Below are 55,877 nucleotides of genomic sequence, written 5' to 3' on the forward strand. Positions count from 1 at the left end.
GGGGCCGCAATACGTCAGGAACTCGATGAGGACGCATATGGATCGCGTCCGCTGTACGAAGCCTATGAGCCAACCGATCCTGCACGCCTGCCCACCGCGCGACTGACCTGGACGCTGGTCATTGTTACCCTGCTGCTCGCGTCGGCTTACGGCGTATGGCGCTTCCTGTCGGTCGAGCCCGATGAGGCGCTGATCGCGGCGCAGAACCGCGATGCCGATGCATCTGAAGCGCCACAGAACGACGCGGCGGCGACGCCCGCGACCAAGACCGGCAGCCAGGCCGCCGTCGCGGCGAATGCGCCTGTCGTCCTCACGGGCCTTTCTGAAGTCTGGATCGGTTTCGACGACGCAACGGGGAAGACCGAGAATTGGCGCACGCTCGACGCGGGCGAGACCTATCAGGTACCGCCCGAATATGTCGAACAGTTCACGCTGCGCACCAGCATTCCGCAGGCGCTCAAGGTCACCGTCGGTGGTCGCGACGTCGGCTCGATCGGCGCCGCCGATACCCTCGTCAAAAATGTCTCGCTGAAGCCCGCTGATCTGGTGGCGCGCGCCGAAGGCAGTGGTGCCGCGAACGCCACTGCCCCGATTGCGGGTCCGCGCCCCAAGGGTTGACCCCTATATCATTCGGGCCGGTCGAAGCTGCAGTGCGCCGAATTGGGTTTGCGCTGCGGCGCTTTGCCGCGTTATGGGTGGCGAAATTGGTTAATAGTCGAGGACCTAACGGCATATGAAGATGCGTCAGATCACTTTCCTTGGAGCGGCAACGATTGCGCTCGTCGCGGCGATGCCCGCCGCGGCGCAGGATACTGCGGTCGTCAAGCGGGTCGAACGGCTTGAGAAGGAAATGCGCGCAGTCCAGCGGTCGGTCTTCCCCGGCGGCAGCCCGACCTTCTTCGAAGGCGAGATCGCGCCCGACAACACCCCCGGCGAACGCGCACGAACCAACGCCCCGGTCATCGACCTGACCGCGCGCGTCGATGCGCTCGAATCGCAGTTGCAAACGCTGACTGGCCAGACCGAGCAAAATGCCTTCCATCTGCGCGAGCTGGAAAAACAGTTCACGGCGTACAAGGCCGAAATGGACAAGCGTTTCGCCGACCCGGCAGCCGAAGCTGCACCAACCGCGACCCCCGCGGGTCTCGCCCCAACCGTGAAGCCGCCGGTGGCCGCGACCACGGTGGCCGCAACCCCAGTGAAGAAACCCGCCGACAAGCCTGCGGCAAAACCCGCGACCACCGACGCCGCGCGGCTGGCACTCGTCAAGAAAGTCGAGGTTCCAGCGAGCGGCAACGAGACCAAGGACGCCTACGACTATGGCTATCGCCTGTGGGAAGCCAAGCTTTATCCCGAAGCGCAAGCGCAGCTGAAGACCGTCGTTACCAAATGGCCGAAGAGCAGCCAGGCGAGCTTTGCACAGAACTTGCTCGGCCGCGCCTATCTCGACGAAGGCAAACCGAGCCTCGCCGCGGTCGCCTTTTACAATAATTACAAGGATCGCCCGAGCGGCGCGCGCGCGCCGCACAGCCTGATGTACATGGGCGTCGCGCTCGACAAGCTCGGCCGCAAGGCCGACGCCTGCAAGGCGTTCCGCGAACTTGATGAAGTCTATGGCGACAAGGCGCCGCAGGATGTCCGGACCGATGCTGCCGCCGCAAAAACAAAAGCAGGCTGCTGACCGCGACGCCGTGGACCGGCTGGCGGGCGATCTCGCCCAGCTCGTCGGGTCCGAGTGGCACCGCTTCCATTATGGCGTCGCCGTGTCCGGCGGCCCCGACAGCATGGCGCTGCTTTGGCTGATGGCGTCGCTGCTGCCCGGACAGGTCTGGGCAGCGACGGTCGATCATGGGCTACGCAAGGGGTCGGACGAAGAGGCGCGAATGGTCGCGGGCTTTTGCGAACGCGAACATATCCCGCATTCGACGCTGCGCCCACTGGCGCCGATCAGGGGATCGCAGCAAGCCGCGGCGCGCACCGAACGATATCGCCTGCTCGAACAATGGCGCGAAGCCAATGCGCTGGACCACATCGTCACCGCGCACCACGCCGATGACCAGCTCGAGACAATGGTGATGCGGCTCAATCGCAGCAGCGGCGTCGGCGGCCTCGCCGCGATCCGCGCGAAGAATGGCCTGATCGTGCGCCCCTTGCTTCATTGGCGACGCGGCGAGCTCGTCGACCTCGCGCTCGAAAACGACCTGCCTTTCGTCGACGATCCGTCGAACAGCGACAATCGCTTCGACCGTGCACGGCTACGCCATGCGCTGCGCGCGCAGACCGCGCTCGATCCGGTCGCTGCGGTGAGATCGGCGGCGTGGCTCGCCGAGGCGGACGAGGCGCTCGATTGGGCGGTCGAGCGGCTGATCGCATCCTGGCCCGACGCGTCCGACGTCGCCGTGATCCGCGACGACGGCTATCCGCCCGAGATGTTCCGCCGCATCGTCGCACAGCGGCTGCGCGCCAATGCGCCCCAGCTCGTATTGCGCGGCGCGGCGCTCGATGGCGTGATCGCGGCGATGCATGAAGGCCGCCGCGCAATGGTCGGCGCGCTGCTGATCGACGCGGTACACGGCCTTGAGGGGACGATTTGGCGAATTTCTGAGGCCCCGCGACGGAGTGCGTCGAAAAAGGCCTGATTGCCTCATTGTCATTTAACCCGATTATCCTATCTTGTACGGGATAGGAGCGCAGGGCTGCGCCGTTTAGGAAAGTATCCGCATGCAGGACGACAAGGAACCGCAGGGCAACCCCTGGATGAAGAGTGTGATGATCTGGAGCGGCATCCTGCTTGCCATGCTCCTCGTCGCCTCGATGTTCGGTGGTGCTTCGCAGCCTGTCGGCAGTCCGCTTGCCTATTCGGAATTCCGCCAAAAGATCGAGGAAGGCAGCGTCAAGGACGTGGTCCTGTCCGAAGACAAGGCAACGGGTACGCTATCGAACGGCGACCGTTTCAGCGCGAACATCGTGCGCGATCCCGAACTGCTGAAGTTGCTCAACGACAATGGCGTCAAATATGACGGCAAAGCGCCGGACACCGGGAATCTCTGGGTCTATTTGCTGATGCAATCGCTGCCGTTCATCCTGATCCTCGGCATCGCCTTCTTCGTGTTCCGGCAGGTCCAGAAGAATAATGGCTCGGGCGCGATGGGCTTTGGCAAGTCGCGCGCGAAGATGCTGACCGAAAAACAGGGCCGAGTCACCTTCGACGACGTCGCCGGCATCGACGAGGCGCGCGAGGAACTCGAAGAAATCGTCGAGTTCCTGCGCGATCCAACGAAATTTTCCAAACTCGGCGGCCAGATTCCGAAGGGTGCACTACTTGTCGGTTCGCCGGGTACGGGTAAGACGCTTCTTGCTCGCGCAATCGCTGGCGAAGCCGGCGTTCCCTTCTTCACCATTTCGGGTTCGGACTTCGTCGAAATGTTCGTCGGCGTCGGCGCCAGCCGCGTCCGCGACATGTTCGAACAGGCAAAACGCAACGCGCCGTGCATCGTCTTCATCGACGAAATCGACGCCGTCGGCCGCCACCGCGGCGCCGGCCTCGGCAATGGCAACGACGAACGCGAACAGACGCTGAACCAGCTGCTCGTCGAAATGGACGGTTTCGAAGCGAACGAAGGCATCATAATCGTCGCGGCGACGAACCGCCCCGACGTGCTCGACCCGGCGCTACTGCGTCCGGGCCGTTTCGACCGCCAGGTCGTCGTGCCGCGCCCCGACATCGAGGGCCGCCAGAAGATCCTCGAAGTCCACACGCGCAAGAAGCCGCTGGCACCCGACGTCGACCTCCGCCGCGTCGCGCGCGGAACGCCCGGCTTCTCGGGCGCCGATCTGGCCAATCTTTGCAACGAAGCGGCGCTGCTCGCGGCGCGCAAGGGCAAGCGCCTGATCGCCAACGACGAGTTCGAAGAGGCGAAGGACAAGGTTATGATGGGCGCCGAACGTCGCTCGATGGTCATGACCGAGGACGAGAAGCGCTCCACCGCCTATCACGAGGCCGGCCACGCGCTCGTCTCGCTGCACGTCGACGGCTGCGATCCGCTTCACAAGGTGACGATCATTCCGCGCGGCCGCGCGCTGGGCGTGACATGGAACCTGCCCGAGCGCGATCGTTACTCGACCAATATGAAGCAGATGAAGGCGCGCCTTGCGCTCTGCTTTGGCGGCCGCATCGCCGAACAGTTGATCTACGGCAAGGACGAGCTCAACACCGGCGCGTCGAACGACATCCAGCAGGCCACCGACATGGCGCGTTCGATGGTCATGGAATATGGCATGTCCGAAAAGCTCGGCTGGCTGCGCTATCGCGACAACCAGGACGAGGTGTTCCTTGGCCACAGCGTTTCGCGCGCGCAGAATATGTCGGAAGAGACCGCCAAGCTGATCGACGCCGAAGTGCGCCGCCTCGTCGAGGAAGGCGAGAAGGTCGCGCGCAAGGTGCTCACCGACAATATCGACGAGCTTCATCTGCTCGCCGGCGCGCTGCTCGAATATGAGACGCTGTCGGGCGAAGAATCGAAGCGCGCGATCAAGGGTGAAGACATTGGCCGCGAAGACGAAGCCGGCAAGCGTGGCACCCCCGTGTCGGGCCATGCCGGCGGCATCCCGCAGATCAAGCGCAAGCCACGCCCCTTCGGCGATGTCAATCCTCAGGGGGCGTAGACTTACTGCCTAGCCTCTTAGATTCAGGGACTATTCATTGGCTGGGGGCAAGTTGCGGCATATGACCAAATGGACATATGCCCGCGTCTTGCCCCCCCTACTTGCAGCCCCCTTTTTGTGCGCGATGGCACCCGGCGACATGAGCGTTGCCGCCTTCCTTGCTCGCGCGTCGTCGCTTGAGCGACTGGGACCGCTCGCGCTCGCGACCCCGCAAGGGAATCAGCTCAAGGGCGAAGTGATCGCGGCGGGCAAACGCTACAAGGCGCGGATCGACGCCGATCGCAAGGCGGGTCGCCGAACCACCAGTTGTCCGCCCGAATCGGGGTCGCTGTCACCCGATGAATGGCTTGCGCATTTGCGCCGCTATCCGGTGCAGGTTCGCAAATCGGTCAGCGTCTATTCGGCGTTCGATGCGCTGATGAAGAAACGCTATCCCTGCCCCGCCTGATGCGCCAATGGTACGACAAGGACCAAAGGAGACGGCGATGATCGGCAAAATGTGGAATGGCCTGGCCTTTGCGGCCCTTCTCGCGGTGAGCACTCAACCCGTGGTGGCGCAGGGAACCGGCGCACTGACGAGCAAGATCGAACTCGAAAAATCGACCCCGACTTCCGAGGGCCAACCACCGAAAAAGACCTATGTCACACCCGATGTGGTTGTTCCCGGCGACCGCGTCCGCGTTGCCCTCACTTTCACCAACAATGGCGCCGCCCCCGCAGCGGGGGTCAATCTGGTCAATCCAATCCCCGAAGGCCTGATGTTCGACGACACGGCCGATACGACAGGGTTCGGCGTCTCGACCGACGGCGGCAAAACGTTCGGCGCACTCGCGGCGCTCACGGTGTCCGTCGACGGTGCAGCCCCCCGTCCCGCCACTGCCGCCGACGTGACCCATGTTCGCTGGCTGTGGCCCGATGCGATCGCGCCCGGCCAAAGCCGATCGGTCGCCTTTTTCGGGCGGGTTCGGTGATCCGCTAGATGACGATCTATTGCGATGAATCGGGCGGTCTCAACACCGGCGTGATGACCTTTTCCGCCGTCATGCTGACCCCCAAGGCCGCAGCCGACATCCACCTACGCTTTCGCAGCGTGACCGGGCTGCGTGGCGAGTTGAAAGGCAGCCGCATCAGCCTCGTCGAGCGCGCCTATCTGCTCGAACTCTTCGACCGCGCCGGCGGCCGCGCGTGGGTCGCCGTCGCCGAACGCGACAAGCTCGCGCAGAACCCCGGCGGCACCCTCCCCAGCGACCTCGCGCTTTATGGCGCGTTGCTCAACAGCGCGGTGGGTCACTGGCTGCCCGAAACCGGCGGCGTCTGTACCGATGTGGTGATCGACGACGGGCGCTATGATCCGAAAATTCTTTCGATTGTGCGGGAAGAGATACAGGCGGGGCTCGGCCAATGGGGCCGCGCGTCGTTGGCCGACAGCAAACGCAGCGACGGGGTGCAGATCGCCGATGTGATCGCCAACAGCCTGTTCAACATCACCGTCGGCTCGCCGCGCGCCTATCGCATCCAAAGGATCATCGAACCGATGCTGGCGTCGAAGGCGATCCGCGTCGCCGAGCTGACGCAGGTCGACTGACACAAAAAGGGCCACAGTTTCCTGCGGCCCCCTTGGTGATCACATTGTGTCGCGCTTATTCGAAGTCGCTGCCACCGCCCGCGGGGCTGCGCGGGGGCGCGGCGGCGGTCAGGCGAAGTGCTTCGGCCGAGCGGCTGATCGAGCTGATTTCATCGGGCGTATCGTCATCGTCGACGACGACCTTCTGCATCGAAACGACCAGCGTTTCCTTGAGGTCCTTCGGACGCACGGTCTGTTCGGCGATCTCGCGCAGCGCGACAACCGGATTCTTGTCGCGGTCGCGGTCGACGGTCAGCTCCGAACCACCCGAAATCTCGCGCGCACGGTGCGCCGAGAGCAGGACCAGGTCGAAACGGTTGGGAACTTTGTCGACGCAATCCTCGACGGTAACGCGGGCCATATTGTTTCCTTAGGTATAGGAGAGGCCAGCCCTTTGGAGGGGCGTGGCAGCAAGCGCTGCGCGCTAGCAGACCAGCCCTGATATGTCAATCAGAGCGCTACCCTTGCGGGCTTTGCGGACACCGGCCTATGACCGGGATGATGACCGAAGCCCATAGCAATGTCGATTTGTCGCAAAGATTGACAGCCGACGTGGCCGGGCACCGGATCGCGCTGATTTTCGACGGCGAAGAGCGATTGGCGCGCCTGCTCGAACTGATCAACGGTGCGGCGCACAGCATCGACATCATCATGTATATTTTCGAGGACGACGCTGCGGGCGGGCGCATCGTCGACGCCTTGCTGCTCGCCGCCAAGCGCGGCGTTCGCATTCGCGCCGTCATCGACAGCTTCGGATCGGGCGACACCCCCGACACCCTGTTTACGCCGCTTCGCGAAGCGGGCGGCAGCGTCACCTTCTTCTCGCGTCGCTGGCGCTCGACCTATTTGATCCGCAACCACCAGAAACTGATTCTCATTGACGAATATATCGCAGTAACCGGGGGCTTTAACATCGCAGATGCTTATCTGAGTCCACCACGCGGCGACTGCTGGTTCGACATTGGCATGATCGTCAAGGGTCCTACCGTCATGCGCGCGGCGCAATGGTTCGCGGAGATACACGACTACACGGTCAACGACGATGGCAAGCTCTTGATGCTGCGGCGGCTGATCCGCGAATGGCCGGTCGACGGCGGTGCGGTGTCGTGGCTGGTCGGCGGGCCAACGCAGCGGCTGTCGCCATGGGCGCGCGCGGTGCGGGCCGATCTCGAAGACGCGAGGCAACTCGATATGGCGATGGCTTATTTCTCCCCGGGCCAGGGCATGCTCCGTCGGCTCGGGCGTGTAGCGCAGCGTGGCCGGGCGCGCTTTGTGATGGCGGGCAAGTCGGACAATCCGGCGACGATCGGCGCATCGCGGCTGCTTTATGGATATCTGTTGCGCAAGACCGCCGATGTCTGGGAATATCAGCCGTGCAAATTACATATGAAGCTGATCGTCATCGACGATGTCGTCTATATTGGGTCGGCCAATTTCGACGTCCGCAGCCTGTTCGTGAACGTCGAGGTGATGGTACGGATCGCCGACGCGGGCTTTGCCGAAAAGATGCGCAACTTTCTCGGTCAGCTACGGCCCGACTGCGAAGTCGTCACGCCGGATTCGCACAAGGTGCGCGCCAGCTGGCTGACGCGCCTCCGCTGGACGCTCGCGTGGTTCGTCGTCGGCGTGGTCGATTATACAGTGTCGCGGAAATTGAACTTCGGGCTCGGCGACCCCGACCCCGAAGTCTGACGCCGCCTAGTCCTTCCAGCCCCAGAAGAGAAAGCAGGGCGGGACGTTGACCCATTCGAACGCATTGTCGATGCGGTTGAAGTGCGCCGCGAGGAAATCGCGCGCGCGGGCGCGGAATTGATAGACGAGGAAGGCGCCGCCGGGGCGAATCACGCGGTGCGTGGCGGCGGCAATCGCCGGGCCAACGCCAGCGGGCAGCGTCGAAAATGGCAAGCCCGAAAGGACATAGTCCGCCTGTTCAAAACCGTGCGCGCGCACGATCTCCTCGACATCGGCGGCCGAACCATGAACCGCAACGAAGCGGCTGTCGCGGATGTCCTTGCGAAGATAATCGATGAAGTCCTCGTTCGTGTCGATCGCGATCAGCGTCGCATCGCCCGACATGCGTTCGAGCACGGGGCGGCAGAAGGTGCCAACACCGGGACCATATTCGACGAACAGCTTGGTGTTCTTCCAATCGACGGGCTTCAGCATATGGCGGATCAGCGTCGGCGACGACGGCACGATCGACCCCACCATCACCGGATGCTTGATGAAGCCGCGGACGAACATGCCCCACGGCCCGAAAAAGCGTTTGAGGCCCTCGCGCAGCCGACGGCCTAGCGGAGCTTTCTTTTCTTGGGCCTGCGCCCGCGGATTGGTCATGTTGGCTTTCGCGTTGTTGCGGTTGCCAAAGGCGTGGCAAAATCGGCGCGTTGGCGCAAGGAAAGAGTCTGTCTTGACTCTGGACAGCGGGGCGCCCGCGTGTAGGGAGAGGCGGCGTTACCAACCAATGCCAGGAGGGGGCGAACATGGCGACGACATCGCATTCCATCCCCTCCGACCGCATGGCGGTGCTGTTTGCGGTGATGCTGGTCGCCGCCGCGGGCAACACCGCGATGCAGTCGATACTCCCCGCGATCGGCGCGAAACTTCACATTCCCGACGTCTGGGTCAGTCTGGCGTTCAGCTGGTCGGCGCTGCTCTGGGTTCTCACCGCACCGCATTGGGCGCGCCAGTCGGACAAGCGCGGGCGCAAGGCGCTGATGGCGCTGGGCGTGATCGGTTTCCTGTCGTCGATGGCGCTGTGCGGGCTGACCCTCTGGGCAGGGCTCCAGGGTTACCTCGCCGCGGGTGTGACTTTCATCGTCTTTGCGGTATTTCGCAGCCTCTATGGCGGCTTCGGTTCAGCGTCGCCCCCTGCGGTGCAGGCCTATGTCGCCGCGCGCACCGATCCCGAGCAGCGGACGCAGGCGCTTTCACTCGTCTCATCGTCCTTCGGCCTTGGCACCGTCATCGGCCCCGCTATCGCCCCGTTCTTCATCCTGCCGGTCGTCGGCCTCGCCGGGCCGTTGCTCGTCTTCGCGCTGATCGGGCTCGGCGTCCTGATCATGCTGCGCTGGCGCCTGCCCGACGACATGCCCCGCTATGCTGCGCGCGGTAACATCGCGGCCTATCCGGCCGCAGGCTCCTCTGAGGCGACGACCGACGAAAGCGAAGACGATGTCGTGGATCCATCGGCAGCGGTCACTCCTGCCCTTCGTTGGACCGACACCCGCGTCCGGCCCTGGCTGCTCGCCGGACTGTTCGGCGGGCAGGCGCAAGCGATGGTGCTCGGTGTGATCGGCTTCCTGATCCTCGACCGCTTAAATCTGCGCCTGCGTCCCGACGAGGGCGCCGCGATGACGGGCATTGTCCTGATGGCGGGCGCATTCGCGACCCTGCTCTCGCAATGGGGGCTCATTCCGCTGCTGAAGATGTCACCGCGGACTGCCGTGCTTTGCGGTGCCAGCCTTGGCGGGGCGGGAACCGTGATGACCGGTCTATCCTACGACTTCCACGGCATCATCATCGGCTTCGCGCTTGCCTCGCTCGGCTTCGGGCTGTTCCGCCCGGGTTTCACGGCGGGCGCATCGCTATCGGTGCCGCGCCGCGACCAAGGGAGCGTCGCAGGAATGACCGCGTCGATCAACGGGTCGGCTTATATCGTGTCGCCAGCGGTCGGCGTGCTGCTCTATAACTGGCACCCGATGGTCGCTTACGGCTTGATGGCCGGATTTTGCGCCTGGCTGGTCCTGTGGGGCTGGTCAGCACTGAAGCTCAACCAGCCCAAGGACGAAAGGCTTTAGTCGGTCGTCTCGTCGTGCTTGCGCTCGCGAACGGGCTTGAGCATGCCGGGCGCAAAGAAGCCGATCGGGTCGACGCTCATCGCGTTCTGCTTGATCTCGCCCTGAATCTTTTCATAATCCTTTTCCATCGCCTCGGTCACAGAGGCGCGGGTGTCCTTCAGCGCGGTTTCGAAATCGGCCATCGTCACAGTTTTGCTGTCGAGCGAGCGCTTGAGCGCAGCAAGCCCGGCACGCCGCGTCAGATCTTCAAGGTCGGCTCCGGTAAAACGGTCCGACTTTTCAGCGAGCACCGCAAGGTCGACATCCTTCGCGAGCGGCATCTTGCCCGTCTGGATTTCAAGGATACGCCGGCGCCCTTCCTTGTCAGGCACGGCGACATAGATCAACTCGTCGAGCCGGCCCGGGCGAAGCAGCGCCGGGTCAATCAGGTTCGGGCGGTTGGTGGCGCCGATGACGACCACCGACTGCATCTCCTCGATCCCGTCCATCTCCGCGAGGATCGTGTTGACGACGCGTTCGGTCACCTGCGGTTCGCCCGACGCCCCGCTCCCGCGGGCGGGCACCAGGCTGTCGAGTTCATCGATGAAGATGATCGTCGGCGCCACGGCGCGCGCACGCGCAAACAGACGTGCAATCTGCTGCTCGCTCTCGCCATACCATTTGGAGAGCAGATCCGACGATTTGATCGAGATAAAGTTGGCGTCTGATTCGCGCGCAGCCGCCTTCGCCAGCAAGGTCTTGCCGGTTCCCGGCGGGCCATAGAGCAGGAAGCCCTTGGCGGCCCGGATACCGAGCCGGCGGAACGCCTCTGGGTTCTTGAGCGGCAGTTCGATTCCCTCGATCAGCTTGTCGCGCGCGGCATCGAGCCCGCCGATGTCGCTCCACCGCGTCTTCGGCGCCTGCACCATCACTTCGCGCATCGCCGACGGCTGGACGCGTTTCAGCGCATTATTGAAGTCCTCGCGCGTGACGCGCAGTTCTTCGAGCACCTCGGCGGGAATCGTGCCTTCGGCCAGGTCAAGCTTCGGCATGATCCGCCGCACCGCCTCGATCGCGGCTTCGCGGGTCAGAGCCGCCATGTCGGCGCCGACGAATCCGAAGGTCGTACGCGCCAGTTCGGCAAGGTCGACATTCTCGGCGAGCGGCATACCGCGGGTATGGATACCGAGTATCTCGCGGCGGCCACTCTCGTCAGGAACGCCGATCACGATCTCACGGTCGAAACGACCCGGACGGCGCAGCGCCTCGTCGATCGCGTCGGGGCGGTTGGTCGCGGCGATGACGACTAGGTTCGTCCGCGGCTCGAGCCCGTCCATCAACGTCAAAAGCTGCGCAACGAGCCGCTTCTCGGCCTCGCCCTGCACCTGCCCACGCTTCGGCGCGATCGAATCGATTTCGTCGATGAACAGGATCGAGGGCGCAGCCTTCGCGGCGGCCTCGAACACGTCGCGCAGCCGCTTTTCGGACTCGCCGTACGCGCTGCCCATGATTTCGGGGCCGTTGATCAGGAAGAATTGAGCGTCGCTTTCATTGGCGACGGCACGGGCGAGCCGCGTCTTGCCCGTGCCCGGCGGGCCGTGCAGCAATACTCCGCGCGGCGGATCGACGCCGAGGCGCTGGAACAGCTCGGGATAGCGCAAAGGCAATTCGACCATCTCGCGAAGCTGGTCGATCGTGTCGCCGAGACCGCCAAGATCGTCATAGGTGACGTCGGTGCGGCGCGCGTCCTGCGGCTCCTGATATTCGGGAAGCAGTTCGATTTCGGTATTTTCGTCGATGAAAACGAAGCCCTTGGGGGTCGCGGAAACAACGAGCAGGCGAACCTCGGCAAGCGCATAGGCGGGCGCGTTGAGCATCTGGCGGAGCTGCGGCGGCATGTCGCCCGACGGCAGCCGCTGCTGCCCAGCGGTCGCGACGGTATCGCCCGCGACGACCGGACGGCCAAAGAAGCTACGCTTCAACGCGTTCGCCGAACCTTGGAGGCGGAGATTCTCCTGCGCCGGCGCGAATACCACCCGCGCTGCCGGACGCGCTTCCACGCGGGTTAGTTCGACCATGTCTCCAGCGCCGGCGCCGGCATTGGCGCGCTGGAGGCCGTCGAGGCGGATGACTTCCAGCCCTTCATCCTCGGCGTAGGGCAACACGACGCGTGATGCGGTCTGCCGCTTGCCGCTGATCTGGACGATATCGCCTTCGGTGACGCCGAGCTCGGCCATCGCCGAGCGCGGGATACGCGCGATCCCACCGCCGCTTTCCTCGGCGCGGGCATTCGCCACCTGCAGTTTAACCAGTTTTTCCTTTACCGCCGCGTCGGCCAATGCGCGTCTCCCGCAAAATAGTCAGAATGCGAAGATAGGATGGTCGTTCCCGATTTGCGACCCCCGCCGCCACAGCAACTTATGACGCACTGCACAAAATTCTGGCATGTCCAGCAAGGTCATGTCATCATCGGCAACCGATATGCCACGCCTTCCCCCCATCAGCAGCATGGAAGCCTTTCTAGAGGTCGCCCGCCATGGCACGGTCAAAGCGGCCGCCATCGAACTCGGCCTGTCGATGCCCGCGCTGTCGCGCCGCATCCAGACGCTCGAACATGCCGTGGGCCGCCCGCTGTTCAACCGCCATCATCACGGCCTCAGCCTGACCGAAGCAGGCCGTGCGCTACACGAACAATTATCGCCGATCCTCGACGAGCTGCGCACCGTGATAGGCCAGGTCGGCAGCCCCGACGCGTCGCTGCGCCTGCATCTCAACGTCCTGCCCCTCTTTGCTCAGCAGCGCCTGTTTCCGCGCCTTCCCGAACTGCGGAGCAAACACCCCGAACTGCATATCGACATCGACACCATGTCTCATGCCGAAGCGCGGCTGGGCGACGGCATCGATGCGGCGATCGCCCTCGCCCGCTCGATCGACCCCGTGCTCTATGCGGCGCGGCTCGATCAGGACAAGGTCTTCCCGATTGCTTCGCGGACGCTGACCGACGGCAACCGCGCGATCACCGTGCCCGAACAAATGCAGCGAATGACCATCCTGCTCCACCGCGAGATGCCCGAGACCTTTACCGAGTGGAAGAAGGCGATCGGCATGCCCTATCTGGAACCGGCCGGGATCGACTATTTCGATTCGGGGCCGCTGATGTTGGAGGCCGCGGCGCAGGGGATCGGCGTCGCCTTCATGCACGGCCATCACTTCGACGACGCGCACGATCCGCGCCTCGTCCGCTTGTTCGATTTCGATGTCGAAAGCCCGTACAGCTATTGGTTCGTGTGCCGCCCGCGCGCGCTGCGCCAGCCGGCGGTCAAGCTGTTCCACGACTGGCTGCTCGCGGCGAAAATCTAACCGGCACGGCGCCCTGCAATCCCCTTCGGGCCGGTTCTCAAAGTCCGGAAAATGGTGCTGCTGGACAGGATTGAACTGTCGACCTCGTCATTACCAATGACGCGCTCTACCACTGAGCTACAGCAGCAACCGGGATGCCGGCAAACACATGTTTGCTGGCAGGCGCGGCCTATGGCGGGGTGCCTTGCCCCTGTCAAGGTGCCAGGGTTGACGATGCGGCGATTTAGCGGGCATGGCGCTTCGCGTGAGCAAGACACCCTCTCCCGCCGATATCGAACGCGAGCGCCGCCTCGCCGAGGCGCTGCGCGACAATCTGCGCAAACGCAAAGCGCAGGCGCGCGATGCCAAGGCTGAAGCCCCGCCTAAAGACTGACGGTCACCGTCACCGGACGGCCTTCGGTCAACCCCTCCGCCTTTCGGACCGCCGCCTTGACCGGCAACAGCCAGCCGCCGCTTTCCTTGTGCGGGAAAACCGAAGTTTTCCACTGCGTATCGCCAATATTCGCCTCGACGCGCGCGGATCCGAATCCCTTTCGCCCCTCGAGCCACTGGCCCGTCATCGCCGCCATGCGAATCCCGTCGGCAGCCCCGCCCGTAATCGTGACGAAGAACCACGCCGCCGGTGCGGTCGCCGATTGCCAGCGCCAGAGCGGCGCCGTGACGGTGAAATCTTCCAAGAGGCTATTTCGCGCCGACCGGACGCACCGGAACCGGAATATTGCAGATATCGGCGCCGCCCGCCGGCTTGATGAAAAAGGGATCCCGGCGGTTCGCGCGCGCATCGGCGTAACGCGCAAAGCTGTCGCTTTCGGTCGACAGATATTCGAAACGCGGCTGTTCGGTCGCAGGCAGTTCGGTTGCGAGACGAATCGATTTGATCGACACGCGCTCGGCCGCATCTTCGTAAAAACCGAGCGCTCCGGTTCCGCGTGGCAGGCTCGACAGATGTTCGATGCCACTTATCACGCGGCCGACGACCGCAATGTTGCGATCAAGATGGCGCGGCGCGTGTCCGATCACGGCATAGAGTTCTGCCCCCGATCCCGTGTCAGGCGACATGTTGCGGCCGACGCCGACTGCGCCGTAGCAGTGGACCGGCCACGCATTGTCGACTGATGTATATTCGACTGTCGCCCTGACGGTTCCCGCGGCATCGAGCTTCTGTTCCAATTTGATCTTCGAGCTCACAGCAACGGGCATCCCACCGGCGAATGTGAATTCATACGCATATGGGTCCGCCAATTTTCGGGTGGTTTTCGACATAGAGATCGGACCAGTCACGCCACGAGCCGGCCCTTTACCATGGTCGGTCCAGATCATCTTGATCGAACCGTCCGCCGCCGCGACCTGATACTGGCTCTCAGGAATCGTCATCAATCCCTTGGGCAGCGCCTTCTTCTCGGTCCCATCACCCCATTGCGCGACATAATTATCCTGCACGCGATTCACGCTCGTTCTGTCCCACCAATGCGCGGCGGCGAGCTTGCGGATGTTGCCGATCCATCCCTGGCTGAATGGCGCGGGCATCAACTGGATGACGACGCGGCGCGGCTTGCCTTTGGCATCGGGCGCGAGGTCCATCACCAGCAAATCCGACGGAGCAATGACAATCCAGTCGCTGGCTGGCGCGGCGGCGGCAATTTCTCCCGGCGACGGGATCGGTGCCGGCTCTTGGGCTGAGGCGGGAAGGACGAGCGACGCGGCGGCGACGGCCGTCAGGAGCAGATGTTTCATCCCGTCTGTCTGCCATGCCCAATCGGCTTGCGAAAGCCCCGGCAAGCGATTAGGGCGCCCGTTCCAGTGCATGCGGAGCGGTGGCCGAGTGGTCGAAGGCGCTCGCCTGGAAAGTGAGTATAGGTCAAAAGCCTATCGTGGGTTCGAATCCCACCCGCTCCGCCATTTTCCCGAGCCCGCTGCCAGCCGCCTCGCTCGCAGCTACCAGAAGCGCTTGGTGTCGATGAAATCCTCATGCGCATCGACCGCGGCATCGAGCAGCTTGCCCTTCTTGCCGTGCGCCAGCAGGTTGGCGGCGCCGGGGGCTTCCGCAACACCTAGCCTTTTCAGCACATCGGGCGCGGTCGCGAGATCGTTGAGCGCGCCGAGTTGGTCCTGCAGCGCCTCCAGCGCCTTGACGAAGCGCTTGTGGCGGCGCTTTTCGGTCTTATGCTCGAACAGCCCCTGAAAAAACTCGGTGGCATAACGCATTTTCTTCGCGCTCTTGCGCGCCTCGTGCCGGGCCTCATCGTCGATATCGGCGAGATAGCGCCCCTCGCGCTTCACCTTTCGCCGAAAGCGGTCGAGTGCCTTGGTTGCGAAGTCGCGGGCCGGCGCATTGCCGTCGTGGCTACCGCCGGCCTTCCCCGACCAATCCGCCGTTGCAGCCCACTCCGTCACGTCGAATGGCAGCCGCCGCGCCCGCGCCGAGGCGAGGATTTCGCACACAGCATCATATGTGGCCTCGCGCATGGCCGCGATCCGGTCGTAGAGCGGACCGGGCTCAGCGCGCTTCAAAAGCACGTCGAGATCGCGCGCCTGACCCAGCTCGGATGCCAGCCAGCGCAATTCCGCGCGCAACTCCGCACCCGCGTCGCCGATCATCGGCGTGAAGATCGAGAAGGCCGACCGAAGACGGCGCAGCGCCACGCGCGCCTGATGCAGGGCGCCGGCATCGCGGCTCGCCAGAAGAAGGCTCTCGTTGAGCCGGAATTGCCGGATACAGGATTGGACGATCTGCCCAAACGCCTGCGCCGCGGTCGCGTCGCAGGCGAGGACCACCGGCTCGGCCATCATCCGTGTCGGGGCAGCACCCGCAAGCGCATAGCCGCGTTCCGCTTTGCTCAAGACGCCGAGCCGTACCGGCACAACGGCAGCGATCCGGCGCGCAAAGGCAAACAGTGCGGCGGGATCGCCCGACTTCAGTTCGAGTTCGATCTCGCACACCTGCGATCGCCGCTGGCCGGCCACGACTTCGCCGCGGTCGAGCACAAGTTCGATCGCCGCACCTCCTTCGTCGATATTCCAGGTCTGGCGGTCGATCTCGACTTCGAATGCCGGGGCGATGCTATCGGCCTTGTCACCGAGCAGCGCGCGAAGCGGTGTGGTGTCGTCAAGGACCGGGGAGCCGTTTTCCGCCGCGCGCTCCCATTCGGATCGCATGAAGAGACCAGCAGCACTCGCGCCATCGGCCTTGATCGTCTGGACGCGCTTCTTCCCCGAACGGCGAATACGGAGCGAGAAGCCCGCGTTCGCGACGTCATGCTCGGGCGTATCGAAATAGGTCGAGATCTGTCGGACCTTTTTCGCCGAGTTCGCAAGCAAACCGGAGGCTTCGAACGTCGCGGCGTCTTCGTTCGCGATTTCCAGTTTCAGCTCGACCTCGTCCGCCATGGCGTTGTCTCCGGAATGCTGATCTTGTCGGCGCAGGGGCACGCGAAAGGCGCCATATACCGGATTTGCGTAAAAAGCTCGACGATCCGGCAATCAACGCGGCTCTTTATCGCGTTATGCTGCCCGTTGACAGCATCGGGCAATCGAACGACCTAATCGGTCGCGATCGAAAATAGGGGAAACCCGCGTTTCTGACCGCCTTTGGACGATGACAGAAGGGGAATGGCGCACCCGGAACGATTCGAACGTCCGACCCTCAGATTCGTAGTCTGATGCTCTATCCAGCTGAGCTACGGGTGCGTGGAGACGCGCCTTTAAGACCCGTCGCGCAGGGGCGCAACCCCCTATTTCAGCTTTGTGACCGTTCCACACGACGATTGGCGGCGTATCGCGTCGAGCCTACCGATTTCCGCGGGATCCTTCAGCAAAAGGCGGATCAACGCGATGCCGTGATCATGGTTGGTGCGGACAACGTCGGCACCTTTCGGCACCGACTGCCCGGCGCGCGCGACGATGATTCGAAACGGCTTGCCGCCCGCCTCGACGTCGTTGCGCACGAAAATCACGTCGGTCGCGGCATCGAAGATGCTGAGCGAACTATAACGCCCTTCGACCGGCGTGACGTCGATCGAGACCGGTCCTGCTGACAGATCATAAGGGCAGCTTGAATAAGCCAGATCAGGGCTGGGCCGCACGACCGGCTGATATCCGGACGTCGCGAGATTGGCGTAGGACATGCGATTGACGCCGCCCTGCCCCAGCCGTTCCATCGCCACGCTCATCAGGCCATAGGGAATCGCCCAGATCGCGGCATAGGCCGTGACGGCCGCGACGATCAGGCCGAAGGCGACCGGGCCGAGCCAACCCCGCATCTCAGCAGCCCTCCTTCACGATTTGCGGGAGCACGGCCTTTTGCGGGTCGGCGCGGAACGCCTTGCCGGGATTGTACATCCGCAAGGTAAGGTGGAAGGGCTGGCCCTTCGTTCCCGGCAACCACGCGCCATCGGCCGGTTTTGTGGGAGCGATGGTGACGCGCCATTCGCCGTTGGTATCGAGCGCGACATTCGCGCCGTTCACCGACCAAAGCTTTGCCGGATTGGCGACGAGATAGCCCGCCTCGTCATAAATGGTGACGCTCCACCAGCGCGCATCGAGCGCCGGACCCGACAGGCGATAACGGCAGTTGCCGTCGAGCGTTGCGCCCGTGGCGTCGGCTTCGGCCGACCAATAGACGGTTTCCTTCGCGGGAAGCGCGAGCAGCCCGGCGCGCGCAACCACCGCGCGCGTGATCGGATCGGTGGCCTTCGTGCCATAGCCGAGCGAGGTACTCCACGGACCGTTCTCGATCGCGCCACCGCGCAAGCCGCTGCCGGTCAGCGCCCATGCGGCGCCGAGCCCCACCGCCAAGCCGCCCACCAAGGTGATCGCATAGCGGTGCCAGCTCTTCATGCGGTTTCCCCCTGTTATTTGCCCTTTTTCAGCGCAGCCTGAGCGGCCGCGAGCCGGGCGATGGGCACACGGTAGGGCGAGGCGCTGACATAGTCGAGGCCGGTTTTTTCGCAGAAATGGATGCTCGGCGCGTCGCCGCCATGTTCGCCGCAGATGCCGAGCTTGACGTCGGGGCGCGCCTTGCGACCGCGGTCGGCGGCGATCTCGATAAGCTGGCCGACCCCTTCGACGTCGAGGCTGACGAACGGGTCGGTCAGGAAGATGCCCTTGTCGACATATTGCGTCAGAAAGCGGCCCGCATCGTCGCGGCTGATGCCGATCGTCGTCTGCGTCAGGTCGTTGGTGCCGAAAGAGAAGAATTCGGCGGTCTCGGCGATCTCGCCCGCCATCAATGCGGCGCGCGGCAGTTCGATCATCGTGCCGACGAGGTAAGCGATCTCGCGGCCCTTCTCGTCGAACACCGCTTTCGCCTGTGCATCGACGACCGCCTTCATCAGGTCGAACTCTCGGCGCGTTGCAACGAGCGGAATCATCACCTCGGGAATCGGCGCTGCGCCCGTTTCGGCGGCGACGTCGCACGCCGCCTCGAAGATCGCGCGTGCCTGCATCTCGTAGATTTCGGGATAAGTGACGCCGAGGCGGCACCCACGATGGCCAAGCATCGGGTTGAATTCGTGCAGCTCGTTCGCGCGCGCCTTCAGCGCTTCGATGCCGACGCCCGCAGCCGCAGCAACGTCGGCGAAATCCTCTTCGCGCGTCGGCAGAAATTCGTGGAGCGGCGGATCCAGCAGACGGATGGTGACGGGCAGCCCCGCCATCACGCCGAAGATCGCGGCAAAATCGCCGCGCTGTTCGGGCAGCAATTTCGCGAGCGCAGCGCGGCGGCCGGCTTCATTCTCCGCGAGGATCATCTCGCGCACCGCGGTGATGCGCGCGGCGTCGAAGAACATATGCTCGGTGCGGCAGAGCCCGATGCCTTCGGCACCGAAATCGCGCGCGACCTGCGCATCCTGCGGCGTTTCGGCGTTGGCGCGCACCTTCATGCGGCGAACCTTGTCGGCCCACACCATCAGCGTGCCGAAATCGCCGACGAGTTCGGGCAACAGCGTCTTGACCTCACCCGCCATCACTTCGCCGGTGGAACCGTCGAGGGTCAATATGTCGCCTTCGCGGAGTTCACGTCCGCCAACACGCAGCACGCGCGCATTGCCGTCGATCGACAGCCCGCCGGCACCCGAGACGCAGGGGCGGCCCATGCCGCGAGCGACGACCGCAGCGTGTGACGTCATGCCGCCGCGGGCGGTGAGGATGCCCTTTGCGGCGTGCATGCCGTGGATGTCCTCAGGCGATGTTTCGACGCGTACCAGAATCACCGCCTCGCCCATTTCTGCAGCCTTTTCAGCGCCGTCGGCGGTGAACATGATTTTACCCGACGCCGCGCCGGGGCTGGCGGGAAGGCCCTTGGTCAGCACGTCACGCGGCGCATCGGGGTCGAGCGTCGGGTGGAGCAGCTGATCGAGCGCACCGGGATCGACGCGGCCGACGGCTTCTTCTTCGGTGATCAGCCCTTCGGCCGCCATGTCGACGGCGATCTTGAGCGCTGCCTTGGCGGTGCGCTTGCCGCTGCGCGTTTGCAGCATCCAGAGCGTCCCGCGTTCGACGGTGAACTCGATATCCTGCATGTCGCGATAATGCGTTTCGAGCGTGTCGAAGACGCGGCCGAGCTCCTCGAAGGTCTCGGGCATCGCTTCTTCCATCGACAGCGGTTTGGCGCCCGCCTTTTCGCGCGCGACCTTGGTGAGGTACTGCGGCGTGCGGATGCCCGCGACCACATCCTCGCCCTGCGCGTTGATCAACCATTCGCCGTACCAGGCGCGCTCACCGGTCGCGGGATCGCGGGTGAAGGCGACGCCAGTGGCCGAGGTATCGCCCATATTGCCGAACACCATCGCCTGGATATTGACCGCGGTGCCCCATTCGGCGGGGATCGAGTTCAACCGGCGATAGACCTTCGCGCGGTCGCTTTCCCAGCTCGCGAACACGGCGCCAACCGCGCCCCACAGCTGGTCGTTGGGTTCCTGCGGGAACGGCGCGCCGGTTTCGCGCTCGACGATCGCCTGATATTCCTTGACGAGCGCTTGCCAGTCTTCAGCCGACATCTCGGTGTCGAGGTAGAAGCCCCTGTCTTCCTTGGCGATTTCGAGCGCTTCCTCGAACTCGGCATGGTCGAGGCCCATGACGACGTCGGCGTACATCTGGACGAAGCGGCGATAGCTGTCCCAAGCGAAGCGCGGGTCGCCCGACGCGTCGGACAGGCCGACGACGGTGCGGTCGTTGAGCCCGAGGTTGAGCACAGTGTCCATCATCCCCGGCATAGACACGCGTGCGCCCGAACGGACCGAGACGAGCAAAGGATCGGCAGCGTCGCCGAATGTTTTACCGGTGATCCCCTCGATATGCGCGATGCCCGCGGCAACCTCTTCGATCAGGCCAGCGGGGAATTGCTCACCATTGGCGTAGTAGGCGGCGCAGACGTCGGTGGTGATCGTAAAGCCCGGGGGCACCGGCAGGCCGATCGAGGCCATTTCGGCGAGGTTCGACCCCTTGCCGCCCAGTAATTCCTTCGACCGCTCGCTCGTCGTCGCGTCGCCGCCGAAAAGATGCACCATCGTCGTCATATGTAGCTCCTGCTGCCCCGGGGAGGAGGTTGCGGCTGGGTAGGTATGCAATCGCGCTTCGTCGATTCAGTTTTGCTTCGTTCGTTCAAAGGGGCCGTAGGGTCAGCCCTCGATCTTCGAGAAATCGGCGACGCCATGCACCGCGCCGGTAAAGCGCGCGAGCAGGCCGAGGCGATAGGCGCGGACCGCTTCGTCGGGGTCGTTGACCATCACGCCGTCGAAAAAGGCGTCGATCGGGGCGCGGAGGCTGGCGAGCGCGGCCATCGCGTCGGTAAAGCGCTCCTCGGCCACCGCAGCTGAGGCTGCGGGTTCGGCGGCGTCTAGCGCCTTGAGCAAAGTCGCGTCCGCGTCCGTCGGCGACGTCGCGGCGGCGGTCCCGCTCACCTCGCCCGCCTGCTTGAGGATATTCGCGGCGCGCTTGTAGCCCGCGAGCAGGTTCGTGCCGTCCTCGGTCGCCATGAACGCCTGTAACGCCTTCACGCGCGCAAGCAGGCGAACAAGATCATCCTCGCCGCCGAGCGCGAACACGGCGTCGATCAGGTCGTGACGGACGCCAGCTTCGCGCTGCTGGACCTTGAGGCGGTCGGCGAGAAAGACCGCAAGCTCCGGCAAGAGCTGTTTCCACGGGTCAAAGAAGTGCTTTGCCAGCTCTTCATCGGACATCCTGATGCTTTGAGCTTTTTCCTTAATGGCAGAGCTGCTGCCTTTCGGATCATCGAGCGCCGCAAGGTACATGTACCAAGTGGACCACTTTTCGCCCGAGAGCTCCTGAGCGGCGGAGATCTTGAAGGATTCAGCCAGAAAAGCCGGAAAGGAAGCTCTGACTCGATTATTCAGAACAAGGGATATGATACCGATGGCAGCTCGTCGCAGAGCAAACGGATCCTTTGATCCCGTTGGAGGCATGCCCTTCCAAAAAAAGCCGACTAACGTATCCAGCTTATCCGCCAACGCCACAGCCACCGTCACCGGCGCCGTCGGCACGTCATCGCCCTGCCCGACCGGCTTGTAATGGTCGCGGACCGCGTCGGCGACGGCATCGGGCAGACCTTCGGCGCGGGCGTAATAGCCGCCCATCAGGCCTTGCAATTCGGGGAATTCGCCGACCATTTCGGTGACGAGATCGGCCTTTGCCAGCTCGGCTGCCTGCCTCGCGAGTGCGGGGTCGCAGTTCGGGACGATGCATTCGCTCGCCAGCCATTCGGCGAGCCTTGCGACGCGCTCGACCTTGTCGGCGACAGTGCCGAGCTTTTCGTGGAAGGTGATGCGGTCGAGCTTCTTGGCGTGATCTTCCAGCTTCGTCTTGCGATCCTGGTCCCAGAAGAAGCGCGCGTCGGACAATCGCGCCGCGAGCACCTTGCGGTTGCCCGCGACGATCTCCGCCCCTCCATCGACTGCGTCGATGTTCGCGGTGCAGACGAAGCCGTTCGCGAGCTTACCGCTCGCATCGTTCACGACGAAATATTTCTGGTTCACGCGCGCAGTGAGCTGAATGACCTCGGGCGGCACCTCCAGAAACGCTTCGTCGAAGCGGCCGAGCAGCGGCACGGGCCATTCGGTGAGGCCGGCATTCTCGATCACCAGCCCCTCGTCCTCGACAAGCGTCAGCCCGGCGTCGGCCGCGGCCTTGGCGGCGCCGTCGCGGATGATCGACTGGCGTTCTTCATGGTCGACGATGACGTGGCAGGCGCGGAGCTTTTCGGCATAGTCCGACGCTGAGCCGATCGTAATCTCGCCCGGGCAATGGAAACGGTGGCCGCGCGTTGCGAAACCGGCGGAAATCCCGCTAACTTCACACGCAACGAGGTCTTCGCCAAAGATCGCGACGATGCCCGACAGCGGGCGCACCCAGCGCAGGCTTTCGCTGCTCGCGCTCGCCTTGCCCCAGCGCATCGACTTGGGCCAGGCGAAGGCGCGGATGATCGCGGGGATCGCCTCGGCCAGCACCTCGGCGGTCGCGCGGCCGGGCTTGTCGATCACGGCGAAGTATACGCCGTCGCGGTCTTCGAGCTGGTCCTGCGTCAGGCCAGTCTTCCGCAAGAAGCCTTCGAGCGCCTGCGGCGGCGCGCTGCTGCGCGGGCCTTTGAGTTCTTCGCTGACCGCAGCCGTCGCATCGGGCAAGCCCTTGGCAATCAGTGCAAGGCGGCGCGGCGTCGACCAGATAGTGAGGTCGCCCGTTTCAAGACCCGCGGCAGAAAGCTGCGCACGGAACAGCTTTTCAAGCTCAGCGCGCGCGCCGGCCTGCATCCGCGCCGGGATTTCTTCGCTGCGCAGTTCGAGAAGAAAATCGGTCACAGCGTCCACCCCGGATATTTAGCGGCCCAGCGCTCGGACTGGCTGTCGATCCACGCCTTGCAGCTGCCTTTGGCGAGGTCGCGGACGCGCGCCATGTAATTGGCGCGCTCCTGTACGCTGATCACGCCGCGCGCCTGAAGCAGGTTGAACAAATGGCTCGCCTCGATCGCCTGGTCATAGGCGGCGAGCGGCACGTTCGCTTCGATCGCGCGCTGGCATTCAGCCTCGGCGGCCTTGAATCCCGCAAACAAGGTATCGGTGTCGGCGACCTCGAAATTCCATTTCGAGAACTGCTTTTCATTCTCGAGGAAGACGTCGCCATAGCTGACCGCCGCGACATCGCCGACCGCGTCGGAGAAGCGCAGGTCGTACACATTGTCGACATTCTGGATATACATGGCGAGGCGTTCGAGGCCGTAGGTCAGCTCGCCCGCGACGGGTTTGCAGTCGAAGCCGCCCATCTGCTGGAAATAAGTGAACTGGGTGACCTCCATCCCATCGCACCAGACTTCCCAGCCCAGCCCCCAGGCGCCGAGCGTCGGCGATTCCCAGTCGTCCTCGACGAAGCGGATGTCGTGGAGCAGCGGGTCGATGCCAATCGCGGCGAGGCTGCCCAGATATTGTTCCTGCAGGTCGGCGGGCGAAGGCTTCAGGATCACCTGATACTGGTAATAATGCTGCAGCCGGTTCGGGTTTTCGCCATAGCGGCCGTCGGTTGGGCGGCGGCTCGGCTGGACATAAGCGACGTTCCACGGCTCGGGGCCGAGGCTGCGCAGCGTCGTCGATGGGTGGAAAGTCCCTGCCCCGACGCGCATGTCATAGGGTTGCAGGATCGCGCAGCCGCGCGCCGCCCAATAGGCGTGCAGCGTCAGGATCATGTCCTGAAAGCTGAGTGGTGTCTTGTCCGCCCCGTCGGCCACTGCCGGTATTCCTTCGCAGGTGCAAAAATCGTCGCCGCATTGGCCCAGCCATGCCGCACGGTCAAGGCTCCGCGCCTTTCGTCATGGCGCGAAAATGCGCGACTTGGTCAGGTGTGCGAAACTTTTTGTAAGGTGTTGTTGACATGGTCAGCGAATCGCGACATATAGTCATGCATACCTGACATGAAGACAGGTTGAGATGACCAAGATCCCGTCGATCCAAGGAGAATAGACATGATGACCCGCACCCTGATCCTCGCCCTTTCGCTCACCGCCGCTGCTGCGCCCGCCATGGCTGCCGGGAACGGAAATCGCACCGTCGAAGTCCGCATCGACGACCTGAACCTGACTCACACGGCGGATCGCGAGCGCCTCGACTCCCGGCTGAAGAATGCAGCGCGCAGCGTCTGCCGTACCGGTCTTCGCGGCGCGGCCGAAAATGCCCGCCGGTCGGCATGTCTTTCGAATGTCCTTGCCAAGGTCGCCCCTAAGGCCCGGCAGGCGATCGCCCGGGCGCAGAACGGCACGCAGCTCGCGCTGCTGATGGTCGACGCGGCCCGGTAAGACAGGATTGGACGACTTCGCTCCTGCCGTACCTCCCCGGTGACGGCTGGCGACCTGAGCTGGAGCGCCCTCTTGGATGACGGCGCTCCAGTCTCTTGCCTGGCGAAGGACGATCCGACCCTGCCGCCCCAATCTCCACCTTCCGCAAGGACCGGACAAAAATTCCCTTCCCCGCCATTTCGATGCGCTATGGGAAGGCCCTGATCCTTCGGATGGAAATGCTGGCGAGGCGCCGATGAACAATAAATTGAAAGTGCTCCGCGCGATGCGAAACTGGAGCCAGGCGGAACTCGCCGACCGGCTCGACGTCTCGCGGCAAGCGGTGAACGCGATCGAAACGGGGAAATATGATCCCTCGCTTCCGCTCGCCTTCAAGCTCGCGCGGCTGTTCGACATGCCGATCGAAGAGATTTTCGATGACGGCCACGAAGGAAACCCCAATGACTGAGACCCGGAACATGAAACGCCCGATGTCGCCGCGCCAGCGCCGTTATCGCTTCGCGCTGGGCTTCGCCGCCATCCTCGGCGCCATACTCGGCATCTGGATGGCGAGCGACCAGCCGGCCGGAAGCCACGGGTTCGATACGGTGCTGGGCGGCGGTCCGCTCAGTGCCAGCTTCGCGATCGGGGCGTCGATCTTCTGGGGAATCGGCCTAGCGATCTCTCTCATAATCTATCACCGCGCGATCGACGATCATGAAGCGCGGGCTTGGCTCTGGGCGGGGCTCGCCGGCTGGTACGCTTTTATCGTTCCCGCTCCGGTATGGTGGGTTCTGAACCGCGCCGGCCTCGCCCCGCCGATTGACACGATGCTGCTGTTTCTACTGTCGATGGCCGCGAACGCCATCGTCTGGCTGTGGCTCAAATACCGTTGAGCATTTTCCACTCCCCTTCCCCGTTCGATCCGGCCATAAGCGCCCGTAACGAAAGTGATTTCCCGATGAAAACCTGGTTCAAGAAGCTCGCCACCACCTGCGCGATCGTCGCCTTCGCGCCGTCCGCAATTCTCCTCGCCGCCCATGCCGCCGAGCCGGCCGCGGCGGCCGCACCGGCCACGACCGATGCCGATCCCGCACTATGGGTCTTCAAGGACAAGGACACGACCATCTATCTCTTCGGCACCGTCCATGTGCTGAAACCCGGCCTCGGCTGGTTCGACGAGGCAGTGAAGACGGCGTTCGACAAATCCGACGAGTTGATGCTCGAAATGGTCATGCCCGAGGATCAGGCAGCGATGGTGAAGGAAATGATGCCACTGGCAATCGACCAAAGCGGCAAGACGCTCTCGTCGCGCCTCGACCCTGAGCAGCTCAAGGCCTATCAGGCGGCGCTGGCGAGCCTTGGCATCGCGCCGGCGCAGTTCGATATGTTCGAGCCCTGGTTTCCCGCAATGACACTGTCGGTCCTGCCGCTCACCAAGCTCGGTTACGATCCCGAACAGGGCGTCGAAAAGCTGCTGACGAGCTCGGCCAAAAAGGCCAGCAAGCCGGTCTCGGGCCTCGAAACGCTGGGCCAGCAGCTGGGCTATTTCGATACGCTGCCCGAAAACCAGCAGGTCAGCTTCCTGAATTCGGTGGTGAGGGATCTCGACAAGCTGGGGCCGCAACTCGACAAGATGGTCGTGCAATGGGCAAAGGGCGATCCCGACGCGCTGGCGGTGACGATGAATGAAAGCCTGGCCGAGACGCCCGAACTCGGGAAGGTGCTGCTCTGGGACCGCAATGCCCGCTGGGCCGATCAGCTGAAAGCCCGGATGGACCAGCCGGGCACGGTGTTCGTCGCGGTTGGCGCGGGGCATCTCGCGGGCGAAAAGAGCGTCCAGGATTATCTGAAAGAACGCGGCATCATTGCCAAACGGGTCAAATATTGAATCGAACGGCGCGCCCTTCCCGGCGTTGGGGTCGCCGCCTTGCGGCGGCCCTTTTGCCGTGCTTGCTCGCCGCTTGCGGCACGACGGAACAGACGACGCAGGCGCGGCCCGCGATGTGGCTGGTCTCCGACGACGACACGCAAATCTACATGCTGGGCGCTATGCACGCCCTGCCCCGCGGCACCGACTGGGAGCGCGGCAAGGTCGCCGACGCTATCGCGACCGCCGACGAACTGGTGATGGAATTATCGCCCGACGAACTCGCCGGGGCTGGCGCCGTCTTCCAATCGCTAGCGCCACGCACCGCGCCGCTCGCGATGGAGAAACGACTGCCGCCGCAGGCTCTCGCTGGCTATCGCGCCCTGGAGGCGCGTGGCGGCGATTTCGGAGGCGACACCCTCGACGACTGGGCGGTGATGGTGCTGATGGGGCAGCGGGTGGCGCAAAGCGCCGAGCTGGATTCGTCCGATGGCGTGGAAACGCGGCTGACTGAGCAGTTCAAGGACGCCCGCAAACCGATCCGCGGTCTCGAGACCGCTCGCGAACAATTGATGCTGTTCGAAACGCTCGATCCGGCGACCCAGCGCACACTGCTGACCCGCGCAGCCGAAAATTCCGGCAATGCGGTGAAGGACGTTGGCGCCCTGACCGCCGCGTGGGGCCGCGGCGATGTTGCGGCTTTGGAGAAGGTGATCAACGAGGATGTCGACGCGGTGCCCGCAGCGCGCAAGGCGATCATCACCGACCGCAACCGGCGCTGGACCGCGTGGGTGCACCAGCGGTTGGAACAGCCCGGCACGGTGCTGATGGCGGTTGGCGCGGGGCATCTGGTAGGGCCCGCCGGCGTGCCGGCGATGCTCGAAGCCGAGGGGCTGGAGGTCCGCCGCGTACAATAAGCGCGGCGACGCTTGCATTTCGGCCGCTTCCTCGCTAAGCGCCGCCGCTTCCGTCCATGGTCATCCCTGGAGGCGTGGCGGACTGTGAAATCTGTTTCGGAGAAAAATGATGAGCGACCAGCTGGTGCTGTCGGCCGAGACGCGTGATCGCGGAGGCAAGGGAGCCTCGCGTGAACTGCGTCGTAATGGCCGCGTCCCCGCCGTTGTCTATGGCGGCAAAGAAGAACCCCTGATGATCCACGTCGAAGAAAAGCTGCTGATGAAGCAGTTGATGACGGGTCACTTCATGAACTCGGTCGTGATGATCGACGTCGGCGGCAAAAAGGTGCGGACCCTGCCGAAGGACGTCGCATTCCACCCGGTCAAGGATCGTCCGATCCACGCCGACTTCCTGCGCATTTCGAAGGATTCGAAGGTTCAGGTCGCGGTGCCCGTGGTGTTCATCAACGAAGAAGCCTCGCCCGGCCTGAAGCGCGGCGGCGTGCTCAACGTCGTTCGCCACGAACTGGAACTCGTTTGCGACGCGGACAAGATGCCCGACGACATCCAGATCGATGTCACCGGCTATGACGTCGGCGATTCGATCCACATCAGCAATGTGACGCTGCCCAAGGGCAGCGAAAGCGCGATCACCGATCGCGACTTCACCATTGCCACGATCGTTGCCCCCTCGGCGATGAAGTCGAGCGAAGGCGACACGACCGTTGACGGCGGCGAAGAAGCTGCCGAAGGCGACGAAGCCTAAGCAATCCGGACCGCCCCTCCCCATGCGGGAGGGGCGTTTCCACTGGACCCCGGGAAAGGCACTTTCATGCAGCTCTGGGTCGGCCTCGGAAATCCCGGGCCCCAATATGCGATGCACCGCCACAATGTCGGCTTCATGGCCGCCGATGTCATCGCCGACGTCCATGGCTTTCCAGCGCCCGCGAAGAAATTCCAGGGTTGGATCCAAGACGGGCGCATCGGATCGCAGCGCATCCTGCTGCTCAAGCCCGGCACCTTCATGAACGAAAGCGGTCGCAGCGTACGCGCCGCGCTCGATTTCTATAAATTGTCCTCGCAGGACGTCACCGCCTTCTACGACGAACTCGACCTCGCGCCGATGAAGGTCAAGGTGAAACAGGGCGGCGGCGCCGCGGGCCACAATGGCATCCGCAGCATGATCCAGCATATCGGCGAGGATTTCCGCCGCGTGCGCATCGGCATCGGCCATCCGGGGCACAAGGATCGCGTCACCGGCCATGTCCTCGGCAATTATCACAAGAGCGAGATGGAGCCGCTGATCGACCTCCTGGGCGCAATTGCGGCCGAGGCGACATGGCTCGCCGACGGCGACGATGTACGCTTCCAGAGCGATCTCGCGCTGCGCCTGCAAGGTTGAGGCGATGCGGCCCCGTCCGGTTTCGACCGATTTCGGACGTCTGAGGGAAGCGCATTGTCAGCAACAATAATCGTTTGTTATCAAATGTTGGCCCACGGCTGAAATAATGTCCAATCCCTCCCCCTCAAGCCTGCGAGAGGCTCCTGAATGGAAGGTATGTCGGCATTTAATCCGGTTGCTATTAGAGCTGGATAACAACACGCTTGAGGTTTTCGACGATGACGGCCGCTTGGGATTCTATTCGGTGTCCAGCCACGACCAGAACCCAATGAATTTTCTTGCCGATTTCCAGTTGCTTGAGGGCGGTTGGGTTCGATGGAGATTAATTGAACCAGACTTCGATCGTTGCGCTGATATACTGCATCAGTTGGCACCGTTTGATGGGGTTCTTGGCGCGCTGGTTTCGACGACGATCTACAATAATCTTCTGCCGGAAACGCCTGACCCGTTCGAGCTTCCCTTAGGCGTTCCATCATTCGGGGAACCCGTAACCGGTGCGATTTTGGAAAATTTGAAATCGCTAATGGGTGAACTTGTGCGGCTCGGATATGCGCGTCGGGTCAGAGGGCAAGATGGAAGTGAATTTTACTCGTGGACGGAATGGATGGCGTCCTCAATGCTCGCCAATTACGCGCGGGGATGGAGGACGATCTAAAGCCGGGTCGCGACGTCCGCTTCCCACCCCAAAACGGACCTCCAGCTGCCAATTTGGCGGGACGACCGAAGTAAGGCATGATGGCCCCGAAAGGAGCCGTCCCCATGTCCGATCGCCATAGCCCGAGCCGCCGCGAAATCCTTGCCGGCGCCGCCGCACTCACCGCCGCGGCCCCCGCCCTGCTTCACGCCGCCACCCCCGATGCCCCGTCGCTGAAGGGCCGCACCGTGCTGATCACTGGGGCATCGAGCGGCTTCGGCCGCGTTGGCGCGCTCCACTATGCCCGGCTCGGCGCAAAGGTAATTGCGACGATGCGGGGTGTCCCGCGTCCCGAAGCCGAAAGCCTCGCCGCCGAGGCCGCAAAGGACAAGCTCGACCTGCACATCGTCGAGATCGACGTGACCAGCGATGCATCGGTGACATCGGGCGCCGCCAAGGCGCTGGAGCTTGCGGACGGGCGCATCGATACGCTGGTCAACAATGCCGGCATCGGCATCACCGGCCCGGTCGAGGTGCAGGACATGGAAGCGACGCGCCTGATCTTCGAGACCAATGTGCTGGGCATCCAGCGGATGCTCCGCGCGCTGCTGCCACAGATGCGCGCGGCGAAGAGCGGACAGGTCTTCAACATCTCATCACAGCTCGGCCGCGTGATCGTGCCCGGCGGCGGTCATTATTCGGCGACCAAATTCGCGGTCGAGGCCTTGTCCGAACAACTCGCCTATGAACTGGTCCCGCACGGCATCGAGGTGACGATCATCCAGCCGGGCGGCTATCCGACGCGCGTGTGGCAGAACCGCAATATCTATACCGGCGCATTGAAGGGTCGCAGCGACGCGGCGCTGCTCGCCGCCTATGAACCCTTCACCAAGGGTATGGGAACCGAAGACGGCAGCGGCCGCAGCGCCGACCCCGCCGACGTGCCGCGCGCGATTGCCGAGATCATGGCGATGCCCGCGGGATCGCGGCCGCTGCGCCGCGCGGTCCATCCGGGTGCCAAGCCGCAGGAAGCGATCAACAAAGTCGCGGCCGAGGTGCAACTTGCATGGCTGGGCGGCTCGCCGCTGGGCCCGCTCATCAAGGCGGTGCACGACTGATCGTTCGCCATGTCACTGAAGCGTCACATGAATCAACTTCTTCCGACATGGTGAAGCCATGTAGCTGACACCTCCCTCTGCAATCGGTGCGCCACCTCATTCCGGACGATCCAGTCCGGGGCTCAATCGAAAACAGGGGAACTGCATTGTCACATCTTACCGACGAAGCCCGCGCGCCTTTTCGCGGCGAAACCGGCGGCCTCCCGGGGCCGGATAGCCTGGAGGCGATCGTCGCCCAAAATCCGACACGCCGCACCTTGTTGAGAAACGGCCTGTTCGGCCTGTCGGTCCTGCCCGTCATGGCGCTTGCCGCGTGCGACGACGCGAGCGGCGACCCGAGCGTCACGCTGCCGCCGAACCCGACCCCGACGCCGACACCAACCCCGACCCCACCGCCGAGCTTTGCGGTCAGCTTCGCAGCGGTCGCGGCGAACCAGAACGACGCCGTCACCGTTCCCGCAGGCTACACCGTCGACGTTCTGCTGAAGGCCGGCGATTCGGTCGAGGCGGGCGCGCCCTATTACGGCAGTTTCCCCGCAACCCCGGCGATCGCCGAGAAATGGGCCGGCGGCAATCACGACGGCATGGAATATTTCGCCTTCCCGGGCGTCGATGCCAACAACCGCGGCTTGCTGGCGATCAACCACGAGCTGCCCGACTTCAACATCCTGATGGCCGGAACCTATAACGCGGCGTCGGCAACGGCCGACCAGAAGGCCCTTGCCCTGTCGGCAGTCGGCATCAGCGTCGTCGAGATTTCCAAGGGCAGCGACGGAAAATGGGCAGTTCAGGCGGGATCGACCTTTAACCGCCGCTATACCGGCAACAGCAGCTATCTGGTCGGCGGCCCGGCCGCTAGCGCCATTGCGTCGCCGATCAAAGGCATGCTCAACAACTGCGCCAGCGGCCGCACCCCGTGGGGAACCTATCTGACCTGCGAAGAGACGACCGACAATTATCTCGATCCGTCTCAGCCCGCCAATGGCTATGGCTGGGTGATCGAAATCGACCCGCAGCGCGAGCTGGCACAGCCGACCAAGCGCACGGCGATGGGACGATTTGACCACGAAAACGTCGCATATCTGGAAAATGGCGATCGTCGCCTTGCATTTTACATGGGCGACGATGCGACCCCGGGCTGCATTTATAAATTTGTTCCCGACCGCGCCTATAGCGCAACGAACCGCGCCGCCAACACGGACCTGCTTGATTCAGGCACGCTTTATGTCGCGCGCTTCAATGGCGACGGCACCGGCGAATGGCGCGCACTGGTCGTCGGGCAGAACGGCCTGACCGCAGGCGCATCCGATCCCGGCAATGTCAGCCAGAGCACCACCCCGCCCGCGCCGACGATCGTCAATTTCAACAATCAAGCCGATGTCCTTCTCAACTGTAAATCGGCGGCGCGCGTCGCCGGCGGCACCGTGATGGACCGTCCCGAATGGCTGACCGTCGCGCCCGACAACAAGGCGGTCTATTGCACGCTGACCAACAACAGCGGTCGCCGTGTTGTCGACCCCGCCAACCCGCGCGTCACCAACCTGCACGGGCATATCATCAAGTTCCGCGAAGAAGGCGATTCGCCGCTGGCCACGAAGTTCAGCTGGGAAATCTTCCTGACCGCGGGCGATCCGTCGCTCTCGGCGGGCGGCAGCAACCTCGTCGGCAATATCAACGGCGATACCTTCTCGAGCCCCGACGGCATTCGCATCGACCCGCAGGGCCGTATGTGGGTGCAGACCGATCACAGCGTTCCCGGCAACTCGGGGGTCGCAGGACGTACGATCGATCAGACATTCGGGCACAACGCGATGTTCTATGTCGATCAGGTCTCGAAGCAGTCGAAACGCTTCCTCGTCGGCCCGCTTGGCTGCGAGATCACGGGCCTGGCTTACACGCCCGACCTCAAGACCTTTTTCGTGAACATCCAGCATCCGACGGGCAACTGGCCGGTCGCGGGCCAGCAGCCGCGCTCGTCGACTGTCGTCGTGCGCCGTACCGACGCCCAGCCGGTCGGCAACTGATCGCGGCATAGCCCCGCCCGCCTTCAACCGTGGGCGGGGCTATCGCTAAGGTACGCGCTGCGGCGGTGGCGGCGGCGAACCGTCGCGCGTCTGCGACATCAGGGTTACACACATCGTCCGGTGCACCGGATGCCGGCCGCAGGCGATGCCGGCATAGCGATGGGTCGGACGCAACAGGCTGTGGCGATGCCCGCGGTCGGGGACGCCATCATCGATCAACAACTGGTCGACGACGCCTTCGGGGGTGTGATGGCCATAGGTGATGACTTCGTTGACATAGGGCCCGCCGCCACGCGCCTTCATCCGTTCGCCGGGGCCGCTGCCTTTGGTGTAATGACCGACCGCGCCCGACCGCGATTGGACCGCAACATGGTCGGCGGCCGCGCGTGCCAGCGCATCGCTCCATTCAAGTTCGGTGAGCGGCTTTTCGCGGCGGAGATCGCGGATCGCTTCGTCGACCGCGGCGACGCCCTCGCGCGTCATGATGTCGATTTCGCTGTCATCGTCGCTGACGAGGAGTTTGCCCTCGAAGCGCGGGCGATAGTCGCGCAGATATTCGGCATAGGCCGCGGGATCGCTGCGAAAGCGATTGAGTTCGGTAAAGACGCCTTCCTCGAAACGGCTGGGCGCCGCGACGGCGGCGGTCGCGCCGATCGTCATCAAGACGCCGACGGCAAGAAGAAGGCGGGGTTTCGTCATGGCAGCTGCGATAAAGCCGCAAGTCTGAACCACACGCAACGGCAAAGACTGGCGCCGAAAGCAATCTGGCGCTAGGGGCGCTGCAACAGCGGCGCCGCGGTCAACAGCGCGCCGAACCTCACGGAGTTTTTATGGGTTTCAAATGCGGCATCGTCGGCCTTCCCAACGTCGGCAAGTCCACCCTGTTCAACGCGCTGACCGAAACCGCGGCAGCACAGGCGGCGAACTATCCTTTCTGCACGATCGAGCCGAATATCGGCAATGTCGCGGTGCCCGACGCGCGGCTGGAAAAGCTGGCCGCGATCGCGAGCAGCAAGAAGATCATCGCGACGCAGCTCGCCTTCGTCGACATCGCCGGCCTCGTGCGCGGCGCATCGAAGGGCGAAGGGCTGGGCAACCAGTTCCTCGGCAACATCCGTGAAGTCGACGCGATCGTCCATGTGCTGCGCTGCTTCGAAGATGACGACATCCAGCATGTCGAGAATAAGGTCGACCCGGTCGCCGACGCCGAGACGGTCGAAACCGAACTGCTGCTCTCCGATCTCGAAAGCCTGGAGAAGCGCGTTCCCGCCTTCGCCAAGAAGGCCGCGCAGGGCGACAAGGAAGCGAAGATCGCCGCATCGGTGCTCGGTCAGGCGCTTGAGCTGCTGCGCGAAGGCAAGCCCGCACGGCTGACCGAACCCAAGGACGAGGAAGAAGCCCGCGTCCTGCGCACCGCGCAGTTGCTGACGTCGAAGCCGGTCCTGTACGTCTGCAACGTCGACGAAGGCAGCGCCGCGAACGGCAACGCCTTCTCCGAAAAAGTGTTCGCCAAAGCCGCCGCCGAGGGCGCGCAGGCGGTCGTCGTCTCCGCCGCGATCGAGAGCGAGCTGGTGACGATGGAGATGGCCGACCGCCTTGAGTTCCTCGAGGAAATGGGTCTGCACGAAACCGGCCTCGCGCGCGTCATCCGCGCGGGATACGAGCTGCTTCACCTCATCACCTTCTTCACCGTCGGCCCACAGGAGGCGCGCGCGTGGACCGTCCACACCGGCGCCACCGCACCCGAAGCCGCGGGCGAAATCCACAGCGATTTCCAGAAGGGCTTCATCCGCGCCGAAACGATCGCCTATGACGATTATGTTGCGCTGGGCGGCGAAGCGCGGGCACGCGAAGCGGGCAAGCTGCGCGCAGAAGGCAAGGCCTATGTCGTCCACGACGGCGACGTGATGCACTTCCTGCATAGCTGAGCCGGCTTTGTTAATGCGCGGCCGGTGGGCACAAGGACCGCGTAATATTCCAAAGTTCAGGAAAGTTCAGCCTTATGAGCCCCCGGTTTGGACCTCGCGACGTGATGACGCGCCCGGAACGCCCCGCCATGGCCCACCCGCAAGCCGGGCAGCGACCGCTTTTTGTTCACCAAATAAAAGAGCCGGATGACGGCTCGCATGGCCGGATAATGTAGGAAAGGCTTATTTGAAGGCGACGTTAGTTTTGGGGTGGGGAGCGGACGCCGACTTTGCCACCTTCGTCATCCCGGACTTGATCCGGGATCCATGACTTCAGCGCCGCAGTGGATCCCGGATCAAGTCCGGGATGACGATGATGCAAATATCCTCCCTGTGGCGAAGCCATGGGGAGGTGGCAGCGCGGAGCGCTGACGGAGGGGCAATGGCGCTGCCGTTGCCGCCCCTCCACCAACGCCTGCGGCGTCGGTCCCCCTCCCCATGGCTGCGCCACAGGGAGGATTCATGTCCGCAATTGCTCGTTAGCCGCCGTTGCGGAGCAGGTTACGGCTCGAACGCCGCCAATATCGGGCACGGCCCCTTGTCGCTCGCGGCGCATTGATCGGCGAGGCGCGCGAGGGCGGCGCGCGTTTGCGTCATCTGCGCGATCTTTTCGTCGAGCATTTCGATCCGTTGGCGTGCGAGGGTACGCACGCGCACACGGTCGTCGCTTGCCTCCAGCGCGAGCAGTTCGGATATCTCGTCGAGCGTGAAGCCTGATGCCTGCGCCGAGCGAATGAATTTCAGGCGTCTGAGGTCATCCTCGCCATAACGGCGAATCCCGCCGCCCCAACCGTCGCCGCCGCTGCGTGCGGGCGTTTCGAGCAAGCCCCGGCGCTGGTAATACCGCACCGTTTCGACCCCGACCTCGCCCGCGGCCGCCAATTTTCCGATCGTGAGTTGCATCGCTTGACTCCGTACTATGGTACGGACGCTATATGGGGCGCATGAAAAGCCAAGCAACCCTCCATCGCATGGTCATGCCGGGGCACACCTGCCCCTATGGCCTCAAATCGAAACATCTGCTGGAAAGCCGCGGTTTCATAGTCGACGACCGCTGGCTGACGACGCGCGAGGAGGTCGACGCGTTCAAGGCCGAGCATGGCGTCAAGACGACGCCGCAGACCTTCATCGACGGCGTGCGGATCGGCGGCCATGACGATCTGCGCCACCATTTCGGCCTGAGGGTCGCCGACCCCGACGCGACGAGCTATACGCCGGTGATCGCGCTCTTCGCGATGACCGCGCTGATGGCGCTCGCGGCGAGCTTCGCGGTTGACGGCAGCGTCTTCACCCTCCGCGCCGCCGAATGGTTCATCTCGTTCAGCATGATCGTGCTCGCGCTGCTCAAACTGCAGGACGTCGACAAATTCGCGACGATGTTCCTGAACTACGACCTGCTCGCCAAACGCTGGGTGCCTTATGCGAGCCTCTATCCCTTTGCCGAAGGGCTTGCCGGCGTGCTGATGACGGCGCACGCCCTGCCCTGGCTCTCTATCCCGCTTGCGCTCGTCATCGGCGGCATAGGCGCGGTGTCGGTGTTCAAGGCGGTCTATATCGACAAGCGCGACATCAAATGCGCCTGCGTCGGCGGCAGCAGCAAGGTGCCCTTGGGCTTCGTCTCGCTCACCGAAAATCTGATGATGGTCGCGATGGCGCTGTGGATGGCGTCGATGTGGTTCTGATCCCCTCCCGCATCGGTCATTGATGAAACATAGGACTGGGCTATCAGGGGCTTCGAATCGCCCCACGGAGCCCAGCCATGTTCAACCGTCGCCATTTCCTCGCCGGGGCCACCCTCGCCGGCCTAGCCGCCCCTGCGATCCTGCGCGCCGAGGGCGGTATTTTCCGCGAATTCCCGTTCAGCCTCGGCGTCGCGGCGGGCGATCCGGCGAGCGACGGCTTCGTCATCTGGACGCGCCTCGCCCCCGACCCGATGGAACGCCACGGGGGGATGCCGCTGGCGAATTTCCCGGTCGACTGGGAGGTCGCGAGCGACAGCGGCTTTCGCGACGTCGTCGCCAAGGGGACCGAGCTTGCACGCCCCGAACTGGCGCACAGCGTGCATGTCGAGGTCGCGGGGCTCCAGTCCGACCGGCCCTATTATTACCGCTTCACCGCGGGCGGCGAGCGCAGCCTGCGCGGCCGCGCGCGTACCCTGCCCGCTCCGGGCGCCAAGGCCGATGCGCTGAAATTCGGTGTCGCCGGGTGCCAGCATTTCGAGGCGGGTTTCTTCGGCGCCTATCGCCATCTCGCGCGCGAAGATCTCGCCTTCGTCTATCATTATGGCGACTTCATCTATGAATATAGCGAGGATTATCTGTTCAACACCGGGCTGCCGACGCGGCCGGTGCGCAAACACGCCTTCCGCGCGCTTGTCGACGTCACCGATTTCCGCAATGCCTATGCGCAGCAGCTTGGTGATATCGACTTGCAGGCGGCGCGCTGCACCCACGCCTTCCTGTCGAGCTTCGACGATCACGAGATCCGCAACGACTGGGTGTCGGACATCGACAACTGGAAGCTCGGGCTCGAGGTCAATGATCCCGAAGCCGCATCGCCCGAAGTTTTCATGCTGAAGAAGCAGGCGGCGATGCAGGCGTGGTACGAGCACATGCCCGTGCGCAAGGCACTGCTGCCACGCGGCGGCATGGTCGCGATGAACCGCGAGTTTCGTTACGGCGACCTGATGGCAATGCAATTGCTCGACACGCGGCAATATCGCGATGACCAGCCGTGCGACGATGGCTTCAAGCCCGCCTGCCCCGGCGTATTCGACAAAAATGCGCAGGTACTTGGCAAGGCGCAGGAAGAATGGCTCGGCCGCAATCTGGCCAAGGGTGGCGCCACCTGGAATGCCTTTGCGCAGCAGGTCACGATGATGTCGCTCGACCGGCGGCGGAAAGCCGACGAACCTGAGAAGATCGTCAATCTCGACAGCTGGGCGGGTTATGAAGCGCCGCGCGAGCGGATCCTGTCGCGCATGGCGGGGCTCAAGAACAATGTCGTGCTGACCGGCGACGAGCATCAGAATTTCTGCGGCGACCTGGTGACCAAAGACAAGGTCGTCGGCGCCGAATTTGTCGCGACATCGATTTCGTCGGGCGGCGACGGAAGCGACAAGCGCAACGGTACCGACCTGTTTTTAAGCCAGAACCCCGAACTCAAATTTGCGAACGACCAGCGCGGCTACATCGTGTGCGAAGTGGGTCGCGAGGCGTGGCAGACGCATTTCATGGTGGTCGACAAGGTGACGACGCCGGTGAACAATCTGTCGAAGCGCGCGACGGGCGTGGTCGAGCGCGACGTCGCTGGGATCAAGATGGCGTGACGTGTCTCCGGACGGTCACATAAGCGCCATAGCGGAGCGCGCATGAACCGCATCCTTTCGCTGTTGCTCGCCCTCTTCCTTCCCCTCGCCGCACAGGCGCAGGAAGGAAGCGAACGCAAGCCCGTGACGATCCTGATCTCGATCGACGGTTTTCGGGCCGACTATCTCGATCGCGGCATTACGCCGAACCTGTCGCGGCTCGCCGCCGAAGGCTCGCGCGGCAAACTGCGGCCGTCCTTCCCGACGAAGACCTTTCCGAACCATTACGCCATCGTCACCGGCAAGCGCCCCGACAACAACGGCATCACCGGCAACAATATGATCGACCCGCGGCGCCCGGGGGTGAAATTCAGCCTTGGCGATCCGAAGCAATCGCTCGACCCCTTCTGGTGGGACGAGGCCGAACCCGCGTGGATCACCGCAGGCAAGGCAGGCGTGCGCAGCGCGACGATGTTCTGGCCGGGGAGCGAGGTCGCGATCCACGAAAACCGGCCGCCCGACTGGATGCGCTACGACGAGAATGTCGGCTATGCGCAGCGCGTCAACACGGTGCTCGACTGGATGCGCCGCCCCGCCGAGATTCGTCCCGCCTTTGTCACGCTCTATTTCGAGGCGGTCGACGATGCGGGGCATAAATTCGGCCCCGACAGCGCCGAGGTCAACGCCGCGATCGCCGCGGTCGATGGGCGGATCGGCGAACTCGTCGCGGGCCTCGCCGCGATGGGCCAGCCCGTCCAACTCCTCGTCGTCGCCGACCATGGCATGCGCGCGATCGACGAAAGCCGCGTAATCCAACTCGCCGACCTGATCGACCTCCCCAGCATCGTTGCGGTCGAAACAGGCCCCTATGCCGCGATCGAGCCCACCGCGGGCACCGACGACCGCGTGTACAAGGCGCTGCTGAAGCCGCACGAGCACATGGCTTGTAACCGCCGCGAGGAGCTGCCGAAGCGGCTGCACTACGGACAAAACCCGCGCGTCGCGGCGATCATCTGTATCGCCGAGCCCGGCTGGTCGATCCTGGCAGGCACCCCGACCTGGCCCGTCAAAGGCGGTGCCCACGGCTATGACAATCAGGATACCGAGATGCTCGCGCTGTTCGTCGCAAGCGGAACCGGACTCAAAGGCGACGTTGGCGTCGTGGACAATATCGAGGTCTACCCTTTGCTGATGCGGCTTATCGGTGTGACGCCGCTGCCGAACGACGCGGCGGGGGACCTCGCCAAGCGCCTGCCCTGATCAGTCGCGCAGCACCGCCATTGCATGGATCGAAGCGGTCGGCGCATTGACGATCTGAAGCTGGTAGCGCCCCTGCGTGACGTCATATTCGACCATTTTGCGAATGCCCGAGCAGGCGGGGCCATGGCCGTGCGCGAGTGATTTCACGACCGCGCCGTCGCGGATGAGGTCGATCCACGCGCCCGCGTCGAGCGCGACGATCAGTCGACCCGGCTTTTTCACCTCGATCGGAATCATTCCGCCGAATTTAAAGACGTCGGGTTTGCGTTCGGGAGCGATCCCATAGCGCAGGCTTTCGAATTTATGCAGTGGCAGCGCGGTGCGTGCCGGGCCGAGCGGCGACCAATCGGCACCGAGGTCGTCGCCATAAGCGTAGATGGTCTTGCTCGACGCGTTACGCGCCCAATCGGCGATTTCGGGCGACAGAGCGGGCGCAGCCAGACAGGCCGTTTCCGACTTTTCAGCCGGTGCCGCCGACGCGGTTACGGGTGATAATGCGGCCATCGAAATGGCGATGATCCGAACCCGCATCCTATTTCCTCCCAAATAGTTTCTCGACATCGTCCATCTGCAATTTCACCCACGTCGGGCGGCCATGATTACACTGCCCCGAATGCGGTGTGACCTCCATTGTGCGGAGCAGCGCGTTCATTTCGGGGACGCTTAGCGTGCGCCCTGCTCGCACCGAGCCGTGGCAGGCCATTGTCGCGGCGACGAGTTCGAGCCTCTCGCTGAGGCCCAATGCGGCGTCGCAACCCGCGAGATCGTCGGCGATGTCGGTCACGAGTTTGCGGCAATCGATCGCGCCGAGCATCGCCGGGGTGGCGCGGACCACCACCGCGGCGGGGCCGAAGCGTTCGATCTCGACACCGAGCGCGGCGAGTTGCGGCGCCGCAGCTTCGAGCCGGTCGCATGCGGGCTCATCGAGTTCGACGACTTCGGGAAGCAACAGTCCCTGCGAAGGCACCGCCTGCCCACCCATGCCGCGGCGGAGCTCCTCGAGCACGAGGCGTTCGTGCGCGGCGTGCTGGTCGACGATGACCAGCCCATCCTCGGCCTCCGCGACGATATAGGTCTTCGCGATCTGGCCGCGCGCGATGCCGAGCGGGTGCACCTCGGCCTCTGGCACCGGCGCCGTCGCGGCTTCGGCGCGGCCCATCGGTAGTGCATCGCGCGGCGGGGTAAAATCGACGATGCGGTCGTGCAGCAAGGCCGTTGTCGCCGCATCGCCTTCAGCGCCGAACAGATGCGTCGCGGGGGCGTGGGGGTAGGGATAATGCGCGGCGAACAAGGTCGGCACGGGAGGCTGCGGGGCAACTGGCTCCCGCTGCCACGCCGCAAGCGCCGCTTCGGCGGGGCGCTGGACGCTGCGGAAACCATGTTCGTCGAGCGCGCGGCGGAGGCCGCCGACGATCATACCGCGAATGAGCTGCGGATCGCGGAATCGCACCTCGGTCTTCGCGGGATGGACATTCACGTCGACCTCGCTCGTCGGGACGTCGAGGAACAGGGCCACGACCGGATGGCGGTCGCGCGCGAGCAGGTCGGCATAGGCGCCGCGCAGCGCGCCGACGAGCAGCCGGTCCTTCACCGGGCGTCCGTTGACGAACAGATATTGATGGTCGGCGATGCCGCGGTTGTAGGTCGGCAGGCTGATCACGCCGCCCAAATGCACGTCGCCGCGATCGATATCGACGCCGATGCTGTTGGCGGCGAGATCGCGCTGCGTCAGCGCGGCAACGCGCGTCAACTGATCCTGTCCACCCTGCACGTCGAGCACGCGGCGTCCGTCATGCTCGACGGTGAAGCCCACATCGGGCCGAGCCATCGCGAGGCGCTTCACGACGTCCAGGCACGCGGCATATTCGCTACGTCCGCTACGCAGGAATTTGCGCCGTGCGGGCACGCGCGCGAACAGGTCCTCGACCAGCACCCGGGTGCCCTTCCCGAGCGCCGCAGGCCCTTCGGCCGCAACGGCGCCATTGTCGACGACGCGCTTCCATCCGTCGCCGCCCGGCACGCGGCTTTCGAGCGTAAGCCGCGCAACGCTCGCGATCGACGGCAGCGCCTCGCCACGGAAACCTAGCGTCGTGACATCCTCGATCGCGTCATCGGGCAGCTTCGACGTCGCATGGCGTTCGAGCGCGAGCGCCATGTCGGCGGCGGTCATTCCGCACCCGTCGTCCTCGACTTCAAGCCGCGAAATCCCGCCTTCGGCGATTCGGACCGAAATGCGAGTCGAACCGGCGTCGATCGCATTTTCAACCAGTTCCTTTAGCGCCGCGGCAGGTCTTTCAACCACTTCACCGGCTGCGATCCGATTTACTAGCTTTTCCGGCAGGCGACGTATTGACATGGCCGCTCTCCTAGCGCAGTCGAACGCAAATCGCGACCCATCCGCACAGCCCTGATCATTTTGTCCAGCCGCCCCAAAAGGAAGAGCCGGAATCTCCCCCTGATTGTAGCTGTCGCCGGCCGGGCGCACGGATAAATCACGACAGGGGCGTGTCCGTCAGGGGCACGGCTTCGATGACAGGAAGCAGTATCGATGTCCTTCTTTTCCCGCTGGTTCAAATTCAATTCCCAAGACATGGCTATCGACCTCGGCACCGCAAACACGGTCGTCTATGTCCGCGGCAAGGGCATCGTTCTGAACGAACCCTCGGTCGTTGCGGTCGAGACGCTGAACGGGATCAAGCGGGTGAAGGCGGTCGGCGACGACGCGAAGCTGATGATGGGCAAGACTCCCGACAGCATCGAGGCGATCCGCCCGCTGCGTGACGGCGTCATCGCCGACATCGACGTTGCCGAACAGATGATCAAGCACTTCATCACCAAGGTTCATGGCGGCAAGCCCAACGCGTTCCGCAGCCCCGAAATCGTGATCTGCGTCCCCTCGGGATCGACCAGCGTCGAACGCCGCGCGATCCGCGATGCCGCATCGAACGCCGGCGCGAGCGAAGTGTGGCTGATCGAAGAACCGATGGCGGCCGCGATCGGCGCCGATATGCCGGTAACCGAACCGATCGGTTCGATGGTCGTCGACATCGGCGGCGGCACGACCGAAGTCGCGGTGCTCTCGCTGCGCGGCCTCGCCTACACCACCTCGGTCCGCGCAGGCGGCGACAAGATGGACGAAGCGATCGTCAGCTATGTTCGCCGACACCATAATCTGCTCATCGGCGAAGCGACCGCCGAGCGGATCAAGAAGGATTTCGGCATCGCGCGCATCCCCGCCGATGGCGTGGGCCTGACGATCCACATCAAGGGCCGCGACCTTGTGAACGGCGTGCCCAAGGAAATCTCGATCAACCAGGCGCAGATCGCCGAGGCGCTGTCCGAACCGATCGGCACGATCGTCGAGGGCGTGCGCATCGCGCTCGAAAACACCGCGCCCGAACTCGCGGCCGACATCGTCGACCAGGGCATCGTGCTCACCGGCGGCGGCGCGCTGATCGCCGAACTCGACGAACTGCTGCGCGACGCGACCGGTCTGCCGGTCACGGTGGCCGACGATCCGCTGACCTGCGTCGCGATCGGCACCGGCCGCGCGATGGAAGACCCCGCTTTCCGCGGCGTTCTACAGCAAGCCTGATCGGCGAAACTGACTAATGGTTCGCCCGGCACATCGACGTCCGGGACAATCCCGAAAGGCCCAGTACAGCCTGTTCGTTGCCTATGTCATTGCAGTGACAGGGGCGGTGGCGGGCTTGTTGCTGGCGGTCCTGTCGGTCGCTGATCCCATCGGTTTCGCCCAGTTGCGTGTGGCGAGCCAGGAAATCACCGCGCCCATCGCGCGGGGATCGCGGTCGATCATCGGGTCGATTTCGGGAATCGACGACACCGTCGGCGCCTATGTCAGCGCGGGCACGCAGAACCGGCGGCTGCGCAAGGAACTCGCCGACACGCGGCGCGAACTCGTCGCGACCAGTTCGCTTCAGGAAGAAAACCGCCAACTGAAGGCGCTTCTGAAGCTGCAGGAAACCGACAAGACCGCGCTCGCCAACGGCTATCTGCTCACCTCGACCTCGACGAGCAGCAAGCGCATCGCGCTGCTCAGCATCGGACGCAACCTCGGCGTCGCAGTGGGTCAGCCGGTGCGCGGCGCCGACGGCTTGATCGGCCGCGTGCTCGGAGCCGGCCCTTCGGTGTCGCAGGTTCTGCTGCTCACCGACGTCGACAATATCGTCCCCGTCCGCCGCGCGCGCGATGGTCTGCCCGCGCTCGCCAGCGGCCGCGGCAACGGCGATCTCGACATCCGCACGCTCAACATCGCGAACAATCCGTTCAAGCCCGGCGATATCCTCGTCACCTCGGGCACCGGTGGGCTCTATCCGCCGAATATCCCGGTCGCGATCGTCGTGCGGCGGCAGGACGATGGCGCGCTCGCCCGCCCGCTCGCCGATCCGGGCAAGGTCGATGCGGTGTCGGTGCTGCGCCCCTATACCCCCGACAATATCGAAGCGCGGGGCCTTCCCGGCCCCGCAACGCCGCCACCCGCCCCTACCGGCGCGCCATGAACCAGAAGGGTCCGCGCCTCGGCGAACCGGCATCGCTGTGGCGAATGCGCTTCGTGCCGATCGCGAGCGTGATGTTCGCCTCGGCCTTGCCGCTGATGCTGCCGCTGATCGCAAACTCGCCGGTGCTGCCGCCGCTCGGACTGCTGTTTTTCCTGTGCTGGCAATTGCTGCGTGCCGAAATGTGGCCGGTGTGGATCGGCCTGCCGCTTGGCCTCTGGGACGATTTGTTCAGCGGGGCGCCGATCGGTACCGCGATGGGGCTGTGGACGGTAGCCAGCATCGCAATCGCCTATTCGTCGCAGCGCATCTATTGGCGCGGCTTTTTCCACGACTGGGCGATTGCCGCGGCGTCGGTCGCGATGATCCAGTCACTCGCCGCGCTGATCACCCATCCGCACGCCGCGACCGGCCGCGTCCTCGGCCTTGTCGTGCCGCAAATTATCATTTCCACGCTGCTGGTGCCGCTTTTCATGCGTTTGACCGGCATGTTTGACAATTTCCGCTTGAGGCGCCGATAATCCCCAATGCCGCGTAAAAAGCTCCCCCCGATTACCGAAGCTTTCAGAGGAATTACCTTCACCCGCCGCGCGCTGGTCGTCGGCGGCGCGCAGGCGGCGGTCGGCGTCGCGCTGGCGGCGCGCATGGCCTATATCTCGGTTGTCGATAACGACCGCTATGTCCTTGAATCGGAAAGCAACCGCGTCAATCTGACGCTCGTTCCGCCGCGGCGCGGCTGGATCGTCGACCGCAGCGGCAAGGCGCTGGCGAACAACCGTGTGAGCCTTCGCATCGACATCATTCCCGACCGCCTCCACAACAAGGAAATGGTGCTTGGCCAGCTCCAGACCTTGCTGCGCCTCGACGGCGACACGATGGAACGCATCAACCGCGATCTGAAGGCGGCGTCGGGATTCCAGCCCGTGGCGATCAAGGAAGACATGACCGAGGCCGAGTATAGCTCGATCCTCGTCCGCCTGCCCGAACTGTCCGGCATCGCTCCGCAGCGCGGTTTTGCTCGCAACTATCCGACCGGCGCGGCGGTCGGCCATCTGATCGGTTATGTCGGCGCGCCGAATGCCGAGGAATATCAAAAGGTCAAGGACCCGCTCTACATCACGCCGGGATACAAGATCGGCAAAGACGGGCTGGAGAAATATTTCCAGGACATGCTGAAAGGCCAGCCCGGCGCCCGCCGCGTCGAGGTAACTGCGCGCGGCAAGGTCGTCCGCGATCTGTCGACCCAGCCCGATGTGCAAGGCAAGACCGTCCATCTGACGATCGACGCCGATCTGCAGGAATTCGTCGCGCGGCGCATGGGACGCGAGTCGGGCGCCGCGGTCGTGATCGACTGCCAGAACGGCGACATCCTCTCGTTCGTTTCGATGCCGAGCTTCGATCCGAACAGCTTTTCGGACGGGATCAGCAGCAGCGAATATGCGTGGCTTCGCGCCGATGATCACCAGCCGCTGATCAATAAGGCAACGCGCGGGCTTTACCCGCCGGGCTCGACACTGAAGCCGGTGGCCGCAATCGCCGCGATCGAACATGGTATCGACCCGAGCGAGCGCCACACCTGCATCGGCGGCTATCGCCTGGGCAGCCGCTTCTTCCGCTGCCTGGGCAGGCACGGCAGCGTCGACATGGCGACCGCGATCATGAAAAGCTGCAACAGCTATTTCTATTGGGTCGCGCACCGGCTGGGCTATGATGCGATTGCGCCGACCGCGAAACTGATGGGGCTGGGTGAGGAATTCCAGCTCGCGGGCAGCAACCAGCGGTTCGGCACCATTCCCGACAGCGCATGGAAGATGAAGAAATACGACCAGCCATGGTCGGCCTCGGATTCGCTGAACGCGGTGATCGGCCAGGGTTATGTCAGCGTCAATCCGCTACAGCTAGCGGTGATGACCGCGCGGATCGCATCGGGCCGCCGCCTCTATCCGCGTCTGGTCAACCGGCAGTTCAAGAACGATCCCCTTCCTTTCTCTGCCGAAGCGCTCGCGACCGCGCGCCATGGCATGGACCTCGTCGTCAACGAGCCGGGCGGAACCGCCGGACGCAGCAAATTGCCGCTCGACGGTATCACGATGGCAGGTAAGACGGGCACGGCGCAGGTGCGCGGGCTCAACACCGGCAATGGCAAGGCCGGGACATGGAAATTCCGCGACCACGGCCTGTTCATCGGTTTCGCGCCGGTCGATAATCCGCGCTACGCCACCGCCGTTGTCATCGAGCATGGCATGGGCGGATCGCGCGCCGCGGCCCCCGTCGCCAAGGATTTCATGACCTTCCTCTTCGATCGCGAAAAGGCGATGGAGGCGCTCGCCACCTTCGAGGCCGGCTGGGGCGGCACGATCAAGGAGCGCATGGACCGAGACTATGCCGCATGGAAGGCGGGGGCATCGAAGCCCGATCCGGATCTCGCGCAATGATCCCCGTTCCGCCAGCCATCCAGCGCATCCCGTGGAAGCTGATCGCGATCCTCAGCGGCATCACCGGCTTCGGCCTGCTCGTGCTTTATTCTGCCGCTGGCGGCAACTGGTCGCCTTGGGCGTTGCAGCAGGGTGTGCGCTTTCTGATTTTCCTGACTGCCGCGCTGGTGATCGGGCGCTTTCCCCTGCGCATCTTCGAGGATTTCTCTTATCTCGCCTATATCGGCGTGCTGTTGCTGCTGCTCGCGGTCGAGTTGCTCGGTTTCGTCGGCGGGGGCAGCCAGCGATGGCTCAATCTCGGCTTTATGAACCTGCAGCCGTCGGAGCTGATGAAGGTCACAATCGTCGTCGCGCTTGCGCGTTTCTATGCGCAGCTGCCGCCGGGCAATACGCGGACCTTCACGGCACTTTGGCCTGCGCTGGTGATGATCGGCCTCCCCGCTGCGCTCGTCATGCTGCAACCAGACCTTGGTACCGCACTTTCCATCTGCATCGGCGGCGTCGTCGTGATGTTTGTCTCCGGCCTGCCCTTCTGGTGGTTCGGAAGCGCGGCCGCCGTCGGCGCCGCGGCGCTGCCGATCCTCTTTTCCTTCCTCCACGATTATCAGCAAAAGCGCGTGCTGATCTTCCTCGACCCCGAAAGCGATCCCTTGGGCGCCGGCTATCATATAAGCCAGTCGAAGATCGCGATCGGATCGGGCGGCATCGGCGGCAAGGGCTTCCTCAACGGATCGCAAAGCCACCTCGACTATCTGCCCGAGGGTCACACCGACTTCATCTTCGCGACGATGGCAGAGGAATGGGGGCTGATTGGCGGGCTGGCGCTGCTCTTCGGATTCTTCCTACTACTACGCTGGTCGACGCGCGTGGCGCTCAAGGCGCGGACGCGCTTTGGCCAACTCGCTGCAACCGGCCTGACGATGACGATCTTCTTCTACATCGCAATCAATCTGATGATGGTCATGGGCCTCGCCCCCGTCGTTGGCATCCCGCTACCGCTCTTCTCATACGGCGGCTCGTCGATGCTGACGATCATGACATGCGTCGGCATCATGCTCGCGATCGAAAACGACAGCAAAACGGGCACGCGCCGCTTTCATTGATAAAAAACTTGGCAAAAAGGCATCAGGGGCATTGCCATCCCCCCAGAGCCATGATAGCGGGCCGCTCGCTTCGCAGCAAAGAGGGCAACTCTTCGCAGTCAAGCGCGCCTGAAATGGCAGTGGACGCATAGCTCAGTTGGTAGAGCAGCTGACTCTTAATCAGCGGGTCCTAGGTTCGAGCCCTAGTGCGTCCACCATTTTTCCGTAGAATGACAGCTACTTACACGGCGCTGCCGCTAACTCCTTGCGAGTTCCATTTTGCGCTCTAGCGTATTTCTAGCCAGGAGTTGCAGACGTTGACTAGAGACCTTTGGCGATCTTGCCTTATGTCATTCGGACACTATGAGTCCTTGGGTGGCAATCAAACCTGACGATCAATCCGCGACAGAGGAAGCTGGCAGCGTACCCGTCAGCTATCCAGAGGTTGAGGGCCGTGAAAAGCAAGAGCCTCGTGGATTCTTGGGTATTGCAAGGCGTGACCTGAGCGAGGATGAACTCGCGACCGCTGCTGCCCGCCGTTTTCTAATTGCTGAAATTTAGCGCTTAGATGAACATTGCTCGGAACTTCGACAGGTTGAAAAGAGCTATAATGACCTAAGGGTCGAACACGCCCAGCTTACTGAGTCGAATAAGACAAATCGCTGGGTGGAGATATTGTCGTTCGTTTCCACGTCGATTGGCTCTGCAGGAATCGGTGCAGCGCCTAGCTACATTGCCGCACCAAATCTTGCTGGCGTTGGCTGGACGTTTGCGATCATGTCGGCGATTTTGGTTGTGGTTGGTGTTATTGCGAGGCTGACAAAGTGAGTGTGAGAATATCGTCCATCGCGAATGCGGGTGAGTTTGACCGCGAGCGCGTTGTCTTGCAAATTGAAGAAGATTGTGACCTCGGAAAGTACGTTGTTTTCTGTGTGCGTCGTAGCGGCCCCAATGCGGTAGATTCCGGGAATGTGCCCGCCGCATACTGGTTTGCAGACAAGCCGGTAAAAAAGGGCGACGTTGCAGTCCTTTATTCTAAGGCGGGAAAACGAAGCGAAAAAGTCAGTGAAAGTGGGCACACGTCGCACTTTTTCTATTGGGGGCGGCCAGAATCGATTTGGACGGCCGAAAAGCGTGCTGTTCTGATAGATACCCGTTCCTACAAATTCGCTGCGCAGTAGCCTTGGGCCTCCCAGCAACGAAGTACAGCGACGAGAAAGATCATGTCGGCACCTTCCAGTGCTCCGCTCTCGATGCCGGGAAGCACGTCTCGCTCAACCCATGCGTCGAATGATCCAAAGTAGACATCGAACGGCGACGGCTTCGGCATCGCGCCTGTCTCCAACCGCTTTACGCGTCGTTGAAGGGCCCGGAGCGACATATGTGGTCAACCAAGACCCAGCCGCGCGCGCCATTCGTCCCGCGGCGGGGTAACAGGCTTTGACGGTGCCGGCTCGGACATGGCTGGCACGGACGCGCTCACGGTCGGCAGTTCTCGTTCCGCCCGCAACGCGCGGCAACATTTGATGTCATGCGCAACCTGAGCGCCTTTGAGAGCAGCTTCCTCGTCGAGTACCTCGAAGTGGCGGCGCACGATGTGGTGCGCGTTCTCGATGGGCATTCCATACTTGTCAGCTTGCACGCGGCTTCCGGGTTCGTCAGCTTTCATTGCAGCACTCCTAGATGACCGAGCAGGTCCAGCGCGTCTCCACGGTCACTGGCGCCCGCGCATTCGCGCAGCACGTCCATGCAGTTCTTCACCGCCTGATCACGAAACGCTGGATCAAGGTTGGCGATGGGGTGCGGCGGTGCCGGTTCGATACCGAGGAAGTTCATCAACTCACTACCGCTCATGGGCAGCACCTTGACGTTGCAATTCTCCTGCGCCGCAAGCTCCTCCGCTGCCGACCGCCACTTATCGTAATCGTCCGCGTGCTGGATGGCAGCGCGCCTGCCGTTGATGAGAATGACAAGGAACAAGTCGTGCGGACCCGGTTCTGGACACATGGCACGGAACGGAGCGCGCCAGCTTCGATAGTCAGTCATCTCGGGGTCTCCCTATGCATCAATCTGGACGGACGCCCGTCGCATCCGGCCGCGAAAAATTATTTGTGCAAATAATTCCATTTTAGCGCCGGGCATCGCGAGCCTCCTCAAGCGCCTCAATCCGAGCTGACAGCTCCTCGGTCGCCCGAATGTCGGAGAGCGATTTGATGCTGTCGATGATGAGCCGCCCTACGTCTGGCGCAACCGCGCCCGCGGCAATCGCATCGAGCACCTGGGCGACCTGATCGCTAACCGGCGCGGTGGCATCAAACGCGAACTGCACCTTCTCCGCCTGCGCCTTTATGGAGGGCAGCGTTTTGGCGAGAACGATGGACGCGGCGTTGGTATCGCCCTCCAGCGCCTTGCCGATCAGCACCGCAACGATGCCCCGCATTTCGTCCAACATGGACTGCGTGGCCAGCAAGCGCTTGTCGGGGAGGCCGGGTGGGCGTCCGCTTGGGTTCGGGGACGGACCGCCTGCAACCCACGCGGGGTTGCCCGCACCGCGCGCAGGCTTCTCTTCCGGCGGCGCGGGCGTCCAGTTGGAACCCCAAGGGGGCGTGATTGCGTTCATCGAACTATCTCGATTTGATTAGAACAGGGGTCAGGCCGCAAACGGCTTGTGCGATTTGTCCCGTTTTGCGCGAAGTTGCGCCGGGGTGATCTCGCCCGAATATTGGCCGTGCATGTCGAAGGTCTTGCCCTTGAGCTTGATGGTGCCGACCGCCTTTGCGACCTCCGATTTCAGCACTCCCATTCGACCGTCGATTAGATTGCGGGCGGCGGTGACAGCGCGCAGGCGTTTCGCGAGGCCGGGGTTGAACCGCTCGTGATACTCGCGGAGCAGGATCGGTTTCATCTCGTCGTCAATGCCGCTGAGCATACCGGGCGCGCCAAGCACTGCCGACGCGCCTACATCGTCGCCGTCGCGGATTGCCTGTGAGATAGCTGCCATGCGCTCGCCCAGCTTCAATCCCTTGAAGTGCGCACGTATCTCGCTGCTGACCATCTGGGAGGCTTTGGACTCGACCGCCTTCGTCATCTCCTTCTCCCACGCCTCGACTTTGGCATTGAGGGTCTGCGATGCGGTGTCCCACAGCGGATAGACTTTCCCGATCGTCTGCTTATGGGCAAAGTCATCGACCTTCAGGAGCTGCCCCGCTTCGTTGAGCGTCGGGTCGTCCGCGACCGCTGCCTTGGCGTCGTGGAATGGCGCGCAGCGCCGTAAACGCTTCGGTGAACGCCGCCTTTGCCCCGCTAACGTAAGTAGCGGTGTCGTCGTCATAGTCTTGGATTGTCATCATCGTAGCTTCGGGATCAAGCGCTGCACTAATGCGAATATCGACTTCATCAGCCATTTTTAGAACTCCCCTGCCGGATGTGGCTAGACATTGGCTACAAAGTAGGGAGGCCGATTGAAGGTCGCAAGCAATTATTTTGCTATAACAAACACTTAGGTCAGCTCAGGAGCCACAAGGCGGTGACATAACATATTTGTGGGTCGGCGATTTCGGGGGTGATAACCACATTGTCCAGTGCAGCGATGCTGCTATGAATTGGGCCATGATCGAAAACGATGAGCAGTTGAAGGTGGCGGTTTCGCAAGCAAGTTCGCTTGTTCAGGAGATAAGTGATTACGTGAAGGCCAATCCACGGCAGGACTTTTACGGGCGGATCAGGTTTCCGAGAGGGTTCATCAAAACTGCACCTGAAATTAGACGTAACCTCCGTTTCATAGAAAACGAGACGCTTAAACGTAATGTCAGTTACGCGCTCATGACTCACGAAGTCTTGCGCTGGAATGTATTCCACACAGACCTCGCCGGGCAGGCACAGGAAATGCTCATTAAGGAAGCAGTTTGCTTGCTCGGCAACGTCTGTGAGAGCATCACTATCTTCCCCGCCGAGCATGGCCTTGGCCGTGGCTCCGGATTCAAGAAAAGAACCGAACGCCTACGAGCAATGGACGTAATTGATGATCGCTGCTTGCGATTGCTGGAGTGGCTTTGGGGTAAGCGAAATCAAGAGCATCTGTACGATGTGCCGTTTCTTGAATGGAATCACTACGAGAAGAAAGATTGGTATAAATCGGTGCGGGCATTTCGTTCTCTACGCGACGGCCTGAATGAATGGCGCGGCTTTGCAGCAGCCTGAATGACCACATGCACCATAACCGGCGGTAGCGGGTTAGCGTTAGCCTCGGGTGGCTCGCGCTCTCACCCCTATAATGGCGGAAAAGACCCAAGAGATACCAATACAGGCTAACGCACTAACTCTCTCTATTTTTATATAGAATTCCTAGTATTTTCGCGGGTTTGGGGCGTTAGCGCCGCCCTGCTAACTTCGGCTACAGTTAGCCATAGGTCCAACCGCTGGCAGGGCTACCCGCGCTAACGCAGCGGCTGGCGGTAGCCCTGCCCATGTGGTCATTCACGTTAGGCTGAGCACCCGATACGCCTGTCCAAAATACGCATGTTGCTCGACCAGCGCCTCCTTCTTCACTTCCATGAGGTTGCCGTTCGTAATGGCGGTTTTGATCGCCATACTCAGCGCGTTCGTATGCCCCAGCTTGAACCGCGCGAAAGCAGACTGGCGTTGCGTGCGATGCTGGAGGTATTTGCGAGGGACGATGCCCGCGTCCTGCATCGCTTTGCCGTGCTTCAAGTAGTCGGGCAGCTTATCGGCAGGCAGGAGAAGGGACTCTCGACACAGGTCAATTACCTTCGCCTCCCGCCCGCCATCGGTGCCCTCGCCCACCTCGCCAGCATTTAGACGTTTCAGAAAGGCAGCGATACCGCGGCGCACAAGTCGGATCGCCCACGCGGCCTGCTCCTCTGTCACAATGGGGTTGAGGTATTGATCGCCAACTGCGAGCAGCGCGGAAATCCGAAGAGCATTGAGGTGCGCCCGGTTCCAGACCGCCCTTTGCCGCTCATCGTCCGGCACCGCTAAAATCGCGCTATGGCACTCGGCATAGAACGCGTCGAGAATGCCCTGCGCCCTTGAGCCGAAAGCCACCTCCTGAAATGTATCAGTTGCTGCCGCCAGTCCCGCATGGCGCACGATCAGCAGCATGTGGTCAATCAGAGCCTGCGGCGGGCGCTGTATAGGTGTCGGGTTTCGGTCTGGGCGGTCGCCTGCATACTCGATGACGCAGAACCTCGACATGAACCCATCACGCATCATCTCGTCCGTGATGGAATCGTAAAATGTGGCGGGGATCGTCTCGCCAATCAGGCTGAATGCGACCGCTTGGGTCGAGGCGACATTGTTCTCTTGGCTACTGTAAGCGATGCCCCCGGCAATGCTGTCAGGCCCAGATTTGGAATACAGCGTGGTCAGTACTTTCCGAAGCGACCGCATACTGGCATCCCGGTTCTCCGACATTGCGAGGAACTTATGTCCAATCTCACCCGCCACATTTACGAAACATGGGTTCTGCGCGCACGCCTTCTGTAGGGCTGGGCCGCCGTTGGTCAGTGGATCAAATGCTGGCGATACTGCGCGAGGCGTTGGCCCCGACGGATCGGTCTCGGAGACGTGTCGGCGTCGCGCGACCAACAGCGGAGCTTATACTTAGGCACTCCCGGGTATCTGCGCGATCGACTGCCGGGAGCAGACGACATCCAACAGCTCCTGCGCAACCTGCGTAATAAACTGACACACATTCGCATGTTGGATCCAGCCTACGGATGAGGAAACTTTCTCGTCATTGCCGACAAGGAAACGCGCGCGATTGAAGTGAAGATTTTGGAAAAACTGGGCGGTAAACGCGAACTTGAGCCTCGCGGCTGTTAAAACTGCTTACGCAGCGTGAGCTTTGCCACCCGGCCGACAGGATCGATCTCATATCTGCTGTAGCCAGCGGGCACGCTTCCGTCCTGCAATGTTACGCGACGATATCCATCCGACAAATTTTGAACATCGGCCGAGATTTTCACGCCCTTCAAAATAGAATGGCTTGGAAGCGTCATGATCTTATCCGGCTCAAAAAATGCAGACAAGGCTAGGGTCCACGCCGGTTGAAACCGATAAACCGGTGCCGAGTCTGTCCTACTGCGGAGCTGCGACTTGCTACTCCAACTACCACTAAGATTGATGCCAATTCCACGCTTTCCCAGCGAGGCATCAAGAGTCAGGCTATGACGCGACTGACCACTGTCCCGAATTTGATCGATCGGCGGAATGCCAGAGCCAACCTCCAACCTACTCCTCAGTTTCCATCGATGGCCGATTGAAAAGGCGGCTTGCAATGGATCCTCACCCGCTACAGCGCCTTGGTCCCAGCGCAGCGCCAGGCTCGATGACAGTTCCCCATCCATCTCGCTCTCAAGATTTACTGCACGAGCGTCGACCCGGATGAGCCTGCCCTCGGCATCGCGCGTAATTCGATCAGAAAACGCGAGTTCAACAGCCGGTGTTAAATCGGGAAACGGTGCAATTCCGCCTTTCGCCACTATCTGCCGATACGTAAAATTGAGCGCCAGGAATTCATCGTCGAACGGCTTAATCTTCGATGCCAACGTAAGGCTTCGCCGGCGCCCGAGCCGCAAATCCGGATTTCCGCCGGTGATCCAAATTGGCTCGGCTATTTCCCCTCGCTCATAATCAAACACTCGAACCAACGAGGTAACAACAGGACCGCTGATTTGATCGGACGACGGCGCTGATCCAGCAAAGTCTATTGAGCCGCGCAACTCCAATACTGACCATGGCGTCCAGAATATGCTGCCCCCAAAGCGCTTCCGCGCCCGGCTGTTGGTCAGAGTCTCGAAGCTTGCCGATAGGCTTGCAGAAAGGTCTCCAAACCATTCTAAGGAAGTTTTCCCGCGCCGAGTAATTGGGATGCTTATCCCAGTTTGAACGGTCGACTGCCGAAATCTCGCGCCAGCAATCGAGGATCGATCTTCCTCACCTCTCAGATCGCCCTGCCTTCCTTTCGATCCACTTTGAATCAGGCTGGAATTGATCGACCAAATCATTGGACCAGCTGGAAGCTTCAAGATCGACTTTTGAGCGCTCAGACGGACGCTCAAGATTTCTCCCTCAGTCTTGCTCCGTCTCCCCAGGACCAAGCTCTCGTCCCACGGTCCGTACGAACCGATATTTGGGTTTCGGCTGCCAACAGCTTGCGCAAGCCGTTCTACATCGATCCCGCTCTCCAATAGGCTTTCCGCCCAATTGCGGGAATAATTCAGAGAAAGGTTTGTCCGCCAGTTCGCGATCTTGCCGTTCAGCGTGATTGTTGCGCCAAGCGACGTCGCTTCATTGTCATTGCGCAAGGCGCGTTCACCTGAAAGCCCCAAACTAGGCTCCGGAAGACCCCGGAGACCCTTATCCGACGTCCGATTGACGTTCAGTCCGACCGAAGCGCTAAAATCGCCTAACGGCCGCGTTAAGCCCATGGACAATGATGCCGTGCGGCGAGCCGCCTCTAGCGTTTCAAAGCGATTTGGATCAACAGGTTTGGCCTCGTCGGCTGGTGCTTGAATTTCGCGCACCCATTCCTTTTGCGGTACATTCCTTTCAGATCTGAACAGGGCGCTGTCAGCGCCGACCTGTGCTTGGACATTCCAGCGGGTCTCGCCATTGATCGCCGAACGACCTGCCGCGAGTGTCCCGCCATAACGGCCGCCAGCGGTTGCAAAACTGAAGCCCGCATCGGCATTCAGCATCGAAAAATTCTTCTTCAGCACCAAATTTATGACCGGTTTTCCCGCCGGCTCGCCATAATAAGCAGCGGCTTCCGGCCTCAGCACGGCTAAGCGTTCGAGCGCTTCAGATGGATAATACAGGATTGATTGGTCAAATCCGGCGGGCTTCCCGTTGATCAATATCAGGGGATCATCGCCGCTCTCTCCAATAAAAGGCGACAACCGTTTGATCAGGTCTCGGACATTATCCGCGCCTCGGCTCGCAATCGCCTCTTCCCCAAACTCGTCTTGCGCAGCCACATCGGCTTCACCGCGCCGAGTTGCCGTGACGACAATTTCATCTGGGTTATGGGGAGCTGCGGAATTGAGGTTTGAAGTTTCGCTTGCACGCTGCGGCGCCTGAACACTGTCTTCGTGTACCGTCTCAGATCGTGCGATTGACGCGTGGAAGGCTATTCCGGCCGACATCGGAATCGAAATCGCCCTCACAAAGCGCACGATTTCACGCGAACTCACAATGCTTTGATCCGCTCCAGTTGCGATAAACCGCCGACTTCCGTACGTTCATGTTCCCGGCGGCGGTTCAGCGGCTGGGCCGGAAAGAGGCCGCACCGCTGCAACGGTGCGGCCAGTTCATGCCCGGAGAGATGCGGTTGTCCCGGTCGCTCAAACGACCGATCGGGACATCCGTTACACCGCTCGAAAGCGGTGGGAGATAATCAGCTCGCAGCCGAAATGGTCGGGGTCGTGTAGAGCGTTCCTGACACGGTGCAGGTCCCGGCGACCGTACCGGCCGGGATCGTGCCACTGAACGAGATTTCGCCAGGCGCGACGATCGTGAACGGCAGCGCACCATCGCACAGCGTCTGTCCGGGAACCGCCGCGCTGCGGACAACAACGCGTGCAATGGTACCCGTTCCGGCGCCCGTCATGCTGAACGTCGACATATCGGTAGTCAGGCTGAT

Annotated in this window: 55 protein-coding genes and 4 tRNA genes (2 of these 59 running past the window's edge); 35 read left to right on the top strand and 24 right to left on the bottom strand. The window is 62.9% G+C overall.

The features are described from left to right. The 7 genes from SKP52_RS10470 to SKP52_RS10500 all read left to right on the top strand — a co-directional run. On the top strand, positions 1–618 hold the 3' portion of the coding sequence (locus SKP52_RS10470) for a helix-turn-helix domain-containing protein (protein WP_039574614.1). 246 nt of this gene lie to the left of the window's left edge; the window shows 618 of its 864 coding nt (coding positions 247–864); its start codon lies off the left edge, out of view; the stop codon is at positions 616–618. Between the two features lie 115 nt (positions 619–733). Beyond that, entirely contained in the window at positions 734–1,681 is a 948-nt protein-coding gene (locus tag SKP52_RS10475) for a tol-pal system YbgF family protein (protein ID WP_052208090.1), read from the top strand. Continuing rightward, positions 1,635–2,639, top strand: a complete 1,005-nt coding sequence (tilS, locus tag SKP52_RS10480; protein ID WP_081997289.1) for a tRNA lysidine(34) synthetase TilS — start codon at positions 1,635–1,637, stop codon at positions 2,637–2,639. The genes SKP52_RS10475 and tilS overlap by 47 nt, the downstream gene beginning before the upstream one ends. Before the next feature lie 82 nt (positions 2,640–2,721). Beyond that, on the top strand, positions 2,722–4,665 hold the full coding sequence (ftsH, locus tag SKP52_RS10485; RefSeq protein WP_039574616.1) for an ATP-dependent zinc metalloprotease FtsH: 1,944 nt from the start codon (positions 2,722–2,724) through the stop codon (positions 4,663–4,665). A 124-nt stretch (positions 4,666–4,789) separates the two neighbouring features. Next, entirely contained in the window at positions 4,790–5,113 is a 324-nt protein-coding gene (locus SKP52_RS10490; protein ID WP_039574618.1) for a hypothetical protein, read from the top strand. Positions 5,114–5,150: 37 nt separating this feature from the next. After that, positions 5,151–5,636: a DUF11 domain-containing protein gene (locus SKP52_RS10495; RefSeq protein ID WP_052208094.1), complete on the top strand. Its 486-nt coding sequence runs from the start codon at positions 5,151–5,153 to the stop codon at positions 5,634–5,636. Between the two features lie 8 nt (positions 5,637–5,644). Continuing rightward, a complete protein-coding gene (locus SKP52_RS10500; protein WP_039574619.1) occupies positions 5,645–6,250 on the top strand; it encodes a DUF3800 domain-containing protein in 606 nt (201 codons plus the stop codon). 55 nt (positions 6,251–6,305) lie between these two features. Here SKP52_RS10500 and rpoZ read toward each other — a convergent pair whose 3' ends face one another. Further along, complete coding sequence (gene rpoZ, locus SKP52_RS10505) at positions 6,306–6,650, bottom strand: DNA-directed RNA polymerase subunit omega (RefSeq protein WP_039574621.1); 345 nt, start codon at positions 6,648–6,650, stop codon at positions 6,306–6,308. 137 nt (positions 6,651–6,787) lie between these two features. Here rpoZ and SKP52_RS10510 point away from each other — a divergent pair, with 137 nt between their 5' ends. Continuing rightward, on the top strand, positions 6,788–7,981 hold the full coding sequence (locus SKP52_RS10510; RefSeq protein WP_228383892.1) for a phospholipase D-like domain-containing protein: 1,194 nt from the start codon (positions 6,788–6,790) through the stop codon (positions 7,979–7,981). Between the two features lie 6 nt (positions 7,982–7,987). On the opposite strand, the gene SKP52_RS10515 is transcribed toward SKP52_RS10510, so the two are convergent. Continuing rightward, a complete protein-coding gene (locus tag SKP52_RS10515) occupies positions 7,988–8,626 on the bottom strand; it encodes a class I SAM-dependent methyltransferase (RefSeq protein ID WP_039574622.1) in 639 nt (212 codons plus the stop codon). 146 nt (positions 8,627–8,772) lie between these two features. Here SKP52_RS10515 and SKP52_RS10520 point away from each other — a divergent pair, with 146 nt between their 5' ends. Beyond that, a complete protein-coding gene (locus tag SKP52_RS10520; RefSeq protein WP_039574624.1) occupies positions 8,773–10,089 on the top strand; it encodes an MFS transporter in 1,317 nt (438 codons plus the stop codon). On the opposite strand, the gene SKP52_RS10525 is transcribed toward SKP52_RS10520, so the two are convergent. Continuing rightward, positions 10,086–12,407 carry a CDC48 family AAA ATPase gene (locus SKP52_RS10525; RefSeq protein ID WP_039574626.1) on the bottom strand — a complete coding sequence of 774 codons (2,322 nt, stop codon included), beginning with the start codon at positions 12,405–12,407 and terminating at the stop codon, positions 10,086–10,088. The two genes, SKP52_RS10520 and SKP52_RS10525, sit on opposite strands and share 4 nt — an antisense overlap. 142 nt (positions 12,408–12,549) lie before the next feature. On the opposite strand from SKP52_RS10525, the gene SKP52_RS10530 reads away from it, so the two are divergent. Next, entirely contained in the window at positions 12,550–13,428 is an 879-nt protein-coding gene (locus SKP52_RS10530; RefSeq protein WP_039580652.1) for a LysR substrate-binding domain-containing protein, read from the top strand. Between the two features lie 52 nt (positions 13,429–13,480). On the opposite strand, the gene SKP52_RS10535 is transcribed toward SKP52_RS10530, so the two are convergent. Further along, positions 13,481–13,555 (bottom strand) — tRNA-Thr (locus SKP52_RS10535). 117 nt (positions 13,556–13,672) lie between these two features. On the opposite strand from SKP52_RS10535, the gene SKP52_RS27215 reads away from it, so the two are divergent. Further along, positions 13,673–13,801, top strand: a complete 129-nt coding sequence (locus tag SKP52_RS27215) for a hypothetical protein (RefSeq protein WP_267128073.1) — start codon at positions 13,673–13,675, stop codon at positions 13,799–13,801. Here SKP52_RS27215 and SKP52_RS10540 read toward each other — a convergent pair. Continuing rightward, on the bottom strand, positions 13,791–14,105 hold the full coding sequence (locus tag SKP52_RS10540) for a DUF1905 domain-containing protein (protein ID WP_039574627.1): 315 nt from the start codon (positions 14,103–14,105) through the stop codon (positions 13,791–13,793). The two genes, SKP52_RS27215 and SKP52_RS10540, sit on opposite strands and share 11 nt — an antisense overlap. A gap of 4 nt (positions 14,106–14,109) precedes the next feature. Continuing rightward, positions 14,110–15,162 (bottom strand): peptidylprolyl isomerase, encoded by a 1,053-nt coding sequence (locus tag SKP52_RS10545; protein WP_039574629.1) that lies wholly within the window; start codon positions 15,160–15,162, stop codon positions 14,110–14,112. A gap of 74 nt (positions 15,163–15,236) precedes the next feature. Between SKP52_RS10545 and SKP52_RS10550 the strand changes: the two genes are divergently transcribed. Continuing rightward, positions 15,237–15,327: transfer RNA gene (locus SKP52_RS10550), tRNA-Ser, on the top strand. Positions 15,328–15,363: 36 nt separating this feature from the next. On the opposite strand, the gene SKP52_RS10555 is transcribed toward SKP52_RS10550, so the two are convergent. From SKP52_RS10555 to SKP52_RS10585, 7 genes are all read right to left on the bottom strand, one after another. After that, positions 15,364–16,815: a CYTH and CHAD domain-containing protein gene (locus SKP52_RS10555; protein WP_039574632.1), complete on the bottom strand. Its 1,452-nt coding sequence runs from the start codon at positions 16,813–16,815 to the stop codon at positions 15,364–15,366. Between the two features lie 223 nt (positions 16,816–17,038). Then, positions 17,039–17,115: transfer RNA gene (locus tag SKP52_RS10560), tRNA-Arg, on the bottom strand. Between the two features lie 44 nt (positions 17,116–17,159). Continuing rightward, positions 17,160–17,687, bottom strand: coding sequence for a DUF1254 domain-containing protein (locus SKP52_RS10565; protein WP_039574634.1), 528 nt, complete (start codon positions 17,685–17,687; stop codon positions 17,160–17,162). Position 17,688: 1 nt separating this feature from the next. Then, on the bottom strand, positions 17,689–18,264 hold the full coding sequence (locus tag SKP52_RS10570; protein WP_052208096.1) for a DUF1214 domain-containing protein: 576 nt from the start codon (positions 18,262–18,264) through the stop codon (positions 17,689–17,691). A 14-nt stretch (positions 18,265–18,278) separates the two neighbouring features. After that, on the bottom strand, positions 18,279–20,942 hold the full coding sequence (gene ppdK, locus SKP52_RS10575) for a pyruvate, phosphate dikinase (RefSeq protein WP_039574637.1): 2,664 nt from the start codon (positions 20,940–20,942) through the stop codon (positions 18,279–18,281). A 102-nt stretch (positions 20,943–21,044) separates the two neighbouring features. Then, positions 21,045–23,237 (bottom strand): glycine--tRNA ligase subunit beta, encoded by a 2,193-nt coding sequence (glyS, locus tag SKP52_RS10580; RefSeq protein WP_039580659.1) that lies wholly within the window; start codon positions 23,235–23,237, stop codon positions 21,045–21,047. Next, a complete protein-coding gene (locus SKP52_RS10585) occupies positions 23,234–24,115 on the bottom strand; it encodes a glycine--tRNA ligase subunit alpha (protein ID WP_052208938.1) in 882 nt (293 codons plus the stop codon). Before SKP52_RS10585 ends, glyS begins: the two co-directional genes overlap by 4 nt. A gap of 276 nt (positions 24,116–24,391) precedes the next feature. Here SKP52_RS10585 and SKP52_RS10590 point away from each other — a divergent pair, with 276 nt between their 5' ends. The 10 genes from SKP52_RS10590 to SKP52_RS10635 all read left to right on the top strand — a co-directional run bounded on the left by SKP52_RS10590 (position 24,392) and on the right by SKP52_RS10635 (position 32,644). Continuing rightward, complete coding sequence (locus SKP52_RS10590) at positions 24,392–24,721, top strand: UrcA family protein (RefSeq protein ID WP_039574639.1); 330 nt, start codon at positions 24,392–24,394, stop codon at positions 24,719–24,721. 235 nt (positions 24,722–24,956) lie between these two features. Beyond that, the gene (locus tag SKP52_RS10595) at positions 24,957–25,169 is read left to right on the top strand and encodes a helix-turn-helix transcriptional regulator (protein WP_039574640.1); all 213 of its coding nucleotides are present in this window, start codon (positions 24,957–24,959) and stop codon (positions 25,167–25,169) included. Continuing rightward, positions 25,162–25,596, top strand: coding sequence for a hypothetical protein (locus tag SKP52_RS10600; RefSeq protein WP_052208098.1), 435 nt, complete (start codon positions 25,162–25,164; stop codon positions 25,594–25,596). The genes SKP52_RS10595 and SKP52_RS10600 overlap by 8 nt, the downstream gene beginning before the upstream one ends. 65 nt (positions 25,597–25,661) lie before the next feature. Next, positions 25,662–26,591 carry a TraB/GumN family protein gene (locus SKP52_RS10605; RefSeq protein WP_039574641.1) on the top strand — a complete coding sequence of 310 codons (930 nt, stop codon included), beginning with the start codon at positions 25,662–25,664 and terminating at the stop codon, positions 26,589–26,591. A gap of 62 nt (positions 26,592–26,653) precedes the next feature. Next, positions 26,654–27,487, top strand: coding sequence for a TraB/GumN family protein (locus SKP52_RS10610; protein WP_228383893.1), 834 nt, complete (start codon positions 26,654–26,656; stop codon positions 27,485–27,487). A 109-nt stretch (positions 27,488–27,596) separates the two neighbouring features. Further along, positions 27,597–28,232, top strand: coding sequence for a 50S ribosomal protein L25/general stress protein Ctc (locus SKP52_RS10615; RefSeq protein WP_052208940.1), 636 nt, complete (start codon positions 27,597–27,599; stop codon positions 28,230–28,232). A 66-nt stretch (positions 28,233–28,298) separates the two neighbouring features. Continuing rightward, a complete protein-coding gene (gene pth / locus SKP52_RS10620; RefSeq protein WP_039574647.1) occupies positions 28,299–28,868 on the top strand; it encodes an aminoacyl-tRNA hydrolase in 570 nt (189 codons plus the stop codon). Between the two features lie 106 nt (positions 28,869–28,974). Continuing rightward, positions 28,975–29,523 carry a hypothetical protein gene (locus SKP52_RS10625; protein ID WP_148309085.1) on the top strand — a complete coding sequence of 183 codons (549 nt, stop codon included), beginning with the start codon at positions 28,975–28,977 and terminating at the stop codon, positions 29,521–29,523. A 104-nt stretch (positions 29,524–29,627) separates the two neighbouring features. Further along, complete coding sequence (locus SKP52_RS10630) at positions 29,628–30,620, top strand: SDR family oxidoreductase (RefSeq protein WP_039574649.1); 993 nt, start codon at positions 29,628–29,630, stop codon at positions 30,618–30,620. 146 nt (positions 30,621–30,766) lie between these two features. Then, positions 30,767–32,644, top strand: coding sequence for a PhoX family protein (locus tag SKP52_RS10635; RefSeq protein WP_039574651.1), 1,878 nt, complete (start codon positions 30,767–30,769; stop codon positions 32,642–32,644). A 45-nt stretch (positions 32,645–32,689) separates the two neighbouring features. On the opposite strand, the gene SKP52_RS10640 is transcribed toward SKP52_RS10635, so the two are convergent. Then, positions 32,690–33,343 (bottom strand): CAP domain-containing protein, encoded by a 654-nt coding sequence (locus tag SKP52_RS10640; RefSeq protein ID WP_039574652.1) that lies wholly within the window; start codon positions 33,341–33,343, stop codon positions 32,690–32,692. A 131-nt stretch (positions 33,344–33,474) separates the two neighbouring features. On the opposite strand from SKP52_RS10640, the gene ychF reads away from it, so the two are divergent. Beyond that, entirely contained in the window at positions 33,475–34,572 is a 1,098-nt protein-coding gene (gene ychF, locus SKP52_RS10645; RefSeq protein WP_039574655.1) for a redox-regulated ATPase YchF, read from the top strand. A 540-nt stretch (positions 34,573–35,112) separates the two neighbouring features. On the opposite strand, the gene SKP52_RS10650 is transcribed toward ychF, so the two are convergent. Further along, positions 35,113–35,514: a MerR family transcriptional regulator gene (locus tag SKP52_RS10650; protein ID WP_039574657.1), complete on the bottom strand. Its 402-nt coding sequence runs from the start codon at positions 35,512–35,514 to the stop codon at positions 35,113–35,115. A gap of 41 nt (positions 35,515–35,555) precedes the next feature. On the opposite strand from SKP52_RS10650, the gene SKP52_RS10655 reads away from it, so the two are divergent. From SKP52_RS10655 to SKP52_RS10665, 3 genes are all read left to right on the top strand, one after another. Beyond that, complete coding sequence (locus SKP52_RS10655) at positions 35,556–36,293, top strand: glutaredoxin family protein (protein ID WP_052208102.1); 738 nt, start codon at positions 35,556–35,558, stop codon at positions 36,291–36,293. A 77-nt stretch (positions 36,294–36,370) separates the two neighbouring features. Continuing rightward, complete coding sequence (locus SKP52_RS10660) at positions 36,371–37,939, top strand: alkaline phosphatase D family protein (protein ID WP_039574662.1); 1,569 nt, start codon at positions 36,371–36,373, stop codon at positions 37,937–37,939. A 42-nt stretch (positions 37,940–37,981) separates the two neighbouring features. Next, positions 37,982–39,178 (top strand): nucleotide pyrophosphatase/phosphodiesterase family protein, encoded by a 1,197-nt coding sequence (locus SKP52_RS10665; RefSeq protein ID WP_039574663.1) that lies wholly within the window; start codon positions 37,982–37,984, stop codon positions 39,176–39,178. On the opposite strand, the gene SKP52_RS10670 is transcribed toward SKP52_RS10665, so the two are convergent. Both SKP52_RS10670 and mutL read right to left on the bottom strand, forming a co-directional pair. Beyond that, positions 39,179–39,709, bottom strand: coding sequence for a hypothetical protein (locus SKP52_RS10670; protein ID WP_039574664.1), 531 nt, complete (start codon positions 39,707–39,709; stop codon positions 39,179–39,181). It lies immediately after the preceding gene. 1 nt (position 39,710) lies between these two features. Then, positions 39,711–41,534 (bottom strand): DNA mismatch repair endonuclease MutL, encoded by a 1,824-nt coding sequence (gene mutL / locus SKP52_RS10675; RefSeq protein ID WP_039574666.1) that lies wholly within the window; start codon positions 41,532–41,534, stop codon positions 39,711–39,713. Positions 41,535–41,726: 192 nt separating this feature from the next. Here mutL and SKP52_RS10680 point away from each other — a divergent pair, with 192 nt between their 5' ends. The 8 genes from SKP52_RS10680 to SKP52_RS26070 all read left to right on the top strand — a co-directional run bounded on the left by SKP52_RS10680 (position 41,727) and on the right by SKP52_RS26070 (position 48,393). After that, entirely contained in the window at positions 41,727–42,773 is a 1,047-nt protein-coding gene (locus SKP52_RS10680) for a rod shape-determining protein (protein WP_039574668.1), read from the top strand. Positions 42,774–42,789: 16 nt separating this feature from the next. After that, entirely contained in the window at positions 42,790–43,698 is a 909-nt protein-coding gene (gene mreC, locus SKP52_RS10685; RefSeq protein WP_039574669.1) for a rod shape-determining protein MreC, read from the top strand. Further along, positions 43,695–44,216, top strand: a complete 522-nt coding sequence (locus SKP52_RS10690; RefSeq protein ID WP_039574671.1) for a hypothetical protein — start codon at positions 43,695–43,697, stop codon at positions 44,214–44,216. Before mreC ends, SKP52_RS10690 begins: the two co-directional genes overlap by 4 nt. A gap of 6 nt (positions 44,217–44,222) precedes the next feature. Then, entirely contained in the window at positions 44,223–46,130 is a 1,908-nt protein-coding gene (gene mrdA, locus SKP52_RS10695) for a penicillin-binding protein 2 (protein WP_039574672.1), read from the top strand. Next, the gene (gene rodA, locus SKP52_RS10700; RefSeq protein ID WP_039574674.1) at positions 46,127–47,233 is read left to right on the top strand and encodes a rod shape-determining protein RodA; all 1,107 of its coding nucleotides are present in this window, start codon (positions 46,127–46,129) and stop codon (positions 47,231–47,233) included. The genes mrdA and rodA overlap by 4 nt, the downstream gene beginning before the upstream one ends. Before the next feature lie 121 nt (positions 47,234–47,354). Next, positions 47,355–47,430 (top strand) — tRNA-Lys (locus SKP52_RS10705). Positions 47,431–47,587: 157 nt separating this feature from the next. Further along, the gene (locus SKP52_RS26065) at positions 47,588–47,773 is read left to right on the top strand and encodes a hypothetical protein (protein ID WP_148309086.1); all 186 of its coding nucleotides are present in this window, start codon (positions 47,588–47,590) and stop codon (positions 47,771–47,773) included. 263 nt (positions 47,774–48,036) lie between these two features. Then, a complete protein-coding gene (locus SKP52_RS26070) occupies positions 48,037–48,393 on the top strand; it encodes a hypothetical protein (RefSeq protein WP_148309087.1) in 357 nt (118 codons plus the stop codon). A gap of 206 nt (positions 48,394–48,599) precedes the next feature. Here SKP52_RS26070 and SKP52_RS26075 read toward each other — a convergent pair whose 3' ends face one another. The 4 genes from SKP52_RS26075 to SKP52_RS10720 form a co-directional block, all read right to left on the bottom strand. After that, entirely contained in the window at positions 48,600–48,881 is a 282-nt protein-coding gene (locus tag SKP52_RS26075; RefSeq protein WP_148309088.1) for a hypothetical protein, read from the bottom strand. Continuing rightward, positions 48,878–49,258, bottom strand: coding sequence for a hypothetical protein (locus SKP52_RS10710; RefSeq protein ID WP_148309089.1), 381 nt, complete (start codon positions 49,256–49,258; stop codon positions 48,878–48,880). Before SKP52_RS10710 ends, SKP52_RS26075 begins: the two co-directional genes overlap by 4 nt. An 82-nt stretch (positions 49,259–49,340) precedes the next feature. Then, a complete protein-coding gene (locus tag SKP52_RS10715) occupies positions 49,341–49,832 on the bottom strand; it encodes a hypothetical protein (RefSeq protein ID WP_039574678.1) in 492 nt (163 codons plus the stop codon). A gap of 30 nt (positions 49,833–49,862) precedes the next feature. Then, entirely contained in the window at positions 49,863–50,543 is a 681-nt protein-coding gene (locus SKP52_RS10720) for a hypothetical protein (RefSeq protein WP_039574680.1), read from the bottom strand. A gap of 278 nt (positions 50,544–50,821) precedes the next feature. Here SKP52_RS10720 and SKP52_RS10725 point away from each other — a divergent pair, with 278 nt between their 5' ends. Further along, positions 50,822–51,412 carry a hypothetical protein gene (locus SKP52_RS10725; RefSeq protein WP_148309090.1) on the top strand — a complete coding sequence of 197 codons (591 nt, stop codon included), beginning with the start codon at positions 50,822–50,824 and terminating at the stop codon, positions 51,410–51,412. 276 nt (positions 51,413–51,688) lie between these two features. Here SKP52_RS10725 and SKP52_RS10730 read toward each other — a convergent pair whose 3' ends face one another. From SKP52_RS10730 to SKP52_RS10745, 3 genes are all read right to left on the bottom strand, one after another. After that, positions 51,689–52,645, bottom strand: a complete 957-nt coding sequence (locus SKP52_RS10730) for a DUF3987 domain-containing protein (RefSeq protein WP_039574682.1) — start codon at positions 52,643–52,645, stop codon at positions 51,689–51,691. 407 nt (positions 52,646–53,052) lie between these two features. Then, complete coding sequence (locus tag SKP52_RS26080) at positions 53,053–55,428, bottom strand: porin family protein (RefSeq protein ID WP_148309091.1); 2,376 nt, start codon at positions 55,426–55,428, stop codon at positions 53,053–53,055. A gap of 203 nt (positions 55,429–55,631) precedes the next feature. After that, on the bottom strand, positions 55,632–55,877 hold the end of the coding sequence (locus SKP52_RS10745) for a hypothetical protein (protein WP_039574687.1). Its footprint extends 276 nt past the window's final position; the window shows 246 of its 522 coding nt (coding positions 277–522); the start codon falls outside the window, past its right edge; its stop codon occupies positions 55,632–55,634.

This window comes from Sphingopyxis fribergensis (assembly GCF_000803645.1).
GTDB lineage: Bacteria > Pseudomonadota > Alphaproteobacteria > Sphingomonadales > Sphingomonadaceae > Sphingopyxis > Sphingopyxis fribergensis.

What these genes read in the sequence shown, in the direction of transcription:
- SKP52_RS10475 (WP_052208090.1), top strand. Translation starts at nt 734, where the DNA reads ATGAAGATGCGTCAGATCACTTTCCTTGGAGCGGCAACGATTGCGCTC.
- tilS (WP_081997289.1), top strand. Translation starts at nt 1,635, where the DNA reads ATGTCCGGACCGATGCTGCCGCCGCAAAAACAAAAGCAGGCTGCTGAC.
- ftsH (WP_039574616.1), top strand. Translation starts at nt 2,722, where the DNA reads ATGCAGGACGACAAGGAACCGCAGGGCAACCCCTGGATGAAGAGTGTG.
- SKP52_RS10490 (WP_039574618.1), top strand. Translation starts at nt 4,790, where the DNA reads ATGGCACCCGGCGACATGAGCGTTGCCGCCTTCCTTGCTCGCGCGTCG.
- SKP52_RS10495 (WP_052208094.1), top strand. Translation starts at nt 5,151, where the DNA reads ATGATCGGCAAAATGTGGAATGGCCTGGCCTTTGCGGCCCTTCTCGCG.
- SKP52_RS10500 (WP_039574619.1), top strand. Translation starts at nt 5,645, where the DNA reads ATGACGATCTATTGCGATGAATCGGGCGGTCTCAACACCGGCGTGATG.
- rpoZ (WP_039574621.1), bottom strand. Translation starts at nt 6,650, where the DNA reads ATGGCCCGCGTTACCGTCGAGGATTGCGTCGACAAAGTTCCCAACCGT.
- SKP52_RS10510 (WP_228383892.1), top strand. Translation starts at nt 6,788, where the DNA reads ATGATGACCGAAGCCCATAGCAATGTCGATTTGTCGCAAAGATTGACA.
- SKP52_RS10515 (WP_039574622.1), bottom strand. Translation starts at nt 8,626, where the DNA reads ATGACCAATCCGCGGGCGCAGGCCCAAGAAAAGAAAGCTCCGCTAGGC.
- SKP52_RS10520 (WP_039574624.1), top strand. Translation starts at nt 8,773, where the DNA reads ATGGCGACGACATCGCATTCCATCCCCTCCGACCGCATGGCGGTGCTG.
- SKP52_RS10530 (WP_039580652.1), top strand. Translation starts at nt 12,550, where the DNA reads ATGCCACGCCTTCCCCCCATCAGCAGCATGGAAGCCTTTCTAGAGGTC.
- SKP52_RS10545 (WP_039574629.1), bottom strand. Translation starts at nt 15,162, where the DNA reads ATGAAACATCTGCTCCTGACGGCCGTCGCCGCCGCGTCGCTCGTCCTT.
- SKP52_RS10555 (WP_039574632.1), bottom strand. Translation starts at nt 16,815, where the DNA reads ATGGCGGACGAGGTCGAGCTGAAACTGGAAATCGCGAACGAAGACGCC.
- SKP52_RS10565 (WP_039574634.1), bottom strand. Translation starts at nt 17,687, where the DNA reads ATGCGGGGTTGGCTCGGCCCGGTCGCCTTCGGCCTGATCGTCGCGGCC.
- SKP52_RS10570 (WP_052208096.1), bottom strand. Translation starts at nt 18,264, where the DNA reads ATGAAGAGCTGGCACCGCTATGCGATCACCTTGGTGGGCGGCTTGGCG.
- ppdK (WP_039574637.1), bottom strand. Translation starts at nt 20,942, where the DNA reads ATGACGACGATGGTGCATCTTTTCGGCGGCGACGCGACGACGAGCGAG.
- SKP52_RS10585 (WP_052208938.1), bottom strand. Translation starts at nt 24,115, where the DNA reads ATGATCCTGACGCTGCACGCCTATTGGGCGGCGCGCGGCTGCGCGATC.
- SKP52_RS10590 (WP_039574639.1), top strand. Translation starts at nt 24,392, where the DNA reads ATGATGACCCGCACCCTGATCCTCGCCCTTTCGCTCACCGCCGCTGCT.
- SKP52_RS10595 (WP_039574640.1), top strand. Translation starts at nt 24,957, where the DNA reads ATGAACAATAAATTGAAAGTGCTCCGCGCGATGCGAAACTGGAGCCAG.
- SKP52_RS10600 (WP_052208098.1), top strand. Translation starts at nt 25,162, where the DNA reads ATGACTGAGACCCGGAACATGAAACGCCCGATGTCGCCGCGCCAGCGC.
- SKP52_RS10605 (WP_039574641.1), top strand. Translation starts at nt 25,662, where the DNA reads ATGAAAACCTGGTTCAAGAAGCTCGCCACCACCTGCGCGATCGTCGCC.
- SKP52_RS10615 (WP_052208940.1), top strand. Translation starts at nt 27,597, where the DNA reads ATGAGCGACCAGCTGGTGCTGTCGGCCGAGACGCGTGATCGCGGAGGC.
- pth (WP_039574647.1), top strand. Translation starts at nt 28,299, where the DNA reads ATGCAGCTCTGGGTCGGCCTCGGAAATCCCGGGCCCCAATATGCGATG.
- SKP52_RS10625 (WP_148309085.1), top strand. Translation starts at nt 28,975, where the DNA reads ATGTCCAATCCCTCCCCCTCAAGCCTGCGAGAGGCTCCTGAATGGAAG.
- SKP52_RS10630 (WP_039574649.1), top strand. Translation starts at nt 29,628, where the DNA reads ATGTCCGATCGCCATAGCCCGAGCCGCCGCGAAATCCTTGCCGGCGCC.
- SKP52_RS10640 (WP_039574652.1), bottom strand. Translation starts at nt 33,343, where the DNA reads ATGACGAAACCCCGCCTTCTTCTTGCCGTCGGCGTCTTGATGACGATC.
- ychF (WP_039574655.1), top strand. Translation starts at nt 33,475, where the DNA reads ATGGGTTTCAAATGCGGCATCGTCGGCCTTCCCAACGTCGGCAAGTCC.
- SKP52_RS10650 (WP_039574657.1), bottom strand. Translation starts at nt 35,514, where the DNA reads ATGCAACTCACGATCGGAAAATTGGCGGCCGCGGGCGAGGTCGGGGTC.
- SKP52_RS10655 (WP_052208102.1), top strand. Translation starts at nt 35,556, where the DNA reads ATGAAAAGCCAAGCAACCCTCCATCGCATGGTCATGCCGGGGCACACC.
- SKP52_RS10660 (WP_039574662.1), top strand. Translation starts at nt 36,371, where the DNA reads ATGTTCAACCGTCGCCATTTCCTCGCCGGGGCCACCCTCGCCGGCCTA.
- SKP52_RS10665 (WP_039574663.1), top strand. Translation starts at nt 37,982, where the DNA reads ATGAACCGCATCCTTTCGCTGTTGCTCGCCCTCTTCCTTCCCCTCGCC.
- SKP52_RS10670 (WP_039574664.1), bottom strand. Translation starts at nt 39,709, where the DNA reads ATGCGGGTTCGGATCATCGCCATTTCGATGGCCGCATTATCACCCGTA.
- mutL (WP_039574666.1), bottom strand. Translation starts at nt 41,534, where the DNA reads ATGTCAATACGTCGCCTGCCGGAAAAGCTAGTAAATCGGATCGCAGCC.
- SKP52_RS10680 (WP_039574668.1), top strand. Translation starts at nt 41,727, where the DNA reads ATGTCCTTCTTTTCCCGCTGGTTCAAATTCAATTCCCAAGACATGGCT.
- mreC (WP_039574669.1), top strand. Translation starts at nt 42,790, where the DNA reads ATGGTTCGCCCGGCACATCGACGTCCGGGACAATCCCGAAAGGCCCAG.
- SKP52_RS10690 (WP_039574671.1), top strand. Translation starts at nt 43,695, where the DNA reads ATGAACCAGAAGGGTCCGCGCCTCGGCGAACCGGCATCGCTGTGGCGA.
- mrdA (WP_039574672.1), top strand. Translation starts at nt 44,223, where the DNA reads ATGCCGCGTAAAAAGCTCCCCCCGATTACCGAAGCTTTCAGAGGAATT.
- rodA (WP_039574674.1), top strand. Translation starts at nt 46,127, where the DNA reads ATGATCCCCGTTCCGCCAGCCATCCAGCGCATCCCGTGGAAGCTGATC.
- SKP52_RS26075 (WP_148309088.1), bottom strand. Translation starts at nt 48,881, where the DNA reads ATGAAAGCTGACGAACCCGGAAGCCGCGTGCAAGCTGACAAGTATGGA.
- SKP52_RS10710 (WP_148309089.1), bottom strand. Translation starts at nt 49,258, where the DNA reads ATGACTGACTATCGAAGCTGGCGCGCTCCGTTCCGTGCCATGTGTCCA.
- SKP52_RS10715 (WP_039574678.1), bottom strand. Translation starts at nt 49,832, where the DNA reads ATGAACGCAATCACGCCCCCTTGGGGTTCCAACTGGACGCCCGCGCCG.
- SKP52_RS10720 (WP_039574680.1), bottom strand. Translation starts at nt 50,543, where the DNA reads ATGACGACGACACCGCTACTTACGTTAGCGGGGCAAAGGCGGCGTTCA.
- SKP52_RS10725 (WP_148309090.1), top strand. Translation starts at nt 50,822, where the DNA reads ATGATCGAAAACGATGAGCAGTTGAAGGTGGCGGTTTCGCAAGCAAGT.
- SKP52_RS10730 (WP_039574682.1), bottom strand. Translation starts at nt 52,645, where the DNA reads ATGTCGGAGAACCGGGATGCCAGTATGCGGTCGCTTCGGAAAGTACTG.